Below are 57,671 nucleotides of genomic sequence, written 5' to 3'. Positions count from 1 at the left end.
AGATGTATTAATGATATTGTTTTGTTTACCATATGCAGGTGGGTCAGAATCAATATATTTTAAGTGGAGAAAACATTTACATTCTTCAATCCAGTTGATTCCAATAGAGTTAAGAGGACGAGGAAAGCGGTTTGATGAAAATTTCTATGGAAGTATAAAAGAAGCAGTAGATGATAGAAGAAAAGGCTTGCTTTATTAGTTGCATATTTAGAAGATAGGCCTATTTATTTATTTGACGAATGGGCAGCAGATCAAGATCCGGAGTTTAGATTGTTTTTCTACGATACTCTATTGCCACTCCTTAAAGAAAGTGGCAAGTGTGTTATAGCAATTACACATGATGACTACTATTTCAATAGAGCAGATAAAGTTATTAAAATGGAATTAGGAAGAATGGTTCAAAGAGAAAAGTCATATATTTGATTACTATTTTAGAAGTATATTATAAGTTCTGTAGTCTAGTTTGATCTTTGAGTTTTAATTTATTCTTTAAGAAAGAAGGGATACTAATGATTTATAAGGCAGATATTAATATGAAAAAAGAGTTATCTTTAATGTTTGAAGGTTTCGATAGCACCATACTTCGCTCATTTCTTCAAGGACATATGGGGACGGCTTGGGTTAATGATCCTGAAAACCCTACAGTTGGACAAATTATTTTGGGTATATTCGCATTTTACGCTGGGGATCCAAATGCAACAGAAACTGAAGAGCTATTACATAATCTACCTGAAGACATTCTAGTAATAGTTAATACTGATGAATGGAAAAAACGTATAGAAACTGTTCATAAAGGTTCTTTCGATAAATTTCAAAGATATAGATTTAAAAAGAACCCTGAAGATTTAAATAGCAGTTACCTAGAAACTCTATTGTCAAAACTTCCAGAAGAATATGAATTGAAAAGAATTAATGCAAGTATAGCTAATGACCCATCTTTGCATGAGATTTCAGAAGACTTTACAGGTCAGTTTGATTCCATAGAAGACTACCTGAATAGAGGAGTTGGATTTGCTATTTTACATCGTGGACAGGTAGTATGTGGGGCATCATCATATAGTATCTATGATGATGGAATTGAAATTGAGGTGGGGACACATCTAAATCATAGAAGAAAGGGCTTAGCCACAATAGCTTCATCTGCTTTGATGTTAGACTGTCTTGCAAGAGGAAAGTATCCAAGCTGGGACGCAGCTAATCCTGAGTCTGCCAAATTAGCAAAACAACTAGGATACATTTATGAAGGGGCATATGATACCTATTATATCAATAATAGAAAATAAATATAATCTAACCTAGATTATTCACCAATCAACAGAAAAACCCACTGAAAAGCTGATGAGTCAGGTTTTCAGTGGGTTTTTCTACTCCACTTAAAAAGTGAAAAAAGAATCCACTTCTGTTAAGGTTAAATCGACTAAGAACTAACCAATAGAAAGGATTCTTCTAATGAGTAGATTACCGCAAACGACGCTTCATTTCAATCGCCAACTGAAATTATCCAATGATGGCGGCGAATTATCCTCTGATACAGGACATTTTTTATTCCGTGAGCTATTGCAACAATTGGTGCTTTAATCCCGATGGCTATCTCAAATGGTTCCGGAATGGTGTCAAAATCACTCTCTGTTGTCGTCATTGGAGGACTATCAACATCTACTTTTTTAACGCTTTTTATTGTCCCAATACTATACAGTTTATTTAATCCATCAAAAAAGAAATGAACATTTTAAACAGGATTTTAGCGCCGTTTCTTGGGGGGTCATAGGATTGTAAGGAGGACAATAAATGAAAAAAAGAACGATTATGCGAACTGTTATTGTAGTAATTATCTTTAGTGCCATTGCTTATACCGTCTATAGTAATTTCATAAAAGAAACATTTGAGTTGGTGAAAATAGGTGATGTTGCACCTGATTTTATTCTTGAAGATTTAAATGGAGAGAAGCATAAATTGTCAGATTATAAAGGTAAGGGAGTTGTACTAAATTTTTGGGCGACTTATTGTGATTATTGCAAAGAGGAAATGCCTGATTTAGAAGAAAACTATAGTAAGTATAAATCAAAAGGAGTGGAAATCCTTGCAATAAATAATGCACAAACACCTTTCGAAGTTAAAAAATTCACTAAAAATATTAGTTTTCCGATACTAATAGATCACTCAATAGTTGTTTTTAAAAGTTATAATATAGAGTTCTTACCTACGTCGGTATTCATCGACTCCGAGGGTACAGTTAAAAAAATATCATCAGGTGAAATGAGTAATAAATCAATTCAAAAAAATATAGAATTGATTTTACCTAATAGATAATCATCAGGATGTATTTTATGAATCAAGAGTATATTAGTAAAAATCGCATTTAAAATAATGGCTCAAAGTTCATCTATTATACTGAAGAACAGATAGCCCATTCTCGATAAAACTGAGAATGGGCTATCTTATTTAAATCATTTGGACATTTCAGTGGCAACCTAATAGAGCGGTCTTTTCAGTATCTAAATACAGAGTCAAGGTTAGCGAAGTATTCAAAAATGCTGTGAGAATGAGTATAATTAATTGAATAGTGTGGGTGAAAATCAATTAATTGGTAGGAGTAATGAAATATGGATGATAAATTTAACATTATGATTGTCGAAGATGAACAAAAGATTGCCGAAATGGTTGAGGAAAACTTAATTAAATGGGGATATGATGTTTATCCAGTTAAGGATTTTCAACAAGTAGAAGAAGAGTACTTGTCAGTGAAACCGCATGTAGTGTTGTTAGATATCAATTTACCTTATTTTAATGGGTTTTATTGGTGCGAGAAAATTAGAAAGTATTCAAATGTGCCAATTGTATTTGTGTCGTCTCGTAATGAGAAGATGGATGTTATGATGGCCATAAATATGGGTGGGGATGATTTTATCCAGAAGCCATTCTCAATGGACATACTCGTGACGAAGATTAATGCGATAGTGCGTAGAACGTATACATATCTTTCACCTAGTTTAGATGTACTCAAACATAATGATTTGACTTTAAACCTAAAGAATTCAACAGTTAAGTTTGGAGAGCAAGAAAGTGAACTCACTAAAAATGAATTTAAAATATTGACTGTTCTTTTTGAAAATAAGAATGAAATTATTAGTCGTGATGCGCTAATGCGTGCATTATGGGAAGATGAGAGTTTTATTGATGATAATACATTGACGGTTAATATAAATCGTTTACGTCGTAAACTAACAGATATGGGTGTGGAAGATTATATCCAAACGAAGAAAGGGCAAGGGTATATGCTAATATGAGTATTTGGAAGCATTTGTTCTTTCAGAGGCGACTAATCGTAACCTATATTATGATCATGTCGTTTATCACAGTAATGATCTATATCAACCCAAGACTTTCAATCCCAATAAATAATCTACTCTACCTTTATCTTATCTCAACTTGTTTATTTTTCTTATACATTTTTATAGAGTATTACTTGATCAAAAAACACTTTATTGCATTGAAGAGTAGCTGTAGAGATGGTTTTTTAATACAGGAAGAGTTGCTGACGCCTAAAACATTGGAGCAGCAGATGTTTCAAGAAGTATTAAAGCAAGTAAATCAACAGCATCAGCAAAAAGTCACGAATATTATAAATGATAAAAAAGAAACGATAGATTATATGACATCATGGTTCCATGAAATTAAAACACCTATATCGGTTAGTCGTTTAATTATTGAGAATGAGAAGAAAAATCCGATTTTAAATAGTATAGAAGAAGAAATAGAGAAGATTGAGGGATACGTTGAACAGGCACTCTATTTCGTTCGAGCAGATGATTTCAATCAAGATTATTTTATTGTTCCTGTTGATTTAGATGTAGTTATTCGTTCAATTATTAAACAAAATGCCAAGATATTTATTCAAAAAAAGATAAAACTTACATTGGAAGTAGAGTCTACAGAAGTACTTACTGACCAAAAATGGCTAGCTTATATTGTGGCACAAATTCTATCTAATGCTTTGAAGTATACTTCGCCTCAGGGGGAAGTGAACATTTCTTCAGAAGAGGATGAGATAGAAAGAAGATTAATCATAAAGGATAATGGGATAGGGGTAGAAATGGCCGACATCCAACGAGTTTTTGATAAAGGCTTCACTGGGATGAATGGAAGAAATCACGGTGGCTCAACGGGCATGGGTCTTTATCTAGCTAAGAGATTGGCAAATAAGTTAGGACATTCGATCACTATCACTTCAGAAAAGACCCACTTTACAGCTGTTACTATACATTTTCCAAAACTGCATGATTACTATGGTATAACATAATTTAAAATCCTAATAGGTGACGGTCTCTCAGTTTGTTAACAAAAGGCATTCAGAATTCTCATATCCTGAATGTCTTTTGTTTTTATATATAAGGGTTATTTAAGCCCCTCTTTATAGATAAAATCCTCTTCAATATTAACATTTAGGCCATTTTTGTATTTGCCAAGCCCAATTAGCGAGTTTTTTAAAAATTCTTAGCAACACATCGTCTGCATAGACATTTTTTTAAGACCTTTTATGGTTGTCCACCACATCCACAATTTTTCTAACAAGATGTTTTTGAGATACTAGTTAATCCAAAGTAAGCATTTCAATTTGATCTCTTTCAGGATTATTCGAAGGTGGCAACTCCTGCGGGAAAAGCGGGACAGTCCAAGTCCCTGCAGAAGGAGCATTGCGACGAAGCGGCTTGGACCCACCCGCGAAAAACGACTACCGTAGCGGAAATCAACGATCTTATCTATTTTTAAAATAAAAAACCATAGATAAACTCGAATTCCTTCGAGTTTGTCTACAGTCTGTAAGACATAAACTTTATTGGTGTTTGTCTCTACTTTATGCATTGACTATTTTGTTACATGAAATAACAGTTAATACATAGTAAGAAAGATAAAGCATTGTATAAGATACGATACAAATGATTACGGGAATGATGAAGTTGATATCCATTAAATTTGAGATAGCAGTTAAAATCATACAGCTATGAGTTATGCCTACGATTAAAGGTAGGAGAAAGACAACAGAATATTGTTTAGCGATAACTCGCATCACTTCGATCTTTTGAACGCCTAGTTTCTTTAATGTTGTATATCTGACTTTATCATCAGTTACTTCTGTTAGCATTTTGAAATAAATAATACTTCCTGAAGCCGCAAGGAAGACTAATCCCAAAAATCCGCTTATAAAGATCAGTAATCCATAAACAGATTGGGCTTCTTGATAGCTATCTGAAAAACTGTAGAAATGTACTTCACTAGGAAGTTCTTTCATGATTTTCTTTGTTAGTGCAGAAGATTTAGCTTCGTTGGTTACTTTCAAAGCATGCACTGTAGTAGGAGTATTCTCACCTCTAAGTTGATTGTATTTTTTGTCATTTACAACTATTAAGAAAGGTTGAACAGGGTCATTCAATAATGAAAATGATTTATTATCAACAATCTTTATTTTCGAATCCGCAGTTGCTGAATGCAACGAAATAGATTTGTTTAAATTTGATTGCTGGTCTTGTGAACCTATGAAATTGTTGATAATTGTTAGACCTTCTGTTTCCTTAAAAGGTGCAATTGTATCTAAATCTAATTTATCAGCTAGCTGATTGAAAGTTGTATTGGATATAACAGCAAATGATTCGTCAAAGTATAAGTACCCCCCAGGAACTTTTTTAAGCTCTGAAGCATCGCCTTTTACCATTGTGTACTCCCAGTCATGTTCAAAGATAAGGGAATGATCATTGTCCGTGGCAATTATTTCACGAATTTTTGCATCTACTTCAGAAGAAGTACTTTCATATTGATAACTATATGGAACAAAACTTTTTACCTGATCCAGAGTATTGTAATAAATACTATAACCAAATCCAAAAGCGATAAGTGTTACTGCGTTCAGTATAGAAATAATAGTGAACATAAAGGCGTTGCTCTTTAATCGATTTGTTAATTGCGTAAAAGTTAAAAGATTAGACCACTTAAAATAAAATGACTTATTCTTCTGTAATAATACAAAGATAAAGGCACTTAAGGAGTGGAATAACAAAAACGAACCAACAAGCATGGAGATAATTATTATAATGATAGTACGGTTAAAGTTCTGATCCCAATTGTTCGATTCTGGAGACAGTTGTAATAACCAGTAGCTACCTCCAATCATTGCAATGGCAAGAAGTGCTAACAACAAAGAAGGCTTATTTATCTTCTCGCCTTTTTTAGTGGCTTGAAATAGCTCAATTAATTTAAAACGATAAATAATAAAGTAGCCTTGCAATGAAGTAAGGAAAATAATCACACTAAATACGAGTAAAGTCTGTATGATTGCTCTTGAATTAATAGTAAATGTAATAGCAATAGAAAAGCCCATTAATTTCACCAGAATCATACTGAAGAAAACAGAGAATAATTCCCCGATTGCAAGCCCTATTAAGAGTGCAATTATGCCCATTATAAAGTTCTCATAAAATAGCATTCTGCCAATTTGTTTTTTCTCAACACCTAATAACGAATATAAACCAATATCTTTTTTACGTCTTTTAACAAAGAAGTTATTCGAATACCAGATGAAAATGGATACAAATAGTAGTAAAAGGATAGAAGAAGCACCAAAAGCTGATTCAAGTTTTTCTGTATCCGTTAGAGCTTGGCTAATTTGTTTATTGTACTGTAGTGATGAAAAAGTAAAGTAAATCGTAATACTGAGTGTCATTGATGCAATATAAAGAAAGTACTGATAGAAATTGTGTTTGATATTCTTCTTTACAATATTAAACATGTTCATGGGTCCCACCCCCTATAGTAGAAAGCGTGTTTAATAATAGGTTAAGGAACTCTTTTCTGTCCTTGTCTCCTCGGACTATTTCTGTGAAAAGGCGTCCATCTTTCATAAATAGAACTCGATCGCAATAACTTGCAGCAAAAGCGTCATGTGTGACCATTAAGATAGTCGAATCGTAGTCCTTGTTTAATACATTGAATGTATTTAGAAGATCAGTAGATGATTTAGAATCTAATGCTCCGGTTGGTTCATCTGCTAACACTAAACTTGGATTTGTAATAATTGCTCTTGCAACAGCAGCTCGTTGCTTTTGTCCTCCAGAAACTTGGTAAGGGTAAGAGTTTAAGATAGCTTCAATTCCCAGTATGTTGGCTATTTCTCGCACTTTAACTTCCATCTTCTGAGCTGGCCAATTCGCTAGGGAGAGTGGTAGTAGAATATTTTCTTGTATCGTTAAGGAATCTAGCAAGTTATAGTCCTGAAAGATGAATCCTAAATGCTTTCTACGAAATTTAGCTAAATCCTTTTCTTTCATTGATTCGACTGATTCACCCCCAATAACAATACTACCTGAAGTTGGTTTATCAATTGTTGAAAGAATATTGAGCAGTGTAGTTTTACCAGCTCCAGATGGTCCCATAATTCCAACGAATTCCCCTTTATTAATAGTTACATCTACATGTTGTAGAGCAGTATATATATTATTTTTTGCTCCAAAAACTTTATGTATCGAATTTCCTTTTAAAATAGCTTCCATGTTAAAACTCCTTTCAAGAGTTAGTTTATACATTAAGAATACGTTGAAACCTGGAACTTCTCCATCGATTTTTCAAACAAGAAGTAACCATAACTTACATTTTTGTAACAATAGGAGTAGTTTATAAATAGATTGACATTGAAGGGTTATTTATCTATATAATAATTTGAATGTTCAGTGAAGAACAGAGCGACTTGTTGATTGCGATGAATTATTTTGTATGTAGCGCTATGAGGAGACTAGTGATACTTACTACGAGTCTCCTATTATCTAAAAGTGAGGAATTAAATATGAATCAATTTTTACCAGTTTGGAAAAACGTATTGCATACGTTACAGCAAGTAGATGCTACAGGGGCCGCCATGATGGTTTTGAAAGAAGGCCAAGTCGTTGCAGAATCTTACACGGGCTATCAAAGTGATGAAGCGGACGCTAGATTGATTCAAAATGATACTTTGTTTCATTTAGCTTCAGTTCGAAAAACATTTATCGGATTTGCAGTAGCTTATTTAATCCAGAAAGGGACCATCGAATCGCTCGATCTGGGGATTGCGTCATTTTTCCCTGAAATGGATAGTGGGATATTAGAGGGAGTTACCATTCGCCATTTAGTCACACATACACATGGATTACGACTGTTAAATGGGGAAGTTGAAAAAGAGTTTAGGGCAGGGACAAGCTGGGCCTATCGTAATATTGGTGTAGATTTACTTTCTGAAATCATGAAGAAAGCTTCAGGTAGGACGATTGCTGAAATTGTGGAAACTGAAGTATTAAATCCTTGTGGTTTAAAAGAAATAGGCTGGTATGATGAACTGGACTTTCGGCATGTTCAAGTGATTCGGAAAGAAAGCGATCCCCATTGGTACACAGGCAACAATGTAGATGGCAGCCAAATGAATATGTATGCTTCCGTTAGAGACTTGGCTCGATGGGGAGCACTACATTTAAATAAAGGGAAAATTGACGAAAAACAGCTACTTTCTCGGGAGATTTTTGACTACAATACAATTTTACAAAGTCCAACTACTTTACCAGAAGGCTATCCAAAGAATGGCTTCTTTTGGTTTGTTCAGGGAGAGTCTTGTGATCGAACAGAAATAGGGGAAGAAGTATCTAAACACTCGTTTCAAATCCTAGGCTATACAAATGTAGTACTGTTAGTCATTCCAGAACATGAAATAGTTGCCGTACGTGCTTTTAATAATTTTGGCTCACCTAAAGGCTATGATTATCTAGAGGATATTCGTATTTTTGGAGATTGTGTGATGGGCTGTTTGAGGCACATGAGCTGATAGTGGGGCCATGAATAAATAAATAACTACTTTCAAGTAAGGGTGTAATCACTTGAAAGTTGCTATTTTTGTTTAACCATTCGAAAGATGATTTGCAGGATCCAGAGCTTGATTTGGCCTACTGGAGGGGGGATATGACCTGCTCAGACAATTCGAAAAATGATTTGCCCGATTCAGAGGTTGATTTGACTCACTCGAGAAGTGATTTAACCTACTGGAGGAGTGATATAACCTACTCAGACCATTCGAAAGATGATTTGCCCGATTCAGAGGTTGATTTGACTCACTCGGGAAGTGATTTAACCTACTGGAGGAATGTTTTAACCTACTCAGTCAATTCAAAAAGTGATTTGCCCGATTCAGAGCTTGATTTGACTCACTCGGGAAGTGATTTAACCTACTGGAGGAATGTTTTAACCTACTCAGTCAATTCAAAAAGTGATTTGCCCGATTCAGAGCTTGATTTGACTCACTCGGGAAGTGATTTAACCTACTGGAGGAAGTATTTAACCTACTCAGACCATTCGAAAAATGATTTGCCCGATTCAGAGCTTCATTTGACTCACTTAAGAAGTGATTTAACCTACTGGAGGAGTGATTTAACCTACTCGGTCTTTTTGAATCTCGATTGGCACTACCTATCTCTTCATTTGACCTACAAGGAATTTTTTGGCAATATAAAAACTAGAGGTTGTAGTCATACATAACATTCATCGAGCAACTTAGACGTCTGCTGGTTATTCGTTAATTTGCAGAATTGAGTGAAATTCATGTTTTGAAAATAGAGAAAGGGAGGAAGTGTACTCTAGTTGTTTTTACAATCTGAAAGTGATTTTATAATAGCGATTGAAGAAGATACTTGGATGATGGGGATTTTACATACTGTCCAACAGTTGAATTTACCAGATTGTTGGGTTTGTGCTGGTTTTGTTCGTAGTAAAGTTTGGGATCTGCTGCATGATTATAAAGAAAGAACGCCTTTAGCTGATATTGACGTCATTTACTATAATGCTGAAGAAATGGATGAACAAGTAGAAAAGAGGTTCGAACAGGAATTATTAAGTATAATGCCTGACGAACCTTGGTCAGTAAAAAATCAAGCCCGTATGCATGTGCTAAATGGGGCAGCATCCTATGTTTCTTCTAAAGATGGAATGGCTCAGTTTCCAGAAATACCAACTGCCGTTGGTGTACGCTTAATCAATTCCAAGATAGATGTTTTCGCACCATATGGAGTAGAGGGATTGCTATCTTATGTTGTAAAACCAACTCCAAAATTCAAGAAAGGCATGTCCTTGCATAATATTTATGTAAAAAGAATTGAGACGAAAAACTGGACCAAAACTTGGCCTAAGTTAACAATCAAATTTTGAGACGTCTAATCATACTATAGCGAGAAAGTTGGTTTAAATTTGGGCTGTTTTTCGTAAACTTTGTTGTTTTTTGAGTGAAAAAATCTATGCTATACTAAAATATAAGAATACTTAGGAATCGGAAAGGAGATGTACCATTTATACTATTTATGTTCTTAGTTGCATTACCTTTTTTAGGTGTCGTATGTTTTTTAAACCTCATCACCTTCATGGAGAAATTACACAAGGGCAAAAACACTAAAAATCAAAAAGTATTGGGGAGTTTTTGGACCATTGCCTTTATTTTCGCATTAATTTACTGTTTTATTGGCATCATCTGATACTTTGTGGAGCTACACACCATCGAATTTATCTTTTTTATGTTATGTTTCTTAGAATGTTTACCGTTAGATTATTCCGTTGAAAAGGAAGGAGCACTTCATAACTGTTCCTTTACATTACAAATATTATTTACGCTGGGCCACTCACTTGGAGACATATTTTACCATGTAAATGAAGAAGGTATCATCATTTCTGGAGATGTCCTTTTTAAAGGTGGGGTTGGACGGACAGATATAGATTGGGGAGACCAAAATACGATAATCGAAACAATTTGTAAAAAATTGCTGACCCTTCCTGAAAAAGCTCTTGTTTTAAGCGGACACGGAGCTGTAACAGATATCCAGATTGAGCAGGAGAAAAATCCATTCTTAAAAGATTTTCTCTTGTAAGAGATACATTAATTTTTGCTAGTAAAAACAAAAGAAACATCATTTAATTTGTAATAAAAAAATGCTCCGTTGAAAAAATCAAGAAACAGAATGTGTTATAACAAACATATCAACCACCACTTACTCTGTTTGTTCTCTAATAAAATCTGCATCAGCCTGATTTATACTTTTATATTCAATATCTTCCCAACTCTCTCCAGAGCGCTTACCGATTATTGCTCCATTATTGGTAAACCATACTTTTGAATCAATTAATCCAGTGGATTGCTTCGGACTATTCATTTCAATGAATAAATCTGGATGGTTCTTATTAATATCAACATGATCAATAGGTTTACTGTTCAAATATATCATCATAAAATTATCTATGACTCCTTGATTTTGTGCATCTGTAATAATTTGTTTATAATCGATTTGCCCATCATTTTTACTGCTTTCAACGCCTATTTTAACTTCCCTAGTTATTGTTTCAGATGTCATTTTACTTGTAAAATATCCTGCTGAAAATAATATCAATGCAAAAACAATTGTAAATATGATATTCTTTTTGTTCATCTAATCCCTCCATGTACGAATCGTAAAAATCCATTTATATTTTTATATTCAAAAATTTCCAGATAATACATAGGATTCACCTTAAATATAAAATACCCTCTATTTTAAATATCTTTTCGGTAATTCCCAAACCTTGTGAAGGAGTCAGTTTTTTTATCTCCTGTTGTGTATGGTAAGCAGAAATTATAATACGTTCTCAAAATGGTCAATGCCATTTGAGCATATTTTGGATTGAAATGGGAATAGCTTTAGCTTTTCTTATCATCTCTTGCAGTGGTCAAGGTCGTTCTAAAATATGTGGAAGTATTTCAAAAAGTAACTGTTACTATAAACCTCTGAAATAATTTATTAGAATAACCTAAAACTTAGGTTTCTAAGGTGTATTATATTTGTGGCAGTTTTTTGTGATTTTATGGATAGATTAATGTCTAGACTTATTTTGAAAAAATCAATAAAAAAGAGATTAGGTTGACCAAGGTTTTTTAAAATCACTATAGTAATTTAATAGATACAATAGGAAAAGGGCAATACATATTAGTAATGTTTAATATGTTTTGTCCTTTGTTTATTTGCTCACACATATGGTGTGATATGGAATATAATTAAAATGAATAATAGAGAAAATTTAAGGAGGGCTGATTTTATGAGAAGAGATGTTATTTATTTTGCTTAGCAAAGGCTATTGCAAAATTATACAAATAAAATAATAGCCTTTGTTATTCCTAAAAGAAAAATTAATATTTAGGAGTGCAAAAATGAGCTATAAAAGAGCAAATAATCTTCTGCCAGCAGAGGTGGTAGAGTTAATACAAAAATATGTTGATGGTGAATATATTTATATTCCAAGAAAAGATGAAAATAAAAAGTCTTGGGGATCTGGTACTGCTACAAGGAGAGAATTGGATTTAAGGAATTCTAATATCTACAACGATTATTTATCGGGAATTGGTATCTCTACTTTAGCCGAAAAATATTATTTATCGTTAAAGAGTATCCAAAGAATTGTACTAAAAGAAAAGAAGTCAATGTGGTTATAAACTGCATTGGCTTATTTTCTTTTATGAAAAAATAATAAGGTTTTTTCCAGTAATGTATAATTTATTTGAATAAGTGATAGGAACATACCTGTTAGCCAGGTTATGAGGCAAAAACTGTCGAACGGGCCGTTTCAGAAATAGAACTGAAGGAATCTGATGAATTAGATAGTAAGGCTTTAAAAGAGCCAAATGAAATCCTACAGTCTATTAAGTTGCTAAAGAGATTCGTATACCAAATCATTTGTAAGTATGAAAGTGTTCATAAAGTACTACTTTATACATGCGGTAGTTAGCAAAGTGAATGGAAGAGAGAAAGTTTGGTATATCAATTTTATAGCTGACAATGATACTTACTTTACATTAGTCGTATTTGATCGTTATTTTAAATATTTTACTTTTTAAGATGAGGATCTCATCGGCAAAGAAATACTAGCAGTAGGTACACTAAAGAAAAATAGCTTTAATACAAAGAAAAGCAAATTACAGAAATGGTTATCAAATCTAATAAGTACATTGAATTCTTATTATTTCATTTAAATAGGAAGCCCCCTCACCATTGGTTAGGGGCTTTTATTATTCTCTTCAATCTTTCAAAATAAATCGAAAAACATAAGTAATTTGGCAATACTTTTTTTCTAGAGCCAGAGATTTTCCTACCTTCAGTAGACAATTGAAGGGAGAGACCAACATGAGAATTAAACAGTTCATAAGCGCAATAAATTACGAGTAATAAAGGTGGGGGAACTATTTAAATATATTTGAGAAGGCCCATGTACGTCAGGAAGAGGGAATTGGGAACCGACCTTATAAGCATTTCGCTTCCGAATTAAGGAGTTTGCAAGAAGAGCCGTTGAGGTGATAAAGAAGAATGCACTTGAAAGAATCAAAAAAACTCTGAAAAAAGCAAAGTATAATTTCCAATTGATTACACTGATTTACAACGCAACCAAACATAGATTGTTTTTTTAAAATAGATTTTGGAATACGAGAGTAGTTTGTGCTCTAAAAAATACTATGGATGAAATTAATTCAATAATAAAAAATTAAAAATGAAACTAATTTAATTAATATTGAAATTATTGCTTGTCATTTTACCTTTATAATTAATTAGAAGAAAGGAGGTATGGATAAAAAGTGCAAAATTAATTGTACAGATAGTGTATTCCACAAAAGTTAAGTGAATGTATAGACCATAAAAATTGAAGTAAGAAGGCGCTAAACATACTTTGCAAAAAGGCAGCAATAGTAGCACTTCTTCACAGTTCTAATAACGGGGATTATTATGCCTATTGTTTCTTATGCAGAAGAACCTCACAAGACAAATTTGGAATACCAAAACGGTAAAGGTCTACTTGAATATTATTATGGGAAAAGATTTTAATCATTTGCTCATGTTAGCTTCTACACAAAACGTAAAATTATTCTTTTTCCAACATGAGCTTTTCAACGGATAGTAGCTAACAAGAGTTTTGCAGGAAACTAGTAATATAGCATATTCCTTTTTTGTGAGTTTTACCTATCATCAATATATCGTAATTCAATTATCAAAAACGAAAGAAGAAAATTACCATTGGCTATTTAGTAAGATACTTAAAGGGGGAGAATAAATGAAAAGAATTTTCTGTTTTATATTAATTATCATGTTTATCTTTAATTTTTCTACTGCTGCATTTGCTCACGAACATTCAGGGTATTCTCATGACTCAACTCTAAATTACCAAAATCCAAATTGGATGGATGCTATTGATGATAAAGCTAGACTAAGTGAATTATCTATTCCGGGTACACATGATTCCATGGCATATAAAACTTCAGTACCTGCTACTGATCATGTCTATACACAGTCTATGTCACTAAAAACACAATTAAATTCTGGGATTCGTTACTTAGATATTCGTTGCCGATACACAGAAGGGTCATTTGCAATTCATCATGGCGATTACTATTTAGACGCAATGTTTGGGGATGTTCTAAATGAAGTCACTAATTTCTTAAGTCAACATCCAAGTGAAACGATTTTAATGAGAATCAAACAAGAAAAGAGCGCTGTTTCTAATCAACTTTTTAACGAAACTCTTCGAAAATATATGGATAGATATCCTGAATACTTCTGGGATAGTCAAAATGGAAAAATCACAAACCCTTCTTTAGGAGAAATGCGAGGTAAAATTGTCATTCTTCGTAATGTAGCAGGCTCAAATATTGGTATTGATTATGCACATCAATTTAATATACAAGACAAATTTCACCTTAACACAAACTGGGATTTATATGATAAATGGTTAACTGTAAAAGAACAATTAAAAAAGGCAAATGGGTCTAATGGTAATCAAACTAAATTTATAAATTATTTAAGTGGCAGTGGTGGCTCTTATCCATACTTTGTTGCAAGTGGGCATAGTAGTCCTGGGACAGCTGCACCGCGACTTGCTACTGGTTTAACTACCCCTGGTTGGGAAAATTCATATCCAGATTTCCCTAGAACAGATTGCTTTATAGGAATATGTACTATTGCATTTGAGGGAACCAATATTCTCACAACAGATTATATAGCGAACAACAATTTAAATTATACAGGAATTGTTGTTTCTGATTTTCCAGGAAGAGGGTTAATAGATAATGTTATTCGAGTGAATACGCACCTATCTAAATCATCTAGGGTCCTTGATGGTATTTATCAAATTGTAACTGCTGTAAATAATACGAGTGTCTTAGATTTAAATGGACCCAATAATGTTACACTATGGAGCAACAATCAAGGAGCTCACCAAAAATGGAAATTTGTATATGATAAACAAAAAAGTGCATATCAAATATATAGTGTAAGCAATCCTAATTTAGTTCTTGCATGGAATGATTACCAAGGTTCTATCAATGTTTTTGGTACACCTAATCAACAAAAAGAAGAACACTATTGGATTCTCGATCATGTTGGAAGTAACTATTATATTATAAAAAATAAAAAGAACCCAAAATTAGTATTAGATGTAAATAATGCCGACCCTAATAATGGTTCAAACATTAAAGTAAATCAACAACACAGTCTAAATAGTGAACATATAAAAGCACAAAAATTTAAATTGAAATGAATATTAGTAAGGGAGTTAAATATATTCTTATTTTCCAAGTTTATAAAAAGTATCATTTATTGAAAATATGTGAAATATAGGGTCAATACAAATGAAGCAATGGAAGATACAATAAAAGAATTCTGTTAAGTGATAGAATCGAATGTCACCCAGATGCTATTGATAGTAAAGATTTGTAATAAAGTCGCGATGTTTATAAAGAAGATGCGATGTTTTGAAAAAGTTTAAATAAACCGATAGCTTGATTTTAATAGAATTTCTTTTGTATCAACATTTGAGTAATACTTGTAGCCTTTTTAATAAAAATCCAATTAGGATGGGGGAAACCATTTTGATCAATCTTTTTTCAAAATGGCTTCTTTCCTCTTGCAGCTAAATAAGGCTTTTTCCAATATTTTTAATAAAAAGTTATAGATAGTAGTGGGTAAAATAGCATAATTAAATATTCCTATAAAGATGCAGCAAAAGCTATAGATTCAATATTTGATTCTATCACTCTTACATTTAAGACTGGGGACCTGCCGACAAAACGCGGATAATTATATGATTATATATTTTTCAGAAGATGAAACCTTGATTTTTCTACGCTAAGGAGAAAAATCAGGGTTATATTTATAGCCTAAGTAGAGTAGGGAATGGATAAAATTTTAAATCTAAGATTGAAATGATTATTCTCCTACGAAGTTAATGTGCTCCTATCCTAAAGGAGATAGATGAGAAAGTAATTCTCCTTAATATATTTTCTAGTCGTTTTCAATTATTTATCATAAATACACGGTATTCCAAATACTAATAGCATTGATAATGAGGTTTAAGGCGCTGGTACGCTGTAATTAATCTTGTAATGCTTTTTAACATTCAATTTCATAAAAACTTTACATAAAGTACGAGCTTTACTTTAAGCATTACTAGTTTATAGCATAAACAAATCATTCTTTCCCTGGGGACTGTCAATAATTTTGTGTAAATGACAATCCAACCTTTTCTTGTAGATTATCACTTTTAGATTTTTAAGTGCTTTTGTTCGAAGGAATGATTTTGGTTTTGAGGAAGGGGTACCCCTTCCTCAAAACCAAAATTTCGCGCTGTGCGTTCCTCGAGCTTATTCTTGCGATTCAAACATCGCTTCGAGTTTTGCACGTGCCTGATTGAAGCCGATATGACAACGTGTCGCGAATTTCTGGTTGTAATCTTCAAACTGCGACACTAGGAAGCGTTCGAGTGCTTCTTCGTTTGGAAATTGCTCCTTGCGCTTTGTATATTTCTTGATTTGCTTATTAAAGGACTCGATTAAATTCGTTGAGTAAATGCTGGACCAAATAGATTTAGGAAAGCTGTAAAACGTCAGTAAATAGGCGTTTTCCTCTAGGGATTTCACCACTTTCGGATAGGCTTTTTGCCATTTCGAACAGAAGGCTTCTAGTGCAGTTTGACCAGTCTCTTGATTTTCCGATTTGTATACGGTTTTGAAATCATCGCAAACTTCTTGGCGATCTTCTACGCGTACTTTGTGCGATAAATTGCGCGCTACGTGAACTAAACAGGTTTGGTAGTGTGCCTTCGGGAAAATCGAAGTAATGGCGCCAACCATGCCTTTTAAGCCATCCGAGATAAACAGAAGGACTTCTTCAACACCCCGTTCGTTCAGTTCTGTGAGAAGTTCTTTCCAATTATAAGCAGATTCTGTCGGCGCAATTGTATAGGAAAGTACTTCCTTGGAGCCATCTTCACGAATCCCCACCGCGATATAGACGGCTTCTTTGGACACCGTTTTAGGCGGACAGGAATATACGTCGCGTCTAAATAAACGCAGACATATCGTTCACTCAGGCGTCGTTTATTAAAAGCTTCTACCTGTTCTGACATCACTTTTGTCATGTTGGAAATCGTCTGTGGTGTATAATGATGGCCGTACATTTTTTCAATTAGTCCGGCAATTTCTGACATGGTAATGCCTTTTTGAAACAGATGAATGACCGTTGATTCCAGTGTATCATTCGAGCGTTTATATGGTGTGACCGTTTGTTGTTTGAACTCGCCGTTGCGATCACGAGGAATCTGGATCGTTAAGTCCCCGTATTCGGTGTGTAACGTGCGCGAATACGAGCCATTGCGTGAATTGCCTGAGTTAAAACCAATGCGATCATATTTTTCATAATCTAAAAACGCCGTTAATTCTGTCGCCAACAACGTATTCACCGCTGTTTCTAAATGGGTACGAAAAACTTCAGTAATATCTTGTTTTTTTACTAGAGCATCAACTAATTCTGTAGTAAACTGATTCATAGGGAAGACCTCTTTTCTAGGATTGGTTGTGGTGACTTAATTCTACCAAGAAAAGGTCTTCCTTTTTTGTCGTTTTATTCATTTACACAAAATATTTTACGCTCTCTTTCCCTGTTTTTTAGTAATAAGGGAAAATTTTAAGAATGAAACTAATTTACTCAGTATTGAAATTATTGTTCTTCATTTGACCTTTATAATTAATTTAGAAATAGAGGGGATGTGGATGAAAATAGCATAGAAAACATGGAAAAATGGGTCAAACCATTGATAAATCAATATTTATAGAGGGAGTGAAGAGTATGAAACTAAGAAGTGTATTCAAATGTCTTACAATTACAGCGATACTATCTCAAATTGCTGTATATCCGGTAATAGCTCATGCAGAAAGTAGTAATGGAAAGAAAGCTGATAACAAGACAATGGCAGAAGAAAAAAGTAATACACAAGGGCTATTGGGATATTATTTTAAAGATGCTCAGTTTAAGGAATTAGCTTTTATTAACCTTGGTGAACAAAGTAAACTGATGAATAAGACCAAAATAGATAAAAATAATCAAATTATCAAATCTGTGCGGTGGATGGGAAGAGTAAAGCCGTCTCAAACAGGAGAATATATACTTTCTACATCCTCTGATCAACAAATCGTTCTGCAAATTAACGGAGAAACTGTCATTAATCAAGTTAAGATGGAGAAACCTCTTAAATTAGAAAAAGATAAAGTATATGAATTGAAGATAGAATATCGAAATACAAAAGATACATCGTCTGATTTACAGTTATTCTGGTCAATAGATAGTAAAACAAAAGAGCAAGTTCCACAAAAAAATATTTTATCACCTAATTTCTCTGAAAAGGTAAATTTACCTGATGAAAAAAAAGATATGCTTTTATTACCAAACTTTAACCAGTTTGATAATAAAACTTTTTCCTCGGAACTAAAAGATACAGATAGAGACGGAATTCCTGACGAATGGGAAGAAAAGGGGTACACCTTTAGAAATCAACAAATTGTCCCTTGGGATGATGCATATAGTGTACAAGGATACAAAAAATATGTATCCAATCCATACAAATCTAGAACGGTTGCAGATCCATATACCGATTTTGAAAAAGTAACAGGTCATATGCCAGCGGCAACGAAAGATGAAGCAAAAGATCCATTAGTAGCAGCTTATCCAGCTGTTGGAGTAGGGATGGAAAGATTACTATTTTCCAAAAATCAAAATGTGACAGAAGGAAATTCTGGAACTAAATCAAAAAGTGTAACAGATACTAATACAACTGTTAACACCATCGAAGTAGGTGGGGGAATTGGTTTTGATAAGGGATTTACTTTTAACTTTTCACCTAAGTATTCACATTCATGGAGTAATAGCACATCGATAGAGAATACAGACAGTCAATCATGGTCAGAAGAAATTGGGATTAATACAGCTGAAGCTGCTTATTTAAATGCCAATGTTCGTTACTATAATGCAGGAACAGCTCCAATCTATGATTTACGACCTACATCAAACTTTGTATTCCAAAATTCTGGGGATTCTATCACAACAATAACAGCTGGACCAAACCAAATTGGAAATAGCCTAGGGCCGGGTGCTACTTATCCACAAAAAGGACAAGCTCCTATCTCTTTAGATAAAGCAAATGAAGCAGGGACAGTTAACATCTCAATTGATAAAGATCAGCTAGATACGCTTCAAAGTGGTGCGGAAACGCTAAATATAGAAACTACCCAAAATAAAGGGCAATATGCACTACTAGATGCGACAGGTAATCCTATTACAGACACTTCTAAGCAATGGGATCCTATTCGAACAAATATTGATGCAGTTTCTGGCGCTTTAACTTTAAATTTAGGAACTGGTAAAGAAAATTTAGAACGAAGAGTCGCAGCAAGAAATTTGAATGATCCCGAAGATAGAACACCTGAAATTACTATAAAAGAAGCCATCCATAGAGCTTTTAATGCAAAAGAAATAGATGGAAAATTATATTACACAGATTCAAATGGAAAAAGTATATGCATTGATGAAGCTGCGATTAATTTAATTGGTGATAAAAAAACACAGGATGACATTGATAAGCAACTCAATCAACTACAAGATAAAAAAGTATACAATGCGAAATGGAAACGTGGCATGAACATTACTCTTCACGTGCCAACAGTTTATTATGATTTTGAGGCTGCTGGTGCTACTAAATGGTACAATATCACTCAATCTTCTGGGGGATATACAGGTCAAAGAAGGGGACAAATTTCCCAGAACGGAAACGGTTTTGCACAAGACGAACTCAAATTAAAACCATCAACAAGCTATACCGCTCGTGCATATGTTCGAACAGCATCTCCAACAGGTGGAAACAATGTAGTGTTTTATGCAGATAGCACTGAGAATGGAGATGGAAAAGGTGCGAGACAGAATGTGAAGGTTGATGGAGATAATTGGAAAATGATAGAGTTTTCTTTTAATACAGGACCTAATCCAGAATATTTTAATAAATTAGGTTTAAAAAACAATGGAAGTGCCACTCTACATTTTGACGATGTATCTGTAACGGAGTGGTCAGCAACTGAAGAACTTCAAAAAGCGCATGTATTTGAAAAATGGGCTGAGAATACTCCATCGCAGAACCCTGGATGGATAAGGGGTGCAACGTTTTCTCGAGTTCCGAAGACAAAAGTGAGATATCAATGGAAGATTAACGGGAATTTTAAAGATATAATACAATCTCCTCCAACGGGAAGTAATGGAAAGCGAACTGTACCTGTCCTAGAGACTCCAGGCAGTAATTTAGAATTGTACGCTGTTGACGAAAAAAACGATAATCTGAAAGTAAAAGTTGCAGAGTATAAATCACTGTTAACAGGTCATGAATTTGGTAGCTGGAATATCGTTAATTTCAATGGAAAACAATATGTAAATGGTCTATATTTTAATAAAGTTCCGAGTAGAAATGTTCGCTATAAATTGGTGATTAATGGAGTAGAGACAGCTATAAAGGCTGCTTATCCATTAGATTCTCAAGGACGACGATATGTAAATTTCTTAGATTTCAATGCTGGTCTGGGCATTCCAATCGGAAGTAAAGTGCAGGTACTCGCTGTCGATGATCAATCCGATACTCTGAGATTTCAAGTTGCATTACGTAACTGAAAACCTACTGGAGGGAGGATATAACCTATTCAAGTTTTTGGGAATCTGATTTGCCCGACTCAGAGCTTGATTTGACTTACTCGAGAATTGATTTAAACTACTGTAGGAAGGATATAACCTATTCAAGTTTTTGGGAATCTGATTTGCCCGACTCAGAGCTTGATTTGACTTACTCGAGAAGTGATTTAACCTACTGGAGGAAGGATATAACCTATTCAAGTTTTTGGGAATCTGATTTGCCCAATTCAGAGCTTGATTTGACTTACTCGAGAAGTGATTTAACCTACTGGAGGAAGGATATAACCTATTCAAGTTTTTGGGAATCTGATTTGCCCGACTCAGAGCTTGATTTGACTTACTCGAGAAGTGATTTAACCTACTGGAGGAAGGATATAACCTATTCAAGTTTTTGGGAATCTGATTTGCCCGACTCAGAGCTTCATTTGACTTACTCGAGAAGTGATTTAACCTACTAGGGAAGAATTTAACCTACTCAAGCTTATCGAAACAGGATTTGCCTTATTCAGAAATTGATATAACTTACTTGGGAAAGAAAGCTTAGGTGTCAGTCACTTACTTACTCTGTCTATATACTGTATCAATATAGTAATGATAATAAAGACCATTTTTATTATTTTAAAGGATTTATATCATGATTATGGCAGGTGACTGGCACCATTTCATTAGCGGGATTACTCGAATCGACATATCAATAGGAATTTGTTTTCTTAAATAGTGAGAAAATACCTATCTTTTATGTTAAAGTTCGAATAAGTAAGAGGTAGCTGTCCAATTCGTATATAATGGTAGGATAGAGAAGAATTGATATTCCACAGACCATTTGTCGAAGTAAGCTTGAATCATCTCAAATACAATTTTAAAGGAGTTTGACATAACTTGAGTAAAAAGTTTGAAACAGAATTACCAGAAGACTATGCAGAACTAAAAAAAGAAGCGAATTACACGTCTAGCTGGAGAGACCGTATTGCAGCAGTAAATGAGTTAAGTACTTGTAAACACGCTAAAGTAATTGACCTTCTTAAAAACCGTTTAGAAAATGATACAGTTTACAAAGTACAAGAAGCAGCTTACAAAGCACTAATTGCATTTGGTGAAAATGTAGAACCACCTAAAGTTCAAAAATTTGATATTATCAAAGGTACAGATAAAATCTTAATCCGTGTGAAGAAAAGCTTACCAGCTGATCACACATTTGAAGACTTTGCTGGAAAACTTGAACGTATGCGCCTTGATGTATACGATGCATACGAAGGTCATAAAGGTAAAGAATTCAAAACATGGCTTGAACAAAAATGGACAAGCTTAAATAAATAATTCTTATATTTAGACTTATTTATTTACTATAAACAGATAAAGCCCAATCAATCATTGAATTTAAGGAATTCTAATATCTACAACGATTTTTTATCTGGAATAGATACAATTACTTTAGCGGAAAAATATTATTTATCATCAAAAAGTATTCAAAGAATCTTACTAAAAGAAAAGAAAGCAAATAATAAGGCAATGTGGTTATAAACTACATTGGCTTATTTTCTTTTATGAAAAAAGAATGAGGTTTTTTCCAGTTATGTAATCAAGATATAATTTATTTAGATAATGTAAGTAGGAGAAATTAATGGAAAACATAATAATAAACGGCAAAAACTATAAATTGATATCACGCTACCAGCATGATAATGAGCTAAGGTAAAGTTTTAATTTACTAACACAACAAACTTATAATTTCGATTTTGAGAAGTGGTATAAGAGTGGATATTGGAAAGAAAATTGCATTTTATACTCTCTGTTAGATAACGATAAAATGGTTTCTCACATTACAGTCAATGCCATTGATTTTATCGTCTTAGGGGAGAAAAAACGATTTGTTCAGTTTGGTACAGTAATGACAGATGAACATTACCGCAACCAAGGCCTAAGCCGAGTTCTAATGGAAACTGTTATAGATGAGTGGAAAGATAAATGTGATATGTTCTATCTTTTCGCCAATGACAGCGTACTTGATTTTTATCCTAAGTTTGGATTTGCCCCTGTAGATGAATATGAAGCTACAAAAAAAGTATCAAAAATCGAAAGTCCATATTCTGTCCGGAAAATGGACATAAAGAATGTTATGGATCTTAATTTGCTTTACGAAACAGCAAAAGATACGGAATCACTTTTTGCACTTTCTATGCAGAACAATTCGGGATTAGTCATGTTCTACTGTAACTACTTTGAGTTGTTCAGTTTTAAGGGAAATCTTTTCTATATACAAGGCTTGAATGCAATTGCTGTAGCAGATCACGAAGAAGACACGTTAATCTTATATGATATTTTGACAACTGAAAAAATAGAAATTGAAGAAGTAATAAATGTCTTGGCGACAGAACAGACGAAGAATGCCATTTTGAAATTTATGCCGAACAACAGTGAAAATAATGAGAAACGTCTCTTTAAAGAAGAGGTTTCTACACTTATGGTAATGGGTGATAAAGGTGAACTATTTAAAAATAATAAGCTGATGTTCCCGATATTATCTCATACGTGATATAGCTGAGGTTTTTGAATAATAGGAGAGCCTATTTTTATCTACTCAGCGCTTGATTTAACTCATTCAGAAGAGGATTCGACCTACTCAGCGCTTGATTTAACTCATTCAGAAGAGGATTCGACCTACTCAGCGCTTGATTTAACTCATTCAGAAGTTGATTTAACCTACTCGAACACATAGAAACAAGTTTTAACCAATTTAGCACTTCGTATAAATAAAGATATCTAGATAGAATTCTAGCTATAATTTATTTGCTAGAATTAAATATTTTCTGGGGGAAAAAAGTGGATTTTACAAAAATATTTAAAGAATTTCCAGTGATAGAAACTCAAAAAATTCGTTTAAGAAAGTTAAGATTGGAAGATGCACCCGCGTTATTAAAATATTATTCAAATGAAAATGTATATCGAAATCTTGATTGGAATGGACCAGAAACATTAGAAAGAAGTTATGAAGTTATCAAACTATGGAACAAAGGCTATGATGCAGGCTGGATTATTCGTTTTGCAATTGCCGACAAAGTCACAGATGAAATTATTGGAACAATATTTTTAAGTGAATTTGAAGGGAAAAGGGCTGAAATTGGCTATGAATTATCAGAGCAATATTGGCGTCGAGGGATAATGTCTGAAGCAGTACATGAGGTTTTATCAATAGGATTTAACCATTTAGACTTAGTAAGAATCCAGGCATTTGTTAGTGATGAAAATTTAGCTTCAAAGGTGATATTAAAAAAACTCTACTTCAAAGAAGAAGGTTATTTAAGGAAGTTTGAATGCCATAGTGTTACTGGAGAATATAAGGATATGTGGTTATATAGTTTGTTAAATACAGAGTTTCAAAGCTGAGAGAGGATTTTTCATATGGTATAAATCTCATTACATTTCGGCTGAAATTGTTACTTAAAAACTTCAAAAACGCGTGAGGAGTAGTGATATTAATGTTAGAGAAAATAACAGATAGAATTTACTAGATGAAAAATAGTGATGAAACAGATAGACCAGTGTTAGGACTTGTAATAGATGACGACTTTTGTTTAATTGTTGATGCAGGAAATTCTCCCAGACATGCAAATGAATTTTAAATAGAAATAGATAATATGGGCTTGCCTCCGGTTAAATTTTTGATTTTAACACATCATCACTGGGATCATACTTTTGATATAACAGAATGGGATTTGCTTTCAATTACAAATAATAAAACAAGCAATTATTTGAATATGTATCGAGGTATTAAATATGATGATAAATCATTAGAATTAGCAAAAGGTAAGGGTGTTTTTAATGGACGAACAAAACAGGGAAGTAACCATTTTGATGCTAATCTACTATTTCCGATGATACAAATAATTGAATACTATGTATGTTCGCATGAGTCAGTTTGCAGTAGATATTCGCTAGACAGTTGATTGACGGGTGTACCCGAGCGATAAAGCTCGACTACCGTTTGTTTGAATTCTTGGTTGTATCGTTTTTGTTTCATTTCGGACACGTCCTCTCGTTAGTTCAATTTTAATGATTTAATCGAGGTATGTCCATACATCCATATTACATCCACTAGCAAATAGCGATATTATTTTGGCAACTTTAGGCGGAGTTCGTTTTGTAGACACAGATCTTGGGGCAGAAAATAATCCTATATTATTTGAGCGGTGTGATTTGAATGGTAGTAAATTAAGTCATTGCAATCTCAGAGATGTAGAAATACAGGAGAGTGATATAATAGGCATGAAAATAGATAACATACCAGTCGAAAAACTACTTGAAGCATATTATCAAGTGAACGAAGAATAATTGAGTTTATAAGAGAAAGCTGTTAACCAGTCATAATAATTCAGTAAAATGAACACTTTTTTAACTCTTTACATACAATGCTGAATGTTCTTTTTTTGATTAGAAAGCTGGGTTGATTTAATTTCGATATCCTTTTGCAGAGATATAGGAAGTTGTGAAAATGATAGGAGCAACGTAAAGAAAATGCTTAATTTACAGAAGGAATGGTTCCGGTTTGTGTGATAAACTTAATCTAATAAATGAAAAAGCTGGGATAATAAATATAAGTCTTTCTCGATAAAGTGCCATTGCATTAGACAGTGTATAAAGATATTGGAATGAATATCTGAAAGTAATTGATCATGTTGTTGTCACAAAAACTATTCGTAGCAACCTTAACTGCCATGTTCACTTTTTTATTCTTTCATTATTTATTATTGGAGAAAATACTAATGATTACTTCATCATTGGATTTGTTCTCAGTTTAGTAACAATTCCTTTCATTTTCACATTTGGATTACTATCCTCAATGTTTATAGGGAAAATTTGTAATAAATATCAATTTAAGAAAATCATCAGTTTCTTGTATCATTTAGTTAGTGGAATAATATGTTTAATGATTTTCTTAGTCTATATTTTCATCACAGGTGGTTCACCTGAAGTATACATTCAAACGGGATTAATGATTGCATTAACAACAGTTTTCTTTAGTATTGATATTGTAATGAAGAAAATATAAAAAGAAATAGATTTACTATAAAAATCAGCAATATTTACATAGATTACAAAATGTTGAAACTTTTTAGTATTTATCGTACTATACTATTAATAGATAATTTTAACAAAATTTCCTTTATGGTAAAATGTTAATGTCTATTTAAAAGTAAAAAGGTGGGATTTTGTAATGAAGAAATGGTTTTTGCCAATCGTAATGCTTCTAGCAGTGGCAGTACTTGGCGCATGTAATGCAAATCAAAAAGTTGGAGATTCAGATGTAACAGCAAAAGAGCTTTATGAAAAAACGTTAAAGAAACAAGAATCTTTGAAAAGCTATTCTGCAACAGGTGATATCAAGTATAATATGGTATTCAAAAACAAAGAGGAAGAAATGTCGGTTGATGCTGTAAGTGATTTGAAAATGGATATTATTGCTGATCCTCTTAGTTCATATTTTACTTCAACAACTAAGATGAAAAATATAGGCGAAGAAGATGCAATGGATATCAAAATGGAAGGCTATATGACAGATAAAGGCTTCTATATGAAAGAATCGACATTGAATCAATGGATGAAAATGCCAAAAGAACAATATGATCTAGTTTTAGGTTCTTATAAAGAGCAATCGGATCCTTCTGAACAATTGAAAAAACTGAGTGAATTTGTAGAAGACTTTAAAGTTGATACTGAAGGTGACAAATATGTATTAACATTAAAAGCTGAAGGTGAGAAATTTACAAAGTTCATGAAAACTGAAGTAGAAGCTCAACTTGCTCAAATGTCACAAGGTGCTGAAACGCCACCACTTGATGATATGAAATTTGAAGATGTTGAATATGTAATCTATATTAACAAAGACTACAATATTGAGCATATGAAAACAAAAATAAATATCTCGATGAACGTAGAAGGCAATGAAATGAAGATGAAAACAAACACTGACTTAAAACTTAGCAACTTCAACAGTGTTAAACCAATTACAGTACCAAAAGAAGTAACTGAAAAAGCTAAAGAAATGCAATAGAAATCGGTTGTAGCTGAAAAGCTATGACCGTTTTTTGGTGTGCCAGGCATGTCTGTCAACTAGTTGATGAAAGTTCACTGTGGGCGTTGGGATATGCGAACCACTAGCCAAGAGCAAGGGTGTCCGTGGCGACGCGTAATCTGAAGGAAGCTGGCGGCAAAACCTTGGTCCGAGGTACACGAATCACATTCGAGGTTGTTCTGTTTGGACGAGATTGCCAAATAAATCGAAATCCTAAATATCGTGTAATAGAAGAACATCCTACTAAAGAACATCCTACTAAAGAACATCAACAGTATTATCTATTAAAGAGACTGATTTATTAAGTATTTTCTTCAATTAAGGGGGGCGTTGATCCAAAAAGGATTAACGCTTTTTATGTTGAATTTTGATAGTACTAAAGAGGCAAGTTAATGTAATAAGAGAATAAAGTAAGTATTTACTCTGTTAAGAAGAGATGAAAGCTAGTCTAAATAGCTTGGTGAACTAAAAAACAAAAAAGGAAATCCAACTCTAGAATAGGAGTCGAATACTTCTGATGAAGCAATTTTGAGGTTAGTTTTTTACAAAATTTAGAATATTTACTTGACGACTCAACATAGAATGTTATAAATTTACAGATAGACAGTCGGTCTATAAGGAGAGGTGAAAATGAGAAAAGAAGCGGAAGAACGCAGGAACGAAATACTTGACGCGGCGGATGAGCTTTTTGGTCGGAAGGGCTTTGATGGCACAAGCACAAACGATATTCTTGAAAAGGTCGGAATTGCGCGGGGAACGCTGTATTATCACTACAAGTCGAAGGAGGATATTATGAACGCACTGATTGAGCGGTATACTGTCCTCCTTTTAGGAGCGGCGAAGGAAATTGCCGCAGACAAGAGCATCCCCATAAATGAACGTATTATCCGCGTTGTAATGGCACTGAACATAAGTGGCGGCAACGGCAAGGAAATTATTGAGCATGTTCACAAGCCTCAGAACGCGCTTATGCATCAGAAAATACAAAAGGTCATAATCAACGGCGTTCCACCGATACTGGCGGAAATAATCCGCGAGGGCATTGAGCAAGGACTATTCAGTACGCCGTATCCGTATGAATGCATGGAAATGGTTGTGGCATATACGAATACCATTTTTGATGATGATATGGTTAATATGAAGAATGAAGAGCGTGCTTCACGTATACAGGCGCTTGTTTTCAACGTAGAAAGGTTGCTCGGTGTCGAAAGCGGAAGTCTTATGTACATGATGAAGATGTTTGACAGCTGAAATGGAGGTAAAAGAAATGGAAAAAGCAATGAATAATTCGGGGAAATCCTTCGGGGAAATCCTTCGGAAAATTTCTTCTTCTGTGGTCGGGACAGCTTATTTCAGTAATAGGAAGCGGGCTTACGGCGTTCGGGCTTGGGATTTATGTTTTTGAGCAGACGGGAAAGGCATCGCCAGTGGCACTGGTAATCTTACTTGCGTTTATGCCGTCGCTTCTTTTAAGTCCTGTGGCGGGAGTGCTTGCGGACCGCTATGACCGCAGGCTTCTAATGGTGCTAGGCGACAGTCTTTCTGCGATAGGACTTATATTCATTTTGATTTGTATGCTTAGCGGAGAAGCGCAGCTATGGCAGATTTGCGTGGGAGTTACAATAAGCTCATTTTTTTCATCGCTGCTTGATCCCGCATACAAGGCTACGGTTACGGATTTGCTTACCGAGGAGCAGTACACAAGGGCAAGTGGCTTTGTTCAGGTTGCAGGCTCGGCAAAATATCTGATTTCCCCCATACTTGCGGGATTTCTGCTCACCGTTACGGATATAAAGCTGCTGCTTGTAATCGACATCTGTACATTTTTTGTAACGGTTACTTCAACTCTTGCTGTACGTAAAGGTCTTGTTTCAATGAAATGCGAACAGGCAAAATCGTTTATCCGGGAATTCAAAGACGGTTGGGGTGCCATTTCTAAAAACAGAGGCGTGCTTGTTCTTGTAATAATGTCATCGGTAATGACTTTTTTCCTTGGCTTCATACAAACACTTTCCATGCCGATGATACTTGCTTTTACGGACAGTGCAGTAGTAGGAACACTTGAAACAATTGTGGCTACTGGAATGCTTGTATCAAGTGTGATTATAGGAATTCTTCCGATAAAAAAAGGCTTTATGAAAATTCTTTCTATTTCGCTGTTTTGTGAAGGAATATTTATGGCGGTATTCGGACTTCGCGAAAATATTGTACTTCTCTGTATTTCGGGATTTCTCTTTTTGGCAATGATGCCATTTGCAAACACAACCCTGGATTTTCTTGTTCGTACCAACATTGATAATGCCGTTCAGGGCAGAGCATGGTCACTTATAGGGTTAATTTCACAGCTTGGATTTGTTGCCGCTTATGCGCTTTCGGGTGTGCTTGCGGATTATGTGTTTACTCCTTTACTAGTTGAAGGAGGAGTACTTGCTGACAATTTAGGAAAGATCATCGGCACGGGTAGTGGTAGAGGAACGGGATTACTCATTATTATCGCTGGGATTTTGTTATGTGTTACTTCAGTAATTCTGTACAATTTGAAATCGGTTAAAAAGCTTGAAAACAGAGGTGACTTATGTATTTCAGAATAATCCGTAATGACATTTCAAAAAGCAAACTGATAACGTTGACAACAATGATATTTGTCGCTGTCGCGGCGATGCTTGTTTCTCTCTCGGCGATACTTGTCGTAAATCTTTCGGGTTCGATAGATACACTCATGAAGCAGGCGAAAACTCCGCATTTTATGCAGATGCATTCGGGTGATATAAATACTGTACGACTTTCGGATTTCGCGGAGCAATACAGCAATGTCGATGAATTTCAGGTGCTTGAATTTCTCAATGTTGACGGTGCGCAGATTGTAATTGACGGAAACTCGCTTGTGGACAATGTTCAGGACAATGGCTTCAGCACACAGAGCGGAAAATTTGATTATCTCCTTGATCTTGACGGAAACGTTATAAATGTATCCGATGGGGAGATTTATGTTCCGGTAGGTTATATGAAGGACGGCACTGCACAAGTCGGTGACAAGGTTGTGATAGACGGAAAGAAATTTACCGTTGCGGGATTTCTCCGCGATTCACAGATGAATTCGTTGCTTGCTTCGTCAAAGAGGTTTCTTGTGAGCGAAAATGATTATGCGGCAATAAAGGGTTTCGGAAACACGGAATATCTTATTGAGTTCAGACTAAAGGACTTGTCTGAAATTGGCGCATTCGAAACTGCTTACACCTCCGCAGGACTTGAAGCAAATGGTCCGACAATTACCTATCCGCTTTTCAAAATGCTTAATGCCATTTCCGATGGTCTGATGATTGCGGTCATACTTCTTATAAGTGCGCTTGTCGTTGCAATCGCATTTATGTGCATACGCTTTACGCTCCTTGCGAAAATCGAAGAAGACTACCGCGAAATAGGCGTTATGAAAGCAATAGGGCTACGTGTTTCCGATATAAAAAAGATTTATCTTGCGAAATACGCGGTAATTGCGGCAGCTGGTTGTACGCTCGGATTTGCACTTTCATTTGTGTTCAGAGGCATGCTTCTTGAAAATATACGGCTTTATATGGGGGGAAGTGAAAACTCTTCTTTCGCTTTAATTTTCGGAATAATTGGTATATTGTTCGTGTTCCTTGCAATTATTGCCTATGTAAGCAAAGTGCTGAAACGCTTTCGAAAAATATCAGCCGCGGAAGCAATACGCTTTGGCACTTCACAGGAAAAATCCGCGGGCGCAAAACATTTTTGCCTAAGCGGAAACAGGCTACTTAACACGAATATTTTTCTGGGCATAAAAGATGTTCTTGCAAGAAAAAGTCTTTATGCCACAATGCTTGCGGTGCTTGTGATTTCAACATTTATCATTATCATTCCACAGAACCTGTACAACACTATTTCCTCAAAGAGCTTCATTACATATATGGGGATAGGAAGTAGTGATATGCGCATTGACATTCAGCAGACCGACAATATTTCTAAAAAAGCAGTGGAAATTGTAAAGACGCTGGAGCGCGACAATTCTATATCTAAATATGCTGTGCTTACGACCAAAACATTCAAAGCAAAGAAGGAGCACGGATTGGAGGAAGGAATAAAAATTGAACTTGGCGACCATTCGATATTCCCAGTAGAATATTCCGAAGGCAGAGCACCCGTCAAAGAAGACGAAATTGCACTTTCAGCTATTAACGCTGATGAGCTGGGCAAAAAGGTCGGCGATGTCATTACGCTGGTGATTGAGGGGAAGGAGAAAAATCTCACGGTAAGCGGAACTTATTCCGACATTACTAACGGTGGCAAAACCGCAAAGGCTGTTTTCTCCGATAATTCGGCGGATATTATGTGGAGCGTAATTTACGCGGAGCTTTCGGATAAATCTCTTGTCGGAGGAAAGACTTCGGAATATTCGGATAGGTTCAATTTTGCAAAGATTTCGGGCATTGATGAATATATTACACAGACATTCGGCTCGACAATTAGTTCCGTCGGAAAGGCCTCCTATGCTGCAATTGTCGTTGCGCTGATTATAACGTTATTGGTTACACTTTTATTTATGAAAATGCTTGTCGCAAAGGACAGATACTCAATTGCCGTAATGAAATCGTTAGGTTTTACAAACTCGGATATTACATTACAGTATGTTTCGCGTTCGGTATTTGTTCTGATTGTAGGAATTGTTCTTGGGACGCTTCTAGCAAACACTCTCGGAGAGGTACTTGCGAGCGCGGTTATCTCATCGTTTGGAGCGTCGTCGTTTAAGTTTGTTGTTAATCCACTTTCTGCGTATCTATTATGTCTATTGATGATGATATGCTCAGTACTTATCGCAACAATTATCGGCACATCGAGCGCGGGACAAATAAAAACATCTGAAAACCTGAAGGAGTAGATTATGAAGAAGATTATTATCGGTGATAATATAGTAAAATCTTTCGGAGTAGACAATGAAAAGCACAATGTTCTCGATGGCGTGTCCGTTGAAATAAACGAGGGAGAGTTCGTTTCGGTTATGGGACCATCGGGCTCAGGAAAATCGACACTGATGTATGCGATGAGTGGAATGGATGGCATTGACGGCGGAAAGGTTTCTTTTGACGGCAGGGATCTATCAGCACTTAGTGAAAAGGAGCTTGCCGACATACGCAGAACAAAAATGAGTTTTGTTTTTCAGCAGCCGACTTTGCTTAAAAACCTGAACATTCTGGATAACATCATTCTTCCTTCATTGCGGGATAACAGAAAAAGCGCTGCGAAGATTACCGAAAAAGCAAGAGCGCTTATGAAAAAGGTTGGTATTACAGAACTGGAAAAGCGTGATATTACCCAGGTTTCGGGAGGACAGCTTCAGCGTGCGGGAATATGCCGCGCACTTATTAGCAACCCTAAAATTATCTTCGGTGACGAGCCGACTGGCGCGCTTAACTCAAAATCTGCGCAGGAGATTATGGACATATTTTCCGAAATCAACGCGGATGGTAATGCGGTTATGCTTGTAACTCACGACGCAAAGGTTGCGGCGCGGACGGAGCGCATTATGTTTATGCGTGACGGAAAAATCGTAAGCGAACTGAAGCTTCCGAAGTTTGACGGGATGGATATGGATGGAAGGGTCGAGAAAGTTACGGTGGAAATGCGGAAAATGGGAATATGATTTGTTGTTTCACAGTCACGATTTTTACTAATGACATTTTCAGTTTTCCGAAGTCAGTGTCTTCCGGGCGGTTGCTATCCCACAATGGAAGAGGATAAATTCCAACAATTCTATATAGAGTGGAATCGCAATAAAGAAACTATTTTGGTTAGGTATCCAATGAATGTCATTAATACTTAATGCAAATAAATAGAGCTAAGGGCAAACCTGTCAAAAGGCAGGGACGCAAAGCTGTAGGATCTAAGGCGTTATAAGAGCAATGATAGCCTGGCTACAGAGCATCGAAACCAAGACCAGCCCTTAACAAATGGCAGGTCTTAGTTTTATAAAGCTCAATTATTTAGCTTAAAGGCATATTAACACTCCTTTCCCTCTTTGCTCAAACGAAAGGAGTGTGCTTATATGAGTTTTATAGTCTACCAATTTTTTATGTCGTATTTGAATCATATTGAACGTTAAAAAGGAGTGAAATAATTGGAATATTTAAGAGAATATTAATTGGAAAATTAAAATAAGGCAATGTTTTAAGTGTTGAGGAAAGAGCCTTCATAGCAATTTTTAATACTTCATTTGGCATTTGATGAAGACGATAATTAAATTTAATTCCTTACTTATCGATTTCTTTTTCTGGATACTCAACAAGATGTAACTGTTCAAAGTTTCTTATTCAACTATAGGAGCTAGAGTTGAATAAGCCAAGCTAAAAAGTCGGTTCCTTACCGTACAGGAATTCGGCTTTTTTTCATGTTGAATTTTACTTAGCGTACAAAATTCCCGGAATATTGGCTGTACCCCTACTTGGAATTTATGCAGAATATAGAGAAGAAACTGGACCTTCATCCGCTTCTTCTCTTTCTTTGAAGTACTTTGTACAAAGTATTCTTAATTTTATGGAGAGATATATTGGCCATGATTACATACAACAGATCAAGTAAAACAAATCGGTATATCTTAAGAAATAATAGGTATTTAGTTCTAAAAAACTCTTGCATGTTACAGTTATTGAGATTTAATTGAACTTTACATAGCCTTAAAAATCTCTACTATGAAGAATGGGGTATATAAATGACTAATCAATCACGCAATAATTGTGAAGAAAATTAGGATTATGAAAGTTCTCTTCAATTAAAATAGCGTATGCTCTGGTTGGTCTACAATCTAACATATATAGAATTTCAAATGTAGATCCAGTAAGCCGTGTTGTCATCCTATCCAATTCTTCCTCTCTACTTTCTTTTGATACTGGTGGATTTGAAAGATTACCCTAATAAAGTGTACTATCAATACGCACATCTCCCCGAAATTTTTTGCTATTATTTCAATTACATCATGAGTCTTTATACCATATAAGACTAGATCTTCAGCAATATCCTTTACCGGTATTTTAGTGATATATGAAAAGCGGTAGATGTCCCGTTTTAATTCTAATGGTAGAGATGGCTTTATATCTCTACGCTTATCGGGGCTCTCTTTCCTCATTTTTGTACTATCTCCATTTTCAAAAGTAAGTCTAGGACAGTGTTTTTCATTTCTTAGGACACTATCAAGATACGAATGGGGGGATAACAGTATTTTTTTGAAATAGAAAATATAGAAAAGTTAAACAATTGGTAAAGATACTATTTTAGATTACTCAATCGAAAAATTTAATCTTCTAAATTAACTGTTATATACCATAAAATGTTAATAATACAAGCATTGAGTTAAAGGTTTTTTTTGGTAAAATTATTAAAGTGTAAAAAATTCAGATAATTTATTTTGAAAGGGGAAAATCATGAATTTTAATGAAATCAAATATCAACGGCCTGATATAAGCGAGTTTAAAACAATAGTATTAGATCTGTTGGAACAATTCGAATCTATAGGTTGCTTCGAAAAACAATGTGAAATTATTGATGAAATTAACTCATTAAGGAATAATGTTTTGACAATGTTAACAATAGCTCAAATTAGAAACTATACAGATATGACAAATACCAAGTACATTGAGGAGCAAAAATATAGCGATGAAAAATGGCCGCTATATGAGATGGTCGTTTCTAAATATTACAATACATTATTAAAATCTAAAAATAAAAGTAAGATAGAAAATAAATACGGTAGTCAATTACTAGAAATCGCGCATATTAATATAAACACAGTAAATGATAGTGTATTAAGTGATTTAGAGAAAGAGAATAAACTTATTAGTAAATATATAAAAGTCTTAGCAACATCGAAGACTGAATTCATGGGAGAAGAGAGAAATATCTCTCAACTAGATGTTTTTCTGAACTCACCAGATAGAAACATTAGGGAAAAAGCAAGTGAAAAAAAATATCAACTTATGAATCAAAATGAAAAAGATATAGATTCAATATTTTGCGACCTTGTTAAAGTTCGAACTAATATAGCAGAAAAGCTTGGTTATACTTCATTTGTGGAACTAGGATATGCAAGACTTTCAAGAGTTGGATATGGTCAAGAGGAAGTGAAAAAGTTTAGAGACATGATTAAAACTTATATTGTACCTATATCAACGCAACTACGAGAGAATCAAAGAAAAAGAATAAAGGTAGATGTTTTACAATATTTCGATGAGAATTTAAGATTTATCGATGGAAATGCAACTCCTAAGGGTGATGAGAAATGGATTATTAAAAGATTTAAAAATATATTTAAAGAGTTATCCTCAGAAACTGGAGAAGTATTTGATTTTATGGAGGCAAATAACCTGCTTAATTTAACTACTAAAACAGGAAAAGCAAGAGGAGCTTTTGCCACTTACTTATGTAACTATAAATCTCCTTATATTTTTGCCAACTTAAATGGTACAGGGAATGATGTGAAAGTATTAAGCCATGAATTCGGCCATGCATTTCAAATGTACGTCTATAATATGAGGAACGAAATTCCAGAATATATACTTCCTACTAAAGAAGCATGTGAAATTACTTCAATCGCGATGGAATATCTTGTTTGGCCAGGACTGGAAAACTTATTAGATGAAGATGCTGAAAAATATAAATATGCTCATTTGGAGGATGCAATCCTTACATTACCTTATAGAGCTTGTATAGATGAATTTCAACACTTTGTCTATAATAATCCCAAAGCAATTTCTTCCGAATGGAAAAGAAAGTGGAAGGAATTAGAGGATATTTATATGCGAGACAAGTCGTACAAGGGTAATGATTATTTAGAAAGGGGGAATTTTTGGCAAATGCAATCACATTTATTTAAATTTCCATTCTATTATATCGATTATGCTCTTGCACAAATTTGTGCTTTACAGATTTGGGCATTAGCTCAAACAGATGAAAAAGAAGCTTGGAGAGTTTATAAGAAATTATGTGAGAAGGGGGGAAGTTTATCCTTTTTGGACCTGCTTGAAAGGACTATTTTGTCTCCTTTCGACGAAAATGCGTTTAATGAAGTGATTGATCTTTTATCAACTTGGTTTGAAAAAAGCAGTATTAATGAAAGTAACTATATCTGATTAAATTAGAAATCATAAATTAAGGGTGAATTATGTATTTAAATTTGATGAAATTTAAAATTTATAGAGCAGCAGTACGAATTTGCTATAATTAGTAGGTACAATTACTTTCATTATTCGGTTTCTTCTCAGCGAATGAGCCTGAATATAGAATTGACGAAGATGGAAAGACCCTACAAATAGATTTTCAATGTTTGAAGGAGCGGAAGAAATTGCTTATGAGTTAGTTGCATAGTATAAAACAAAAGTAGTGGACCTTTCCATTACTTTTTGTATGTCAACAACCGTGCAATCAAAATAAATAACACATACTTTAGTTATATAAAACTCTAAGGATATTATTAGTCTGAAATTTCAGGTTACTGCCTTCACTAATGTGATATGATAATAAACGAGGAATTTTCTCCATTAAAAAGCTAGAGGAGAGTTGTAGATGAAGAAAATCATCAGTTATTTGGTAGTTGTTTTATTTTTAATTTCTTTGGTACCACCAGTTGCTGATGCAGCAAGTAAGGTTACGGTTACTGCAAAGCTTAGTAAAAGTACTCTTAAGTACAACGGTTCTGCTAAAGTTTCCTATAGTGTAAAGAAAAACGGGAAAATCGTAAAGAATCCAAAAGTGTCTTTTAGTTCGTCGAACAAGAAGATTGTGACTGTTACTAAAAAAGGTGTCGTGAAGTCTAAAAATGCAGGTAAAGCTTATGTGTATGTAAAAGCATATGGCAAAAAAGTTAAATTGCCTGTCACTGTGTCTAGAAAGGTTTGGCATGTTAAAGAGTCGTATATAGGAAGAAAAGTAGATACATCCTTTGACAATAAATACTTTTCAGTGGGCTCAACTCTATTTAATTTTAAAAATGGGGATATAGTAAAAGAGTTTGGTGAAAATAGAAACACGAAGAATTCTATTTTCTTCTGGAAAAACGGATTAGTTCATTATGACGGTAGTGTTTTTGATTATAGAGATTTAAAATTTAATTCTTATGCAAGATATAAAATGTTTGATTTTAAAACATATTCCCTTTTTGATGTAAAAAATGGGATAGCGTATGCTAGCCATAACAAGATTAATGGAAAAGTTGTAGATTCAAAATTAAATGTGGTAAATATAGCTGATAATACAGAAAGAATTACTGCTGCACTTTCAGAAGATGGTTCGATTTTAGCTACAGCTTTTAATGATAACAATCGTGTTGTTTTAAACGATACAAAAACCGGGGATGTTATAAAGGAATTTACTTTTGAAGAAATGGTAACACACATCACTTTTACAAAAAAGAATAATAAATTGTTGTTAGTCATCGGAGAAGAAAATCAAAGCGCTTATGCTTTTGATACAAATTCAGGAAAGATTCTTAAAAAATTCGGAGGACCTTATACCATTTTTGGTGATGTTAAAATCAGTCCTGATGGAACTAGAATCGCTACTTTAGAAGGTAGAGGTATTAAAATATATGATGGTTCTTATAAATTTTTATATGAAATAAAATTAATTGACAGACATAATATCAATTTCTCTAAAGACAGCAAATATTTAATCGTTGCTGGCGGGGGTATTTCGAAGTATTACGTTAAATAGTGATTACATTCTTCAGTGAAAAAAAAGTAGTGGAATAACTTCCGCTACTTTTTTCACGTCAAGAACATATAATTAAAAAAATACATCTTTTACCAACCTGCGCCGTTAGGACATAAGTATTGTTCTTCATTATTATCATTTAACACAAGGGTCATCCTGAATAATATAAAATTAAAGGATAAGATATTTAGAATTTGCGAATTGAGAGGAAGTATTACTAAAAAAAAGCCTATTAACATTGATCTATCAACATTTACAGGCTTATTGAAAAATGCTGCCGACATATCTCGAACCAGCGCCTCCCACCTTGTCAAGAAAATCACGTTTTAAGTAAATACTTTCCGCTTAAATTTCAATAATAACAGGCAAAATCATCGGCTTTCTTTTTGTCTGAGCATTTAAATACTGACCTACTGATTTTTTTATCTTTTTCTTCATTTTATTAATACTACCATCCAAAGATTCATTAACGGTTGTTTTAACGATATCGTTTATATTTCTTAGTAGCTCCTCGGAATCTTTTGCGTAGACAAATCCGCGGGAAATTGTGTTAGGTTCAGTTACGAGTGTTCCTTCTGTTTTAATAATCGTTACAACAATGACGAGCATGCCGTCCTCAGATAGTTGTTTTCGATCTCGCAATACAATGTCCTCGACTTCACCTATACCGATTCCATCAACGTAAGTATCACCAGACGAAATTTTTCGAGTCTGACGAGCTAGTGAATTTTCAATATCCACGACATCCCCATTTTTAATGATGAAGGTGTTCTTTTCCTCAACACCAACGGACTCAGCTAACAAACGGTGTAGGTATAACATTCTATATTCTCCGTGAATGGGAATAAAATATTTTGGTTTCATTAAGGTTAACATTAGTTTTAAATCCTCTTGATAGCCGTGTCCTGAAACATGCATCCCCGTTTTACTTGCAGATCCATAAATAACTTTGGCTCCCAATTGAAATAAGTTATCTACAATACGTGTTACATCTTTTTCATTCCCGGGAATAGGGGATGCAGCAAACATAACTGTATCTTTAGGTAAAATTTTTACCTCCCGATGACTGGAACTTGATAAGCGAGAAAGGGCAGCTAGTGGTTCTCCTTGACTGCCTGTACATAAAATTACAACTTCTTCAGGAGGTAAATACTTTACGTCGCGTGCCTCGATTAGCAAGCCATCTGGTATATCTAAATACCCGCGTTCTAAAGCAACAGATACAACATTCAGCATACTACGACCAAGCAGAGCAAGCTTTCGATTTGTCTTTAAGGTTGCATGAACTATTTGCTGAATACGATTTACATTTGAAGCAAATGTGGAAATAATGATTTTACGCTTAGCTTTCATAAAGGCTGATTCAATATGTTCGCCTACCAATTGCTCAGACGGTGTAGAGCCAGGACGTTCTGCATTTGTACTCTCAGATATGAGGAGTAATACCCCTTGTGTACCAATTTCGCTCATTTTATGAATATCAGAATATTGATCGTTCATTGGCGTTAAATCGAATTTAAAGTCCCCAGTATGAACGACTTTTCCTTCTGGTGTGTCAAAAACAATGCCTAGGCAATCTGGAATACTATGGCTTGTTCTAAAAAAGCTCACTGCAATTTCGCCAAAGTCTAACTTTGAATCTGAGTTGATTTCTACCAAATCTGTAGTCCTTAAAAGTTTATGTTCCTTTAATTTCAGTGAAATTAAACCGAGAGTAAAACGGCTAGCATAAATAGGAACATTTAATTTTTGTAAGAAGTACGGAATTCCTCCAATATGGTCTTCATGCCCATGTGTCACCACTAAAGCCCTGATTTTCTCTTTATTTTCTTGCAAATAATTGATATCGGGGATAATCAAATCAATGCCCAATAAGCTTTCATCAGGGAATTTAGCACCACAGTCGACGATCACAATATCATTTGAATATTGAATAACATACATGTTTTTACCTATTTCATTAATGCCACCCAAGGCGAAAATAGATAATGTTTTTTCATTTAAAGTCAATATAATTTCCTCCTACTCGACTACTTCTAATTCTTATTGCTGTGCAATATAGGCTGCTATTGTTACAAGTTTTGGTTGCATTCTTTAGTATTGCTTTTGAGTCTTTGTTCTATACGAAATCACCTCTAATAGGAGTTTCTATTAGAAGGACTATGAGATTTAAATATGCTTTTATCCTTGAACTAACAGAAATATTAAATAAGCTGAGTCACTGTTACATGATTTGCTAGTAAATCAAATTGAAGAATACCACTTTTATTTTATTTCAGAATATTGACTCTTTTCAATTGCATATGCTAAACTCATAAAAATACATTGAAGAGAAGAGTAAATAAGGTTGTTCTTTCCAGAGAGCTCGGATAGGTGAAAGCGAGCAAGAACGAATTATTGAAACAAGTCTCGGAGTAGCACATAGGATTTCTTTTGAATGATGATGTGACGGGAGCTCCCGTTATAGAGATACGGTATACACAATACATTAGTTATTGTCGTACTGAAAAAGGCGATTATGGCGACATAATGGCAAACTGGGGTGGCACCACGATTAGGTATTCTCAATCTCGTCCCCAAGACAATTGTCTTGGGGGTGGGATTTTTTTATGCAATTTTATAAAAAAGGAGAATAAATCGTATGGGGAACCGGAAAAAGTGTGCACTTTTGTTAAGTAGTATTGCCATTTCAAATTTGGGTGAGTGGGTATATTTCATTGCGTTAAATCTGATTGTCTTAGAGTTAACACATTCACCAATGGCGGTGAGTATTCTATATATTTTGTCGCCAATTGCCAACATAGTAGTGAGTTTTTGGGCTGGTAGTTGGATAGATAGATTAAATCAAAAGAGGGTGATGATCTTCTTAGATATCTTTAGAGGGGGATGTGTACTGTTATTAGCGTTTAGTACATCATTAGTCGTTATCTATGTATTTTCATTTTTTATTTACATGGCAAATGCCATATTTAGACCAACATCCCTAGTTTATATGACAAAATTGGTACCAGAAACGAACCGTCAACGATTTAACGCGTTGAAAAATTTCGTACAATCATGTGGTTTTTTAATGGGGCCTTCTATAGCGGGAATTCTATTTATGATTGGCACACCCGAATTGGCTATTAGAATTAACGCCATTGCATTATTCTTCTCTGCATTTATTTTATTCTTTTTGCCACATTTGGAAAGACAAAATGAAGCGGTTGAAAAAATAACTTGGCAAGTCATTAAAAAAGATTGGCATCGTATTTATCATTTTGCTAAATCTGCAAAATTTCTAACAATCATCTATGCATTGTTTAGTGGTGTAACGTTATTAATGTCAGCAATAGATTCATTAGAAGCCGCTTTTGCCACAATTGTTCTAGGTTTAAGCAATAGTCAATATGGTTTTTTGGTTAGTATTGCAGGACTTGGTATTGTGATAGGGGCTATTTTGAATACGATATTCAGTGAAAATCTGCGGCTTGGGCAATTGATGAGTGTGGGCGCTATCTTTACAGCAGTTGGATATATCATATATGCGACTTCTTTTCACTTTGTTGGCGCAGCAATCGGGTTCTTTCTATTAACTTTTGCATTTTCATTTGCAAATACAGGATTTTTAACATTCATACAAGAAGAGATTCCAAATGAAATAATGGGTAGATTTATCAGTCTATTCAGTATCTTCGAATCGATAGGTATTATCTTGTTTACACTAATCCTTGGACTCGGTGCTCAACTAATCTCTATACAGCTCACAGTCCTTATGGGTTCTTTTATTCTTCTCGGCATAAGTTTTGTCATTTTATATTGTATAATCGTAAAATCTAAAATTAGTAACAATTGAATTCACAATGAGTCACCTACTTATAATAGGCGGTCATAGTTGTATAACTGTGACCGCTTTGTTTATTACGTAAGGATGTTTGAGGAAATACGAGGTGGTTTGTTGCAGTTGCAAAAGACCAGAATCTAAATTAACTTCCATAGTTAAATTGGCCTAAATAATGAATCACTATCAATTTTTTAATATTTTTAAATGGATTAATTGTATAATGAAGTTAATAGGTATATTTAGGTTAAAATATTAAATATAGGATATTGATAGGCGGTTATATGATTAGGGGGCGTATCGATGAAAAAATGGATATTACCATTTGTGTTGGTATTAGTAGTATTGCTAAGCGCTTGTAGTGAAGATCTGTCATCAAAAGAACTATATGAAAAAACATCGAAGCAACTAGAATCTGTGAAAAGTTATTCTGTAACAGGAAGCTATAATCGGAAATTAAATAATATATTAGGAAAAGATGAAGTTGGAATGAGTGGTAAAAGTAAGCTGAAGATGGATGTTACCCTTAAGCCATATAACACTTATGCTCTGACAAAATCTGAAATAATACACACTAGTTCTCAGACTGAGCATATTGAGATGGAGAGCTATTTGACTGATCAAGGCAGCTATCTGAAATTATCTCCAGAAGAGCCATGGAATAAAATAGACTCAGAACAAATTAAGATGACGTTGAATTTTTACCAAATACCAGAGAATCCAATTGAACAATTTAATAAATTAAGTAAGTTTAAAGACAGCTTTTCAGTTACAGCAGATGAGCATCAATATGTCTTAACGTTGGATGCCAAAGGAGAAGATTTTAAGAAGTATTTGCAGTCAAATCTTAAAACAAAATTTTCGTTTATAAAAAATGCAAAAGGACTCTCTACAACTGAATGGAAAATTAATGATGCAAAGTACATTTTCTATATTAATAAAGATACTTATAACATCGAGCGTATTAAAACTTTATTAGATGTTGAAATGGACTTTAAAAAAGAGGCGATGAAGGTCAATATAAATACCAATGAAAAAATTACGAACATCAATAAAATAGACAGCATTATTGTTCCGGATGAAGTAAAGCGATAAAGGTTCTCTCCACAGCGGAAATCTGTAATCGATGTATAGAGTCATTTTTAACTTTACAATATAGATAAAGAGGAAAAATAAAGTATTATTGATGATATTTTCTTTGTATAAAAATGTAATTATTTAGAAAACATAACATGATTACGATGTGTGTTTAAATGAAAAGGAGCATGCAAATACGAAGTTAATCATATTCGAAGATACCGATCACTTGATCATGTTAGATGATCAGATCAGGTTTATTGAAGCAATAAAAAGGGGGATATAATGACTATGAAGTTTATTATGACTTCAGGAGCTGTTGTCGTTAATAAAGAAAATAAAATACTGCTAAAAAGAGATCCTAAAAGAGGTTGGGAATTACCAGGGGGTCAAGTGGAACAAAATGAAACGATTAAAGAGACTGTAATAAGAGAAGTGAAAGAGGAGACAGGCATAGATATCGAACTGATTAAGTTTTGCGGAATATCTCAAGAAAAAAATAGGGATATCTGCAATTTTTGGTGGTTAGGAACTCCTATAAGTTCTAAATTTTGCACTAGCTCAGAAAGTTTAGAAGTTGGATTCTTCGATGTTAAAGAGGCTTTAATACTTATAAAAAATGAAGACTTTAAAGAAGAACTTTTACATTGCTTAAGCCACGAAGGAGAGCCATTCTTTCTATCTTTTTAGAATAACAAATGGTTTTAATAAAATAAACAATATAATGCATCAAAAGGAAAATTGTATGACAGAAGATGAAAGAGAAAGAATAGCGTATAAATTACCTATGTTGAATTATGGATTTGCAGAGATTAAGCCGAAAGAAAGAGCTCAATTAATCTTAAATGATAAGTTGATAGAAGAATATAAATTATCTACTAGCAATATAGCTAAAATTATAAATGTAGAAGAAAAAGATTTATTAGATTTTATGAAAAATATACCAGTAAAAAAAGACTTTGAGTTGGAGATATGTGTAAATGTTATAATGCTTAGTTTTATATTAAATCAACAATAAATACAGGAGGTTTTAAAAATGAATATAGCAGCACAAACCTATTGGAACGAATATTGGGGAAATCGGGATAGTCCTTCTTCAGTAAGTGCTTGGATGTTCGGTGATACCTCAGATAGACTTGCCGAGCAGGTAATTACAGGGGTTAAAACAGCGACATGTTCAGGACATGTTTTCTATGAACTAGAAAATAAGCCACTACCTATGATTGATGAATACGGCATTATTCTGAATAGCGAAGAACAACCTGTTGCGATTATTAAGACAGTTAAAGTTTCACTAATACCTTTTAATGAGGTGACTAAAGAATTTGCAATTGCTGAAGGTGATGGTACATATCAAAATTGGAAAGATATTCACGTAAACTACTTCAGTTCTGAATTACATAAATATGGACTTGGATTTTCAGAAGATATGCTTCTTGTATGTGAAAAGTTTATGCTAATTGATATAAAAAAGTAGATGGAAATTATCGTGTTTTGCATTAGCATGTCCAATTTATTTAGCATTAATGACCTTGTTAGTTTGAAGTCCCTATAAAGTAGTGATTTGTATTTTCCATTCCTATGCCAGATATTTAATATAGATTACAGGTGTGTTGATTAGGTAAATATTAGGTTGTTAATTACCATTAACATAGTTATTTTATGTTCAATACTTAAGTATGTTACTACATTTTTAGTTGATTGTAGCGGCTCGGTGCTTGCCTGCGGAAAGCGAGCATCCCATAGCGGAAATCAACCTACTACTTTAATAGTAATGGTTAAAATTGGTTAATAAACACGCCTGTATAGATTATATAGATTATATAGATTTCAAAAAAAAGTGAAACTTATTATCATGATACTCGTATTATATTATTAATGGATAGATTTATTGGTTTTTCCATTATAGGTAATTATTAATGTCTATTCAAAGTTAAAAGGTGGGGTTAGTTAATGAAAAAATGGTTTTTGCCAATCGTATTGCTTCTAGTTGCGGCTGTACTTGGCGCATGTGGTGCAAATGAAAAAGTTGGCGATTCGGATATAACAGCGAAGGAGCTTTATGAGAAAACGTTAAAACAACAAGAGTCTCTGAAAAGCTATTCTGCAAAAGGTATTATTAAGCAAAATATGATGTTCAAAGACGGCGAGGAAGAAATGTCGATTGATGTATCGAGCGATATGAAGATGGATGTTATTGCAGACCCTCTTAGTTCTTATTTTACATCTACAACTAAGATGCAAAATGAAGGTATGGAAGATGTAGAGGATATTAAAATGGAAGGCTATTTGACAGATTCAGGATTCTATATGAAGGAATCAACTATGGATCAGTGGATGAAGATGTCAAAAGATCAATATGACCTTGTTTTAGGTTCTTATAAAGAGCAATCCGATCCTTCAGAGCAGCTGAAAAAGCTTAGTGAATTTGTAGAAGACTTCAAAATTGATACTGAAGGTGACAAATATGTCTTAACGCTAAAAGCTGAAGGTGAGAAATTTACAAAATTCATCAAATCTGAAATGGAAGCTCAACTTTCTCAGTTAACACAAAGTGAACAACCGACAATTGATAAAATGGCATTTGATGATGTTCAGTACGTTATCTATATTAACAAAGACAACTACAATATCGATCGTATGAAAACAATTATGAATATGACGATGAAAGTAGATGGCAACGAAATGAAAATGAAAGCAAACACAGACTTGAACATTAGCAATTTCAACAGTGTCAAACCAATTACCGTTCCTAAAGAAGTAACAGAAAAAGCACAAGAAATGTAATATGAACCGGTCATAGCGGATAAGCTATGACCGGTTTTTTAAAACTATAAACCATTTCTATACAGTCCTATTTAACTTTAATTCAAATTCTGTTTTAGCAACATGATCCATATAATTTATATTCCCAATAAAGTTCAAAAAGGCTTCATAACGAGTTCAAATAGCTGGTGCTTTAATCAGTTCCAGCACTTTATCTTTTGCAACCCAGCAACTATGAGACGTTCCCTCTGAAATACCCAATTCTCCACCAACTGGTCTGCAAATATAATCTAGTTTTAACTTTGTAGGAACATCAGTTATACCATCGTACCATTTATGAATTCTTGTATTTGAATATACGCCAATTAAGCTAGATATAGTAATGCCGATTCCGCTATCTTCTTTTACTTCTTTAATTAAAGCATCCATTAGATTCTCTCCAACTTCGACTTGCCCACCAGGAAAAATCCATCCACCATGATGTGTCTTTTCTAAAAAAATATTGCCATCTTCATCCTCCACGATACCACCTACAGCAACAATATGTGTTGGCATTACCATTCTTTTTTTACCCCCAAACATAATGGAAATTAATCTTATTCCACGCATAATTATTGATTATATATGAAATATAAGTACATTTATTCATCGTGCTAAATGTTTTTAAAAATAGAACTTTATGGTAAAATCAGTGTTAGCAAAATGACAGTTTGGATCTATTCTTTTACGTATAGGGGAGGGAATCTATTTGAGTAAATATCTGTATTCAATCCTAGGTTTTCTGACGGGAATCTTTTTTCTACCTTTATTATTAGGATGGCTTAGTTTCCCTTCCATTTCGGATGTATTCGTCCATGTATTTGGTGAACCCAAAGTAGGGCACAGAATTGTCGTGGTTTTATTAAGTGTCTTATTATTTGTTTTTACAGTTCGAAGGTTTAAAAGAAAATACGTCAAATCGTCATAATGTCTATAAAGTAACTCACCATCTTATATTCATGTACTAGATGGTGAATTAAGTTTTAATTATAGGCCCAGTTATTATCAAAGTTCAGCCATATTTTATGTTCCAATTCCAATTTACTCACTATCAAATTGGTTAAAATTTAAAATTTATGTTAGGAATAAATTGTGATGGACTAATATCTTATTAATTTAGAAATAGCGTTATAAATTAATGAATATTTGAAAAAGTAGAGGTGTACAAAGATGAATTATCAAATAGAAGTTTCACTAGATAAAAACGAGGAATTCTCGACTTTTTTAAGCACGAAGATAATGGAGTTTAATAATGAACACTCCATTCACCATAGAGAGGTAAGAAAAGTAGGTTCTAGGCACCCCATCAATATTATTGTAACGAATGAGCAGCAACAATGGGTTGGTGGTATATCGGCAGAAGTATATTGGAATTGGGTTGAAATAAATGATTTTTGGTTTGGTGAAGAATTTAGAGGTAAAGGTCTAGGGAGTGAATTACTAAATAAAACGGAAAAGTTGGCGATTGAAAAGGGTGCTGAAAAAGCATTATTAACGACTTATGACTTTCAAGCGCGTTCTTTTTATGAGTTAAAAGGGTATGAAGTTGTAGGAGAAATCAAGGATTATCCACCTGGTAGTAGCTATTTTACAATGGTGAAAAAACTAATATAGGAATTTCAGAATCATAAAGAATGGAGACGTTTTACAGGTGAAGAAAACGGCGGTTTTATTATATCCGCAATTTAGTGAGTATGAATTGACGACGGCTTTATCCATATTAATGCAGGGTGGAAAGCCAATATCTGTGATTGCACTAACGAAAGAAGGCGTAAGCGGTGAGGCAGGGCTAACATGTATTGCTGATGAAACGATAGATCAAGTTAACTATCAAGACTTTGATAGCCTTTTACTAACTGGATGTATGGATATTGTAAGTGTAGTTGAAAACGAAAGGTATATTGAATTTATTCAAAAGATAGTTAACCAAGAAAACTTTGTTATCGCTAGTATTTCTAGTTCTCCGATGTTACTGGCAAAAGCGGGCTTGCTAAAGGGGAAAAAATACACAGTTGGATTGCTAGAAAAAGATAGAGAACAATCCGGTTTCTTTAATGATGTAGACTATGTAGAGGATTTAGTTGTGCAAGATGGCAATATCATAACGGCTAGGGGTTCTGGCTTTATACAGTGGGGAGCACTATTTGGCAAAGCACTTAATATCGAATTTGAAGAGGCATGGTATAAAGATTAGATTGAATCATTTTATGATGAACGCAAACTAATAATCGTATTTACTATATGGAGGACATGAATGACGACAAAAATAATATTTGCATCCAATAAATTAGGCGATATTACGAATGAGCAATTACAGCAAATGCTCGATCAATTTGACTTTGGAAAACTCATTTCCGCGGAAAGAACTGCTAATGGGGCAATGGGGCAGACGATGTTCGTTCATTCTTCAAAAGGAGAATATGTATTGAAAGGCAATCCACTATTTCCCGGGCAATTCGAAGAGGAACAGTATTTTGTACATAATATAACTAATCGTAGCAACGTATCTGTTCCCACCCCGTATAACATTGAGCAGTCGAAAGCTCTTTTTGGCTGGAGTTATGCGATCATGCCGCGTTTAAAAGGAAAGCATTTAAATGATCAAGTAATAGTGGAGAACTTAACAAAAGAAGATAGACTACAGATTGCTGGAGTAATGGCTGATACATTATTACAATTACATAGTTGGAGAGTTAAAGAGAGCGGTGAGTTTGATGCGAAAACGCAAAGCTTACGTCCATTTGAAGGGAACTATACAAACTGGTTATATAACAGAATCCGATTTTGGGTGGAAGATGCCAAAAAGTATTCAGAAATAACACCAAATGATATTGCTTGGATTGACAATGTATTACTACAAGCGAATGATTCATTTGATAAATTTGATATACCTACATTTGTAATGGGAGATTTTAAGCCCGGCAATTTTTTGCTTAGTAATAGAGAATCGGGTTGGGAGATAAGTGGTGTATTTGATTTTACAAATGCCTATTTTGGAGATCCTTTGGCTGATTTGATTAAGATATTAACGATTTACATCGATCAGAACGAACTAGATGTAGCAAATCATTTCCTATCGATTTATTTAGGTGATTGTTATGAAAAAGGACATATTATTCAGCGATTAAAAGTACATATGCTGCAGCAACGAATCCTAGATTGGGGCTGTGCAAAGGCTATCGGCGCAGTGACTTGGGATGATCAAAAGTCATTTTCAGCTTGGGTTGAACTGTATACGAAAACGATAGAAGATTTAATCGATTAGTGGATAAAATAGAAATATACAGAAAGGGGAAGGCAAATAATGTTTGGAAATAATAAAGCACTTAGCTGTAGTAGCTGCAACAAACAGTTGGGTGAAGGGGATCGAATACACGTTTCTTTAACTTTACCTTCTGAAAGAATGATGCCAGTTGGCGTATTAAATAAGGTATTACAAAAGCATGCAAATACAGTGTATTGTGAAAAATGTAATAGCAAACTTATTAAAATAGATTAAAAATAACTATTGTTGGTTTGAAATAAAGTTTGATAAAAAAATCCTACAAGGCTTGATTTTACTGCATATAAAAAACTCTTGTTTGAAAAAAGATTGATCAAAACGAGAGCTTTTCAATATTTAATGAAATGGATTTTTATAAAAAAGTTTGAGCAAAATAAATGAAAAGCCCGCTACCGCAATTCTTTGTATCAGCATTTCTTTTAAAGCTAAACTGACACATCAATGAAACTGCTAGATGTACTGGTATTACTTTCATTATTTTGGCTCGCTGCATTAAATGAGCGCCACGATTCAATATAAATCGCATCAAAAATTCACTTTCACGAAGATGTTCTGCTCTTGTGCCAATCGCATGCCAACCGTAATGCGGCGAATAGGTAGAATTAATATTCCCCCGCGCATCCATTACCTCTAAATAGCTCACATTTCCACGTTGCATGAATGGTAATTGTCTTAATGCTTGTACTATCGAGCCTTTACGGTCAGGCGAAACTACAGATACGAAGTTGTTCTTTAGTGTCATATAGGAAGGGTTTTTATGACCACCACACTTGCCATTCTCAAAATCTTTTTTAGCCTGTGCGATAATCGCCTCCTTATATTTTTCCTCACTCATCGCTGGGGCTGATTTTGTCGGCATCGCACTTATTCCTGAAAAACTTGGCATTGAAATAGGCGTTGATTTATTTTCAACACCTAACAATTTTAGTGCATCACTATTGATTTTTGGAAAGCGCATTTTAGTACCTCCCCTCTATAAATGTTGATATATCCATATTAGATAGTTATTAGAACTAGTAATTTAAAAGGGTTTCTGTAAAAACTAATCGTAATAACAGAAGCTACTTTTCTTATTAAATAAAATAACAGTTAATTGATAAAATTATATATTTTTACAATAAATATATTTTATATATTAGGTGAATAGCCTGTGTTTTTAGTTGTAGTTTGATTTCATTTTATAGAATGCTCACTATACTTGTGAATTAGATGCCATCCTAACGTTATAAAAACTTTCAAACACTACTTTAAAACAAAAATAATCTCTTACAGACGCTATGTCCGAATAGGCTATGTTTTATCAAACATTAATATAAATCCACTAGTGTTGTATGATTTATCGGAATTTTTAGTTTTTATATTTCCTATTTTGAGCCAAGAAAGTGGCCAATCTGCAGAATTTTGTGCAAAAAGGTGATAAAGTAGCAATTGTTGCCGATAAGAGTTTAGTGACGATTTTATCCATTCACCGTACTGTCTACATAGAAGCAGTTTATGTACCAGTAGATCCAGCTCACCGATGGAACGTCAAAGACTCATTTTGAATGATGTACGAGCACATGTGAAAATCGAAAAAGGTGAAATCGTTACTATATGAGTAGAAAAAGAACAGCCTATCTTACATGAGGATCCAATTTAATACCAATTGGTAGGTATGATGATTTTTTTACACTTGGCGGTCATTCCCTAAAAGCGATGCAAGTAGCAAATAGAGTAGAGGAACAATTGAATATCCATATTAGCTTACGTGATTTGTTCACCCACGTTCAAGTAGCTAGTTTAGCAGCATATTTGGAGAGCCAAGTGTCTAACGAATTGCCTTTGATTGAAAAAGTAGAGCCACAAGCGTTCGATCCACTTTCTTCTGCGCAAAAACGGTTAGATTTGATCCAGAATATGCAGTCATCAGCGACGATTACATATAATATGCCGTTGTATTTAGCTTATTAGGCGAGCTCTATAAAAAGAGCCCTTGGTGCAGAATGTAGTCAATTGATTGACACATTTTCAGCTAGACATCATATATATGAATGACAAAAAGATGATGAAGATGTTGAAAAAACTGCCGATTATAAATGTAAATACTTTGTTAGATGCCAAATTTACTGATGCATTTGAAGAACGAACTGAGAATACTGAAGCGTTTGGGGATACAATCGGTAGTATTCAATTGCAATTACGTAAAGAAGTTGTCAAGGTAGTTGCAACAACCTATAAGAATACAGAAACGCAAGTTGCAGAAGAAATTGAAAAAATATTATTTAAAAATCAGTAGCAAAGAAAGGATATATATGAAGATATATCAACAATTTTTAAAGTCTTATTACCGCCTTCATAAGATGCAATTTTTAGGTCCTTTGTTTACCTTGACGATTATTTGTGCCATCTTATTTGGAAGTATCAGCGCAAATGAACTCATTGCTAAACAGACAGAATCCCATTTCTATGACCAATATGGAGAAGTCACCCAAATCGTTCGTCTGCAGCACGATCAATTCCGTAGTGAGGACGACTTTGTAAAGGACTGGACTGGGAAAAATAAGACGACCTATTTACAAAGCAATGGTGTACATGAAAAGAATAACAAAGTGAACTTTGTCAATTTTTACGGGGTCGATCAAGCCTTTTACAAAGTATTTCCTTTTGACCAAGTGTATGAGCTAAAGGGAAATGACGCTGTGGTATCCGCTTCTTTTGCGAAAGCGCATAAGCTCAAAAAGGGAGATATGATTACCATAAAAACATACAGCACGCCCTTTGACTATCAGGTAGCGGCGATTGCTGATGGTGATTTTTTTGCCAAAGAGGATGGGCAAGGTGCCAATATTTTAGTCAGCAAAGAACAATTTCGAAAGAACTTTCAATTACCCGAAAAAGATGTCACGACATTGGCGGGTACTGATTTGAAAGTGCAAAAACATAAAAACGTTTATCAAACTGAAAACGTCAGAGAAAACGTTTCGGCCATCGGACAGATGCAGATGATCCAATTCGTGGTGATGATCATCGATGCGGTAATTCTGTTAGTGTCTACCTATATTTTGTTCGGATTTTATCGAATGGCTTTCGTTGGAAAGTTACACTATCTATCAATCCTAAACATTATCGGTATACAGAAACGTCGCCTGACAGCATTGATGTGGCTAGAAAATATCGTTTTGATGACAATCATCTACAGCATCTTAGCAATCGTGAGTGTCTGCCTGTTGCCATTGGGATGGATCTATTATGTGGCAGTCTACGGCATATTACTAGCGACGATTGTGATTGCAAACGGCTTTATTACGAGCCTCTTCCGTAAAACCGACGTATTAGCATATATTTTAGGACGAGAGCAAGTGAAAATTAAACAAGGATGGGTACCATTCTTTGTACTATTACTTGTACTTGTGGCGGCATGTGTTGTTAAGCCCACCATTTATACCTTTGTCCTAGTGGGCATTAGTCTATTGTTCGGTGTTTTTTGGATGTTGGGAAATGCTAAGCAAAGTTCTGTGCAACTCATCAAACATTTAAACCGTGAAAGAATCGTCAATGAGATGAAAGCCATCCTAATGCTGGCCATTATTTCACTATTACTGATTTACGCTGCGATTACGGGTGTTCAGCACTTTATTACTGGTGTTTATAGTAATTGGAAATTCGATCAACAAATTACCGTAAATGAAGAAAAAACAGTAGAGATTCAGACCTACTTAGCGGTAAATAATGTGGAACAAGCAGAATTTTTGTGGAAAAATTATTCGCTTGAGCCATTGGATGTGAAGCATAAAGGTGAAAAACTATCGATTGATGATTTGATTGGCATAAATGATCAAGATGATTTGAAAGGGTTCAATATCAAGGGCAATATCGATATGAAATTGCTTCAAGCAGGAAATAATGTCTATCTGAATGAGAAGTATAAAAAATATCACTTATTAGATGAAGTGCAGATGGATGGAAAACGATTCGAAATCGTAGGCTACTTTGATAGCAGTATGAATGCGACAGATCATGTGGCGATTGTAAGTGAGGAAAGCTTCCGCAAGTTGGACGACACAAAAATCAGTCAGTTTTATATAAAAAATGATGAGCTGATTTTAAATAAATTATACGGTGAATTTGGAGATGACATTTTAGGAACGATGGATGCTAGGCAACAAAGCCTAGATAATACTAGTTTCGCACAAAATCTCCAAAGTGTTTTAATGATATTTATTCTATTTATCGCATTGATCAGTATTTTATCCTTATTGAATAGTTTCTTTATCTTGCGAGATAAACAGCAGAAACTCTTTGCGATTTTAGGCGCAGCGGGACTTAGTAAAAAGAAATTAATGTCGCTAAACTTCTGGCAGATCTTTGCTTTAGGGGGACAAGGCCTATTGATCGCAGAAGTGATCCTTATTTTGGTCTTACGATTCTTTGAATGGTTTATTCAAACCGTAATCGGGCAGAATATTCCTCTGGTTGTTACTTATGAAATGCAGCTACAGGCAATCGGCGTATATCTCTTTGTGTTGATTGTTGTTTGGCTGGCAAGTCGTCGTAATTTGAAAAAAATGAATATCCTACAAACAATACGTGAAAGGTAAGCGGGTAAAAACTATGCTTAAAATCGAAAATGTTACAAAAACAGTAAAGAGTGGTCAAACAACTCAAAACATCTTATCGAATGTATCATTAGAAATCCAACAAGGTGATTTCGTCTCTATTTTGGGACCAAGTGGTGCAGGAAAGTCAACATTATTATATTGTTTGAGCGGTCTATCGAGTATTACCGAGGGAAAGATTTTGATAGCAGAAAAGCCCATCCATACATTGAAAGAAGAGGCACTTGCAAAATTTCGCTTTGAAAATCTAGGCATTATTTTTCAAGATTTTCATCTGATCCCAATGTTGACAGTGAAAGAAAATATTATTTTCGTGGCACAGATGTATAAAAAATATCAAGATGACACTTATTTAAAGGAGCTGCTCGATATTGTTGGCTTGACGGATAAGGCAGATACGCCGGTTGCGAATCTTTCCGGTGGGCAGCGGCAGCGTGTTGCGATTGCTCGTGCTCTCTTCATGAAACCAAATATTCTTTTCGCAGATGAGCCTACGGGTAATTTGGATAGTCATACAGCGGAAGTCATTACTTCTTTATTGGAAAAGGTCAATCGAGACCTTGGTACGACCGTTGTACAGGTGACTCACGCAGAAGAATTAGCAAAACGTTCTGGGCGTATTATTCGGATGAAAGACGGAGAAATCGTCTGATTTATGCAATTTTTTTTAGGCGGTTTTAAATGAATTCTCGCAACGCCATGATTTTGAACTTGGTCAGTTTTTCTATGTAAAATAGCGTCGTAATGAGTTAATTAAGCAGCTTAAGGAGATTTCCTCAAGCTGCTTTTTTGTACTGCTTTACAATTTATCAAGTTATGATGTCTAAAGCTGAAAATTTTTAGTAGCAAAAGGAAATTCATTTGATTGCTTTAACTTTGTTAATGGTGTCTTTGATAGAGTCGTTAGAATAAGCTATATGAGTAGAAGATTAACTCACATTACGCACTTCTCTTAACTTGAAGAGTAGGATTTTTTTCAGTTGGATGTGGAATCTATTCAGAACCCGTAAAAAGAAGTGATGTATTTCATGAACATCCAAATTGAAGCAATCTGCCAAGCCACTTATTTAAATATAATTAGCACCATCATGAAAGAGCTAAAGTTACCAGAACTTTCAAATCGATCAAGCAACATCTCAACCATTGTATTTTATTTAAATGTTCTAGTGCAAATTGAAACCAAGAGCAAACGAAAAATCCTGCAAATTAGCCGATATTTAAGGTCTGCTTTATGGAAACCGACCTACATCTGGCTTCGGAAGATCGAAGGCAAAGCCGTTCCGTAAACCGCTAACTGTCGTTGTCGAACAATTATAATTGTAAATAAAAACCAAATGGATGGAGCCACCATTATTGAAGTGTTCACTTTTTTGGCTCTAAACCCTAAGTATAAAAAAACTGAATTTTCCGTCTTTATTTATGCAACGCTAGTGAGGTCTTGATAATATATAAAACTAAATGTTTCTTTTAATACATGAATAATTTTCAAAACTCAATTCGAAACTTCTGTGCATCGGCTATTTTCTTCTCATCCTTATCAAATACATCGCTTGTTGTAATTTCAATCCATTCCAAGTCGTCTTTGCTATCAACGATAAATCCTAAATTACCTCTCTTAGTTGTTTTTTTCTCCATTTCACCATTCAGATTCTCTAAGTATATATCTTGCTCCCAGCTTAATTTTTCACCGGTATTTGTTTCGATTATTGCGATTGGTGCGAAGTTTAATTTCTCATTTGAGTTATTTTTAATTTCCACAAAGATCTTCACAAAGTCGAACTCTTCATTATGTGTAAGGCCATGAAAATAGTCGGTCATACTGTAATCAGGGAATAGGTGGATGAGCTTTGTGTCTTTTACTGTTAATTGTATGGAGCCAATCCCAGTTGATTGTTCTGTCAGATTTATTTTCTGTAATGTTGCTTCACCTTTTCCATCTTTGACTGATTGGCCAACTGTGAGCAACGTACCATCATCTGGTACTTGCGGGTTAACTGCGTAAGCATCTAAATAACTGCTATCGACTTGTTCCGCTTTAGCAGAGGAGCCGGTGCTAAAATCATTGTTGGAGCAACCGCATAAAATAATCATGAACATTGAGATACATACTAAACTGATTAATTTCTTCATTATTAGACCTCCACTATAAAGAAGAAAGGGCTAACGCCAGGAGTGTCAGCCCTTTCTCACAACTATTTTATTTGTCTTTGATGACTGTTTTCTTGTTGTTTAAAATGTTAAAGATGATCTTAGCGTTATCTGTGTTGTCAATTTGACCAGCGAATTTGCTTGAAGATGGACCGTATGCGTAAACGGGGACGTCTTCACCTGTATGGCCACCAGTTGTCCAACCTGTGTTTGTGCGTGTGTCAAAGATTTTCTCGATGGCATTGTCGATATCAATTTCTTTTTTAGCTGTAGCATCTTTAACAGATTGAATTTCTTCAGTTGTTAGATTGAGTTTAATGTACTCTTTTAATGTTTTTTCAACATCAGCGCCATTAGCGATTTTTTTAGCGATATAATCTGGTGTACGTTTTGCTGCTTTGATTGGCTCACCAAACCAGTTATAAGTATCATTCGCGCCGATTGTGAAACCTCCAGTTGAGTGGTCGGCTGTGGCAACGACTAAAGTGTGCTTGTCTTTTTTAGCAAAATCGATCGCTGCTTTAAATGCTTTTTCAAAGTCTTCCATTTCGCTCATTGCAGAAACGATGTCGTTATCATGTCCAGCCCAATCGATTTGGCTACCTTCGATCATTAGGAAGAAGCCCTTTTTGTTTTGTTTTAAACGGTCAATAGCAGAGTTTGTCATGTCTGCAAGAGAAGGTGTTTCAGCGCTGCGGTCAATCATTTTATCCAAACCACCAGTTGCGAATAAGCCAAGTACTTGTTTGTTTTTATTTTTTTGTAATTCTTTTTTCGTTGTCACATAGCTAAAGCCGTCTTTTTTAAATTCTTTCACAAGGTCGCGGTCTTTACGAATAAATAATGAAGTTCCGCCGCCTAATAGGACATCCACTTTGTGCTTGCCATTAATGAGTTCATCATAATAATCATCCGCAATGCCGTTCATATTTTTTCGGCTTGGATCATGAGCGCCAAATGCTGCCGGAGTAGCATGTGTAATTTCAGATGTTGCAACAAGTCCAGTTGATTTACCCACTTTCTTTGCTGTTTCTAAAACAGTTGTCACTTCAGATTCATCGTTATCAACGGCAATAGCATTATTGTATGTTTTTACGCCAGCGGACATCGCAGTTGCTGCAGATGCCGAATCGGTCACATTCTCTTTCGTGTCTTCTGGATAGGTCATTTGCTGACCAACAAGATATTTATCAAATTCTGTACGACCGACGAATTTCGAGTTTGGACTATTCTTCAAATAGCGATATGCCGAAGTGTACGAAGTGCCCATGCCATCCCCAATTAGGAAGATAATATTTTTGATTTCGGGGTCTTTTTGTGCTGCAGTTTTTGCATGCGCTTCAGTAAATGGTACACCAAGACTACTAATAGCTAGTGTAGATACAGCAGCAAACGCAAGCAATTTCTTCTTTAAATTCTTGTTCATTAATAAAATTCCTCCCAGACTTTGGTATAACTAAAATATACAGGAACAGTTTTATAGAAGTGTTATCGCCATGTAAGAGAATTGTAAATCTTTTTGTTGAATTATGATTAGTGTTCTCGAAAAAACAATAATTATTTAACTGTGGATTGAATAATCTATAAATACATTTTCAATAGGTAAACAAAACGGAAATATACTTTACAGAGAATATTTTTTAGACAATTTTAATGATAAATGAAACGAAAATAGGGAAAAACGGTATAATTGTAAGAGGGAGAAGACTTCAATAATTGAAGGTGAAAATATCGATGCAATTCCTTCTAGGTGTTATTTTAAGTAGTTTTTTTGTTTTTAGGTATATTAGGATGGAAGAAAGGTAGAGTAGATTTTTAGCTGGTTATAACAAAAAAACGATAAAAATGAAAAGAAACTAGCAGAAAATATAAGGCTTATAATATTGCCATTTGGGATAGAATGTGCGATATTCAATGATATCTATGGTGGAAGTTCTATAATGGTAAAATCAGACACAGACTCTATCTAAATATGCGAATACATATAAAAGGTTAAGTTATAGTTACCCACTTTATTCATAGAAAACGATAAAAAAGCGAGAAATCCTTATTAGACTATGGAACTCTCGCTTTTTTATTTTCACCTTTTAAGTGAAAA

51 protein-coding genes, 7 pseudogenes, 1 riboswitch and 1 other annotated feature are annotated in these 57,671 nt (G+C 34.4%); of the genes and pseudogenes, 46 read left to right on the top strand and 12 right to left on the bottom strand.

What is annotated here, in order from left to right:
- Positions 1–10 precede the first annotated feature (10 nt).
- From JFL43_RS16375 to JFL43_RS16350, 8 genes and pseudogenes are all read left to right on the top strand, one after another.
- Positions 11–199 carry a thioesterase II family protein gene (locus JFL43_RS16375; RefSeq protein ID WP_200749874.1) on the top strand — a complete coding sequence of 63 codons (189 nt, stop codon included), beginning with the start codon at positions 11–13 and terminating at the stop codon, positions 197–199.
- Positions 178–423, top strand: a pseudogene (locus JFL43_RS22720) (cyclic peptide export ABC transporter); the annotation flags it as partial. The gene JFL43_RS16375 and the pseudogene JFL43_RS22720, both read left to right, overlap by 22 nt.
- A gap of 86 nt (positions 424–509) precedes the next feature.
- Positions 510–1,283 (top strand): GNAT family N-acetyltransferase, encoded by a 774-nt coding sequence (locus tag JFL43_RS16370; protein WP_200749873.1) that lies wholly within the window; start codon positions 510–512, stop codon positions 1,281–1,283.
- A gap of 166 nt (positions 1,284–1,449) precedes the next feature.
- A complete protein-coding gene (locus JFL43_RS22715) occupies positions 1,450–1,578 on the top strand; it encodes a hypothetical protein (protein ID WP_267907815.1) in 129 nt (42 codons plus the stop codon).
- Positions 1,554–1,724, top strand: a pseudogene (locus JFL43_RS16365) (efflux RND transporter permease subunit); the annotation flags it as partial. The gene JFL43_RS22715 and the pseudogene JFL43_RS16365, both read left to right, overlap by 25 nt.
- Before the next feature lie 64 nt (positions 1,725–1,788).
- Positions 1,789–2,310, top strand: coding sequence for a thiol-disulfide oxidoreductase ResA (resA, locus tag JFL43_RS16360; protein ID WP_200749871.1), 522 nt, complete (start codon positions 1,789–1,791; stop codon positions 2,308–2,310).
- A gap of 293 nt (positions 2,311–2,603) precedes the next feature.
- Positions 2,604–3,287: a response regulator transcription factor gene (locus JFL43_RS16355; protein ID WP_200749870.1), complete on the top strand. Its 684-nt coding sequence runs from the start codon at positions 2,604–2,606 to the stop codon at positions 3,285–3,287.
- A 179-nt stretch (positions 3,288–3,466) separates the two neighbouring features.
- Positions 3,467–4,300: a sensor histidine kinase gene (locus JFL43_RS16350; RefSeq protein WP_200749869.1), complete on the top strand. Its 834-nt coding sequence runs from the start codon at positions 3,467–3,469 to the stop codon at positions 4,298–4,300.
- Positions 4,301–4,855: 555 nt separating this feature from the next.
- Here the strand turns inward: JFL43_RS16350 and JFL43_RS16345 are convergent.
- Together JFL43_RS16345 and JFL43_RS16340 are read right to left on the bottom strand one after the other, a co-directional pair.
- Positions 4,856–6,787 (bottom strand): ABC transporter permease, encoded by a 1,932-nt coding sequence (locus JFL43_RS16345; RefSeq protein ID WP_200749868.1) that lies wholly within the window; start codon positions 6,785–6,787, stop codon positions 4,856–4,858.
- Complete coding sequence (locus JFL43_RS16340; RefSeq protein ID WP_200749867.1) at positions 6,774–7,541, bottom strand: ABC transporter ATP-binding protein; 768 nt, start codon at positions 7,539–7,541, stop codon at positions 6,774–6,776. The genes JFL43_RS16345 and JFL43_RS16340 overlap by 14 nt, the downstream gene beginning before the upstream one ends.
- Positions 7,542–7,831: 290 nt before the next feature.
- Between JFL43_RS16340 and JFL43_RS16335 the strand changes: the two genes are divergently transcribed.
- From JFL43_RS16335 to JFL43_RS16320, 4 genes are all read left to right on the top strand, one after another.
- Positions 7,832–8,836, top strand: a complete 1,005-nt coding sequence (locus tag JFL43_RS16335) for a serine hydrolase domain-containing protein (protein WP_234447839.1) — start codon at positions 7,832–7,834, stop codon at positions 8,834–8,836.
- A gap of 134 nt (positions 8,837–8,970) precedes the next feature.
- Positions 8,971–9,543, top strand: coding sequence for a hypothetical protein (locus JFL43_RS16330; protein ID WP_200749865.1), 573 nt, complete (start codon positions 8,971–8,973; stop codon positions 9,541–9,543).
- 102 nt (positions 9,544–9,645) lie between these two features.
- Positions 9,646–10,209 carry a nucleotidyltransferase family protein gene (locus tag JFL43_RS16325; protein ID WP_200749864.1) on the top strand — a complete coding sequence of 188 codons (564 nt, stop codon included), beginning with the start codon at positions 9,646–9,648 and terminating at the stop codon, positions 10,207–10,209.
- A gap of 359 nt (positions 10,210–10,568) precedes the next feature.
- Positions 10,569–10,919, top strand: coding sequence for an MBL fold metallo-hydrolase (locus JFL43_RS16320; protein ID WP_200749863.1), 351 nt, complete (start codon positions 10,569–10,571; stop codon positions 10,917–10,919).
- A 120-nt stretch (positions 10,920–11,039) separates the two neighbouring features.
- On the opposite strand, the gene JFL43_RS16315 is transcribed toward JFL43_RS16320, so the two are convergent.
- Together JFL43_RS16315 and JFL43_RS23245 are read right to left on the bottom strand one after the other, a co-directional pair.
- Positions 11,040–11,474: a hypothetical protein gene (locus JFL43_RS16315; protein WP_100797664.1), complete on the bottom strand. Its 435-nt coding sequence runs from the start codon at positions 11,472–11,474 to the stop codon at positions 11,040–11,042.
- Positions 11,475–11,550: 76 nt separating this feature from the next.
- A pseudogene (locus JFL43_RS23245) lies at positions 11,551–11,755 on the bottom strand (insertion element protein); the annotation flags it as partial.
- Between the two features lie 474 nt (positions 11,756–12,229).
- On the opposite strand from JFL43_RS23245, the gene JFL43_RS16310 reads away from it, so the two are divergent.
- Together JFL43_RS16310 and JFL43_RS16305 are read left to right on the top strand one after the other, a co-directional pair.
- On the top strand, positions 12,230–12,511 hold the full coding sequence (locus JFL43_RS16310) for a CD3324 family protein (RefSeq protein ID WP_100797663.1): 282 nt from the start codon (positions 12,230–12,232) through the stop codon (positions 12,509–12,511).
- 1,607 nt (positions 12,512–14,118) lie between these two features.
- On the top strand, positions 14,119–15,600 hold the full coding sequence (locus tag JFL43_RS16305; RefSeq protein ID WP_200749862.1) for a phosphatidylinositol-specific phospholipase C domain-containing protein: 1,482 nt from the start codon (positions 14,119–14,121) through the stop codon (positions 15,598–15,600).
- Positions 15,601–16,298: 698 nt separating this feature from the next.
- Here the strand turns inward: JFL43_RS16305 and JFL43_RS22710 are convergent.
- Positions 16,299–16,433, bottom strand: a pseudogene (locus tag JFL43_RS22710) (Tn3 family transposase); the annotation flags it as partial.
- 269 nt (positions 16,434–16,702) lie between these two features.
- Positions 16,703–17,886 (bottom strand): annotated as a pseudogene (locus JFL43_RS16300) (IS256 family transposase).
- Between the two features lie 299 nt (positions 17,887–18,185).
- On the opposite strand from JFL43_RS16300, the gene JFL43_RS16295 reads away from it, so the two are divergent.
- The 5 genes and pseudogenes from JFL43_RS16295 (at position 18,186) to JFL43_RS23540 (ending at position 25,006) form a co-directional block, all read left to right on the top strand.
- Positions 18,186–21,044 carry a binary toxin-like calcium binding domain-containing protein gene (locus JFL43_RS16295; RefSeq protein ID WP_200749861.1) on the top strand — a complete coding sequence of 953 codons (2,859 nt, stop codon included), beginning with the start codon at positions 18,186–18,188 and terminating at the stop codon, positions 21,042–21,044.
- 897 nt (positions 21,045–21,941) lie between these two features.
- Positions 21,942–22,379, top strand: coding sequence for a HEAT repeat domain-containing protein (locus JFL43_RS16290; RefSeq protein WP_200749860.1), 438 nt, complete (start codon positions 21,942–21,944; stop codon positions 22,377–22,379).
- Between the two features lie 412 nt (positions 22,380–22,791).
- Positions 22,792–23,595 (top strand): annotated as a pseudogene (locus tag JFL43_RS16285) (GNAT family N-acetyltransferase); the annotation flags it as partial.
- 287 nt (positions 23,596–23,882) lie between these two features.
- Positions 23,883–24,446 (top strand): GNAT family N-acetyltransferase, encoded by a 564-nt coding sequence (locus JFL43_RS16280; RefSeq protein ID WP_200749859.1) that lies wholly within the window; start codon positions 23,883–23,885, stop codon positions 24,444–24,446.
- A 251-nt stretch (positions 24,447–24,697) separates the two neighbouring features.
- Positions 24,698–25,006: an MBL fold metallo-hydrolase gene (locus JFL43_RS23540; protein ID WP_407701991.1), complete on the top strand. Its 309-nt coding sequence runs from the start codon at positions 24,698–24,700 to the stop codon at positions 25,004–25,006.
- Here the strand turns inward: JFL43_RS23540 and JFL43_RS16275 are convergent.
- A complete protein-coding gene (locus tag JFL43_RS16275; RefSeq protein WP_200749858.1) occupies positions 24,955–25,080 on the bottom strand; it encodes a transposase in 126 nt (41 codons plus the stop codon). The genes JFL43_RS23540 and JFL43_RS16275 overlap by 52 nt on opposite strands.
- Before the next feature lie 95 nt (positions 25,081–25,175).
- Here JFL43_RS16275 and JFL43_RS16270 point away from each other — a divergent pair, with 95 nt between their 5' ends.
- The 11 genes from JFL43_RS16270 (at position 25,176) to JFL43_RS16230 (ending at position 37,845) form a co-directional block, all read left to right on the top strand.
- Complete coding sequence (locus JFL43_RS16270; protein WP_407701990.1) at positions 25,176–25,391, top strand: pentapeptide repeat-containing protein; 216 nt, start codon at positions 25,176–25,178, stop codon at positions 25,389–25,391.
- 595 nt (positions 25,392–25,986) lie between these two features.
- A complete protein-coding gene (locus JFL43_RS23095) occupies positions 25,987–26,109 on the top strand; it encodes a hypothetical protein (protein ID WP_267907813.1) in 123 nt (40 codons plus the stop codon).
- Positions 26,110–26,274: 165 nt separating this feature from the next.
- Entirely contained in the window at positions 26,275–27,111 is an 837-nt protein-coding gene (locus JFL43_RS16265; RefSeq protein ID WP_200749857.1) for a DUF6612 family protein, read from the top strand.
- Between the two features lie 125 nt (positions 27,112–27,236).
- Positions 27,237–27,437, top strand: coding sequence for a hypothetical protein (locus JFL43_RS16260; RefSeq protein ID WP_200749856.1), 201 nt, complete (start codon positions 27,237–27,239; stop codon positions 27,435–27,437).
- A gap of 325 nt (positions 27,438–27,762) precedes the next feature.
- On the top strand, positions 27,763–28,383 hold the full coding sequence (locus JFL43_RS16255) for a TetR/AcrR family transcriptional regulator (RefSeq protein WP_234447838.1): 621 nt from the start codon (positions 27,763–27,765) through the stop codon (positions 28,381–28,383).
- A 16-nt stretch (positions 28,384–28,399) separates the two neighbouring features.
- Positions 28,400–28,537: a hypothetical protein gene (locus JFL43_RS23240; RefSeq protein WP_325166697.1), complete on the top strand. Its 138-nt coding sequence runs from the start codon at positions 28,400–28,402 to the stop codon at positions 28,535–28,537.
- Complete coding sequence (locus tag JFL43_RS16250; RefSeq protein WP_325166701.1) at positions 28,482–29,723, top strand: MFS transporter; 1,242 nt, start codon at positions 28,482–28,484, stop codon at positions 29,721–29,723. The genes JFL43_RS23240 and JFL43_RS16250 overlap by 56 nt, the downstream gene beginning before the upstream one ends.
- Positions 29,708–32,026 (top strand): ABC transporter permease, encoded by a 2,319-nt coding sequence (locus JFL43_RS16245; protein ID WP_200749854.1) that lies wholly within the window; start codon positions 29,708–29,710, stop codon positions 32,024–32,026. Before JFL43_RS16250 ends, JFL43_RS16245 begins: the two co-directional genes overlap by 16 nt.
- Before the next feature lie 3 nt (positions 32,027–32,029).
- Positions 32,030–32,788 carry an ABC transporter ATP-binding protein gene (locus JFL43_RS16240; protein ID WP_200749853.1) on the top strand — a complete coding sequence of 253 codons (759 nt, stop codon included), beginning with the start codon at positions 32,030–32,032 and terminating at the stop codon, positions 32,786–32,788.
- A 190-nt stretch (positions 32,789–32,978) separates the two neighbouring features.
- Positions 32,979–33,067: riboswitch (cyclic di-GMP riboswitch) on the top strand.
- Positions 33,068–34,562: 1,495 nt separating this feature from the next.
- Positions 34,563–36,266: a M3 family oligoendopeptidase gene (locus JFL43_RS16235; protein ID WP_200749852.1), complete on the top strand. Its 1,704-nt coding sequence runs from the start codon at positions 34,563–34,565 to the stop codon at positions 36,264–36,266.
- Positions 36,267–36,699: 433 nt separating this feature from the next.
- The gene (locus tag JFL43_RS16230; RefSeq protein ID WP_200749851.1) at positions 36,700–37,845 is read left to right on the top strand and encodes a WD40 repeat domain-containing protein; all 1,146 of its coding nucleotides are present in this window, start codon (positions 36,700–36,702) and stop codon (positions 37,843–37,845) included.
- Positions 37,846–38,190: 345 nt separating this feature from the next.
- Here JFL43_RS16230 and JFL43_RS16225 read toward each other — a convergent pair whose 3' ends face one another.
- Entirely contained in the window at positions 38,191–39,855 is a 1,665-nt protein-coding gene (locus JFL43_RS16225) for a ribonuclease J (protein WP_200749850.1), read from the bottom strand.
- Positions 39,856–40,161: 306 nt separating this feature from the next.
- Positions 40,162–40,426, top strand: a binding site (T-box leader).
- A gap of 60 nt (positions 40,427–40,486) precedes the next feature.
- Here JFL43_RS16225 and JFL43_RS16220 point away from each other — a divergent pair.
- From JFL43_RS16220 to JFL43_RS16195, 6 genes are all read left to right on the top strand, one after another.
- On the top strand, positions 40,487–41,680 hold the full coding sequence (locus JFL43_RS16220) for an MFS transporter (protein WP_200749849.1): 1,194 nt from the start codon (positions 40,487–40,489) through the stop codon (positions 41,678–41,680).
- A gap of 288 nt (positions 41,681–41,968) precedes the next feature.
- Positions 41,969–42,760 (top strand): DUF6612 family protein, encoded by a 792-nt coding sequence (locus JFL43_RS16215; RefSeq protein ID WP_200749848.1) that lies wholly within the window; start codon positions 41,969–41,971, stop codon positions 42,758–42,760.
- Between the two features lie 267 nt (positions 42,761–43,027).
- Positions 43,028–43,432 carry an NUDIX hydrolase gene (locus JFL43_RS16210; RefSeq protein WP_200749847.1) on the top strand — a complete coding sequence of 135 codons (405 nt, stop codon included), beginning with the start codon at positions 43,028–43,030 and terminating at the stop codon, positions 43,430–43,432.
- A gap of 1 nt (position 43,433) precedes the next feature.
- Complete coding sequence (locus JFL43_RS16205) at positions 43,434–43,760, top strand: HTH domain-containing protein (RefSeq protein ID WP_325166700.1); 327 nt, start codon at positions 43,434–43,436, stop codon at positions 43,758–43,760.
- Between the two features lie 18 nt (positions 43,761–43,778).
- On the top strand, positions 43,779–44,219 hold the full coding sequence (locus tag JFL43_RS16200) for an ASCH domain-containing protein (protein ID WP_200749845.1): 441 nt from the start codon (positions 43,779–43,781) through the stop codon (positions 44,217–44,219).
- A 476-nt stretch (positions 44,220–44,695) separates the two neighbouring features.
- Positions 44,696–45,529 carry a DUF6612 family protein gene (locus tag JFL43_RS16195; RefSeq protein ID WP_200749844.1) on the top strand — a complete coding sequence of 278 codons (834 nt, stop codon included), beginning with the start codon at positions 44,696–44,698 and terminating at the stop codon, positions 45,527–45,529.
- 156 nt (positions 45,530–45,685) lie between these two features.
- On the opposite strand, the gene JFL43_RS16190 is transcribed toward JFL43_RS16195, so the two are convergent.
- The gene (locus tag JFL43_RS16190) at positions 45,686–46,069 is read right to left on the bottom strand and encodes an NUDIX hydrolase (protein WP_325166696.1); all 384 of its coding nucleotides are present in this window, start codon (positions 46,067–46,069) and stop codon (positions 45,686–45,688) included.
- 648 nt (positions 46,070–46,717) lie between these two features.
- Here JFL43_RS16190 and JFL43_RS16185 point away from each other — a divergent pair.
- Genes JFL43_RS16185 through JFL43_RS16170 form a run of 4 tightly spaced genes read left to right on the top strand, consistent with a single transcriptional unit; the run spans position 46,718 to position 49,046 of the window.
- The gene (locus tag JFL43_RS16185) at positions 46,718–47,161 is read left to right on the top strand and encodes a GNAT family N-acetyltransferase (RefSeq protein WP_200749843.1); all 444 of its coding nucleotides are present in this window, start codon (positions 46,718–46,720) and stop codon (positions 47,159–47,161) included.
- Positions 47,162–47,198: 37 nt separating this feature from the next.
- Positions 47,199–47,741 (top strand): DJ-1/PfpI family protein, encoded by a 543-nt coding sequence (locus JFL43_RS16180; RefSeq protein ID WP_200749842.1) that lies wholly within the window; start codon positions 47,199–47,201, stop codon positions 47,739–47,741.
- Positions 47,742–47,801: 60 nt separating this feature from the next.
- On the top strand, positions 47,802–48,812 hold the full coding sequence (locus JFL43_RS16175; RefSeq protein ID WP_200749841.1) for a phosphotransferase family protein: 1,011 nt from the start codon (positions 47,802–47,804) through the stop codon (positions 48,810–48,812).
- 39 nt (positions 48,813–48,851) lie between these two features.
- On the top strand, positions 48,852–49,046 hold the full coding sequence (locus JFL43_RS16170) for a hypothetical protein (RefSeq protein ID WP_200749840.1): 195 nt from the start codon (positions 48,852–48,854) through the stop codon (positions 49,044–49,046).
- Between the two features lie 136 nt (positions 49,047–49,182).
- On the opposite strand, the gene JFL43_RS16165 is transcribed toward JFL43_RS16170, so the two are convergent.
- Positions 49,183–49,788, bottom strand: a complete 606-nt coding sequence (locus tag JFL43_RS16165; RefSeq protein WP_200749839.1) for a hypothetical protein — start codon at positions 49,786–49,788, stop codon at positions 49,183–49,185.
- 424 nt (positions 49,789–50,212) lie between these two features.
- Between JFL43_RS16165 and JFL43_RS16160 the strand changes: the two genes are divergently transcribed.
- From JFL43_RS16160 to JFL43_RS16135, 6 genes and pseudogenes are all read left to right on the top strand, one after another.
- Entirely contained in the window at positions 50,213–50,374 is a 162-nt protein-coding gene (locus tag JFL43_RS16160; RefSeq protein ID WP_200749838.1) for a hypothetical protein, read from the top strand.
- Between the two features lie 94 nt (positions 50,375–50,468).
- Positions 50,469–50,780, top strand: coding sequence for a phosphopantetheine-binding protein (locus JFL43_RS16155; RefSeq protein WP_325166699.1), 312 nt, complete (start codon positions 50,469–50,471; stop codon positions 50,778–50,780).
- A gap of 100 nt (positions 50,781–50,880) precedes the next feature.
- Entirely contained in the window at positions 50,881–51,105 is a 225-nt protein-coding gene (locus JFL43_RS16150; protein WP_200749836.1) for a hypothetical protein, read from the top strand.
- A 16-nt stretch (positions 51,106–51,121) separates the two neighbouring features.
- Complete coding sequence (locus JFL43_RS16145; protein WP_200749835.1) at positions 51,122–53,407, top strand: ABC transporter permease; 2,286 nt, start codon at positions 51,122–51,124, stop codon at positions 53,405–53,407.
- Between the two features lie 13 nt (positions 53,408–53,420).
- Positions 53,421–54,077 (top strand): ABC transporter ATP-binding protein, encoded by a 657-nt coding sequence (locus JFL43_RS16140; protein WP_100796583.1) that lies wholly within the window; start codon positions 53,421–53,423, stop codon positions 54,075–54,077.
- Between the two features lie 481 nt (positions 54,078–54,558).
- Positions 54,559–54,711 (top strand): annotated as a pseudogene (locus JFL43_RS16135) (IS4 family transposase); the annotation flags it as partial.
- A gap of 199 nt (positions 54,712–54,910) precedes the next feature.
- Here the strand turns inward: JFL43_RS16135 and JFL43_RS16130 are convergent.
- Both JFL43_RS16130 and JFL43_RS16125 read right to left on the bottom strand, forming a co-directional pair.
- Complete coding sequence (locus tag JFL43_RS16130; protein WP_200749834.1) at positions 54,911–55,555, bottom strand: hypothetical protein; 645 nt, start codon at positions 55,553–55,555, stop codon at positions 54,911–54,913.
- Between the two features lie 67 nt (positions 55,556–55,622).
- Complete coding sequence (locus JFL43_RS16125; protein WP_200749833.1) at positions 55,623–56,999, bottom strand: alkaline phosphatase; 1,377 nt, start codon at positions 56,997–56,999, stop codon at positions 55,623–55,625.
- Positions 57,000–57,671 lie beyond the last annotated feature (672 nt).

The organism is Viridibacillus soli, from assembly GCF_016612995.1.
GTDB classification, from domain to species: domain Bacteria; phylum Bacillota; class Bacilli; order Bacillales_A; family Planococcaceae; genus Viridibacillus; species Viridibacillus soli.
This window is presented reverse-complemented; position numbering and strand designations above follow the sequence as displayed.

What these genes read in the sequence shown, in the direction of transcription:
- JFL43_RS16375 (WP_200749874.1), top strand. Translation starts at nt 11, where the DNA reads ATGATATTGTTTTGTTTACCATATGCAGGTGGGTCAGAATCAATATAT.
- JFL43_RS16370 (WP_200749873.1), top strand. Translation starts at nt 510, where the DNA reads ATGATTTATAAGGCAGATATTAATATGAAAAAAGAGTTATCTTTAATG.
- JFL43_RS22715 (WP_267907815.1), top strand. Translation starts at nt 1,450, where the DNA reads ATGAGTAGATTACCGCAAACGACGCTTCATTTCAATCGCCAACTGAAA.
- resA (WP_200749871.1), top strand. Translation starts at nt 1,789, where the DNA reads ATGAAAAAAAGAACGATTATGCGAACTGTTATTGTAGTAATTATCTTT.
- JFL43_RS16355 (WP_200749870.1), top strand. Translation starts at nt 2,604, where the DNA reads ATGGATGATAAATTTAACATTATGATTGTCGAAGATGAACAAAAGATT.
- JFL43_RS16345 (WP_200749868.1), bottom strand. Translation starts at nt 6,787, where the DNA reads ATGAACATGTTTAATATTGTAAAGAAGAATATCAAACACAATTTCTAT.
- JFL43_RS16340 (WP_200749867.1), bottom strand. Translation starts at nt 7,541, where the DNA reads ATGGAAGCTATTTTAAAAGGAAATTCGATACATAAAGTTTTTGGAGCA.
- JFL43_RS16335 (WP_234447839.1), top strand. Translation starts at nt 7,832, where the DNA reads ATGAATCAATTTTTACCAGTTTGGAAAAACGTATTGCATACGTTACAG.
- JFL43_RS16330 (WP_200749865.1), top strand. Translation starts at nt 8,971, where the DNA reads ATGACCTGCTCAGACAATTCGAAAAATGATTTGCCCGATTCAGAGGTT.
- JFL43_RS16320 (WP_200749863.1), top strand. Translation starts at nt 10,569, where the DNA reads ATGTTATGTTTCTTAGAATGTTTACCGTTAGATTATTCCGTTGAAAAG.
- JFL43_RS16315 (WP_100797664.1), bottom strand. Translation starts at nt 11,474, where the DNA reads ATGAACAAAAAGAATATCATATTTACAATTGTTTTTGCATTGATATTA.
- JFL43_RS16310 (WP_100797663.1), top strand. Translation starts at nt 12,230, where the DNA reads ATGAGCTATAAAAGAGCAAATAATCTTCTGCCAGCAGAGGTGGTAGAG.
- JFL43_RS16305 (WP_200749862.1), top strand. Translation starts at nt 14,119, where the DNA reads ATGAAAAGAATTTTCTGTTTTATATTAATTATCATGTTTATCTTTAAT.
- JFL43_RS16295 (WP_200749861.1), top strand. Translation starts at nt 18,186, where the DNA reads ATGAAACTAAGAAGTGTATTCAAATGTCTTACAATTACAGCGATACTA.
- JFL43_RS23540 (WP_407701991.1), top strand. Translation starts at nt 24,698, where the DNA reads ATGGGCTTGCCTCCGGTTAAATTTTTGATTTTAACACATCATCACTGG.
- JFL43_RS16275 (WP_200749858.1), bottom strand. Translation starts at nt 25,080, where the DNA reads ATGAAACAAAAACGATACAACCAAGAATTCAAACAAACGGTAGTCGAG.
- JFL43_RS23095 (WP_267907813.1), top strand. Translation starts at nt 25,987, where the DNA reads ATGATTTTCTTAGTCTATATTTTCATCACAGGTGGTTCACCTGAAGTA.
- JFL43_RS16265 (WP_200749857.1), top strand. Translation starts at nt 26,275, where the DNA reads ATGAAGAAATGGTTTTTGCCAATCGTAATGCTTCTAGCAGTGGCAGTA.
- JFL43_RS16255 (WP_234447838.1), top strand. Translation starts at nt 27,763, where the DNA reads ATGAGAAAAGAAGCGGAAGAACGCAGGAACGAAATACTTGACGCGGCG.
- JFL43_RS23240 (WP_325166697.1), top strand. Translation starts at nt 28,400, where the DNA reads ATGGAAAAAGCAATGAATAATTCGGGGAAATCCTTCGGGGAAATCCTT.
- JFL43_RS16245 (WP_200749854.1), top strand. Translation starts at nt 29,708, where the DNA reads ATGTATTTCAGAATAATCCGTAATGACATTTCAAAAAGCAAACTGATA.
- JFL43_RS16240 (WP_200749853.1), top strand. Translation starts at nt 32,030, where the DNA reads ATGAAGAAGATTATTATCGGTGATAATATAGTAAAATCTTTCGGAGTA.
- JFL43_RS16235 (WP_200749852.1), top strand. Translation starts at nt 34,563, where the DNA reads ATGAATTTTAATGAAATCAAATATCAACGGCCTGATATAAGCGAGTTT.
- JFL43_RS16230 (WP_200749851.1), top strand. Translation starts at nt 36,700, where the DNA reads ATGAAGAAAATCATCAGTTATTTGGTAGTTGTTTTATTTTTAATTTCT.
- JFL43_RS16220 (WP_200749849.1), top strand. Translation starts at nt 40,487, where the DNA reads ATGGGGAACCGGAAAAAGTGTGCACTTTTGTTAAGTAGTATTGCCATT.
- JFL43_RS16215 (WP_200749848.1), top strand. Translation starts at nt 41,969, where the DNA reads ATGAAAAAATGGATATTACCATTTGTGTTGGTATTAGTAGTATTGCTA.
- JFL43_RS16210 (WP_200749847.1), top strand. Translation starts at nt 43,028, where the DNA reads ATGACTATGAAGTTTATTATGACTTCAGGAGCTGTTGTCGTTAATAAA.
- JFL43_RS16200 (WP_200749845.1), top strand. Translation starts at nt 43,779, where the DNA reads ATGAATATAGCAGCACAAACCTATTGGAACGAATATTGGGGAAATCGG.
- JFL43_RS16195 (WP_200749844.1), top strand. Translation starts at nt 44,696, where the DNA reads ATGAAAAAATGGTTTTTGCCAATCGTATTGCTTCTAGTTGCGGCTGTA.
- JFL43_RS16190 (WP_325166696.1), bottom strand. Translation starts at nt 46,069, where the DNA reads ATGGTAATGCCAACACATATTGTTGCTGTAGGTGGTATCGTGGAGGAT.
- JFL43_RS16185 (WP_200749843.1), top strand. Translation starts at nt 46,718, where the DNA reads ATGAATTATCAAATAGAAGTTTCACTAGATAAAAACGAGGAATTCTCG.
- JFL43_RS16175 (WP_200749841.1), top strand. Translation starts at nt 47,802, where the DNA reads ATGACGACAAAAATAATATTTGCATCCAATAAATTAGGCGATATTACG.
- JFL43_RS16170 (WP_200749840.1), top strand. Translation starts at nt 48,852, where the DNA reads ATGTTTGGAAATAATAAAGCACTTAGCTGTAGTAGCTGCAACAAACAG.
- JFL43_RS16165 (WP_200749839.1), bottom strand. Translation starts at nt 49,788, where the DNA reads ATGCGCTTTCCAAAAATCAATAGTGATGCACTAAAATTGTTAGGTGTT.
- JFL43_RS16150 (WP_200749836.1), top strand. Translation starts at nt 50,881, where the DNA reads ATGTTGAAAAAACTGCCGATTATAAATGTAAATACTTTGTTAGATGCC.
- JFL43_RS16145 (WP_200749835.1), top strand. Translation starts at nt 51,122, where the DNA reads ATGAAGATATATCAACAATTTTTAAAGTCTTATTACCGCCTTCATAAG.
- JFL43_RS16140 (WP_100796583.1), top strand. Translation starts at nt 53,421, where the DNA reads ATGCTTAAAATCGAAAATGTTACAAAAACAGTAAAGAGTGGTCAAACA.
- JFL43_RS16130 (WP_200749834.1), bottom strand. Translation starts at nt 55,555, where the DNA reads ATGAAGAAATTAATCAGTTTAGTATGTATCTCAATGTTCATGATTATT.
- JFL43_RS16125 (WP_200749833.1), bottom strand. Translation starts at nt 56,999, where the DNA reads ATGAACAAGAATTTAAAGAAGAAATTGCTTGCGTTTGCTGCTGTATCT.